Origin of the sequence: Paenibacillus sp. FSL H7-0690 (assembly GCF_037980415.1) — a bacterium.
In the GTDB taxonomy this organism is placed as follows: Bacteria; Bacillota; Bacilli; order Paenibacillales; family Paenibacillaceae; genus Paenibacillus_AQ; species Paenibacillus_AQ odorifer.
The window spans coordinates 5,767,146-5,824,816 of sequence record NZ_CP150281.1; the positions used below are offsets into that span (position 1 = coordinate 5,767,146).

The 57,671-nt window shown below is 47.3% G+C and carries 45 protein-coding genes and 1 riboswitch (2 of these 46 cut by a window edge); of the genes, 12 read left to right on the plus strand and 33 right to left on the minus strand.

From position 1 onward, the window contains the following. The 3 genes in view from MHI32_RS25370 to MHI32_RS25380 are tightly spaced (at most 24 nt apart) and all read right to left on the minus strand, a layout consistent with a single transcriptional unit that may run on beyond the window. Positions 1 to 158 carry the 5' portion of a hypothetical protein gene (locus tag MHI32_RS25370; protein ID WP_051491084.1) on the minus strand. The gene continues 145 nt to the left of window position 1, outside the view, so the window shows 158 of its 303 coding nt (coding positions 1-158); it begins with the start codon at positions 156 to 158; its stop codon lies beyond the left edge, outside the window. Then, positions 155 to 499, minus strand: coding sequence for a hypothetical protein (locus MHI32_RS25375; protein ID WP_036679724.1), 345 nt, complete (start codon positions 497 to 499; stop codon positions 155 to 157). Before MHI32_RS25375 ends, MHI32_RS25370 begins: the two co-directional genes overlap by 4 nt. 24 nt (positions 500 to 523) lie before the next feature. Then, a complete protein-coding gene (locus MHI32_RS25380; protein WP_036679726.1) occupies positions 524 to 811 on the minus strand; it encodes a hypothetical protein in 288 nt (95 codons plus the stop codon). Between the two features lie 195 nt (positions 812 to 1,006). Between MHI32_RS25380 and MHI32_RS25385 the strand changes: the two genes are divergently transcribed. Next, positions 1,007 to 1,522, plus strand: a complete 516-nt coding sequence (locus MHI32_RS25385) for a GNAT family N-acetyltransferase (RefSeq protein WP_076219588.1) — start codon at positions 1,007 to 1,009, stop codon at positions 1,520 to 1,522. Between the two features lie 65 nt (positions 1,523 to 1,587). On the opposite strand, the gene MHI32_RS25390 is transcribed toward MHI32_RS25385, so the two are convergent. The 5 genes from MHI32_RS25390 to MHI32_RS25410 form a co-directional block, all read right to left on the minus strand. Beyond that, positions 1,588 to 2,319, minus strand: coding sequence for a sugar phosphate nucleotidyltransferase (locus tag MHI32_RS25390; protein WP_076208710.1), 732 nt, complete (start codon positions 2,317 to 2,319; stop codon positions 1,588 to 1,590). 47 nt (positions 2,320 to 2,366) lie between these two features. After that, on the minus strand, positions 2,367 to 3,104 hold the full coding sequence (locus MHI32_RS25395) for a glycosyltransferase family 2 protein (protein ID WP_076142551.1): 738 nt from the start codon (positions 3,102 to 3,104) through the stop codon (positions 2,367 to 2,369). Then, positions 3,101 to 4,021, minus strand: a complete 921-nt coding sequence (locus MHI32_RS25400) for a glycosyltransferase (RefSeq protein WP_111505479.1) — start codon at positions 4,019 to 4,021, stop codon at positions 3,101 to 3,103. Before MHI32_RS25400 ends, MHI32_RS25395 begins: the two co-directional genes overlap by 4 nt. Further along, positions 4,018 to 4,860: a glycosyltransferase gene (locus MHI32_RS25405; RefSeq protein ID WP_249267796.1), complete on the minus strand. Its 843-nt coding sequence runs from the start codon at positions 4,858 to 4,860 to the stop codon at positions 4,018 to 4,020. The genes MHI32_RS25400 and MHI32_RS25405 overlap by 4 nt, the downstream gene beginning before the upstream one ends. Before the next feature lie 716 nt (positions 4,861 to 5,576). After that, on the minus strand, positions 5,577 to 10,265 hold the full coding sequence (locus tag MHI32_RS25410; protein WP_340011226.1) for a WIAG-tail domain: 4,689 nt from the start codon (positions 10,263 to 10,265) through the stop codon (positions 5,577 to 5,579). A gap of 217 nt (positions 10,266 to 10,482) precedes the next feature. Here MHI32_RS25410 and MHI32_RS25415 point away from each other — a divergent pair, with 217 nt between their 5' ends. Next, positions 10,483 to 11,577: a YheC/YheD family protein gene (locus MHI32_RS25415; protein WP_076219591.1), complete on the plus strand. Its 1,095-nt coding sequence runs from the start codon at positions 10,483 to 10,485 to the stop codon at positions 11,575 to 11,577. A gap of 86 nt (positions 11,578 to 11,663) precedes the next feature. Next, complete coding sequence (asd, locus tag MHI32_RS25420) at positions 11,664 to 12,455, plus strand: archaetidylserine decarboxylase (protein WP_076130450.1); 792 nt, start codon at positions 11,664 to 11,666, stop codon at positions 12,453 to 12,455. 1,400 nt (positions 12,456 to 13,855) lie between these two features. Here the strand turns inward: asd and gpmA are convergent. The 3 genes from gpmA to MHI32_RS25435 form a co-directional block, all read right to left on the minus strand. Continuing rightward, a complete protein-coding gene (gpmA, locus tag MHI32_RS25425; RefSeq protein ID WP_076141983.1) occupies positions 13,856 to 14,599 on the minus strand; it encodes a 2,3-diphosphoglycerate-dependent phosphoglycerate mutase in 744 nt (247 codons plus the stop codon). A gap of 780 nt (positions 14,600 to 15,379) precedes the next feature. Then, entirely contained in the window at positions 15,380 to 16,165 is a 786-nt protein-coding gene (locus MHI32_RS25430; RefSeq protein ID WP_036679782.1) for an AraC family transcriptional regulator, read from the minus strand. A gap of 254 nt (positions 16,166 to 16,419) precedes the next feature. Continuing rightward, a complete protein-coding gene (locus MHI32_RS25435) occupies positions 16,420 to 17,925 on the minus strand; it encodes a PLP-dependent aminotransferase family protein (RefSeq protein WP_340011229.1) in 1,506 nt (501 codons plus the stop codon). A 143-nt stretch (positions 17,926 to 18,068) separates the two neighbouring features. Between MHI32_RS25435 and MHI32_RS25440 the strand changes: the two genes are divergently transcribed. The 3 genes from MHI32_RS25440 (at position 18,069) to MHI32_RS25450 (ending at position 20,369) form a co-directional block, all read left to right on the plus strand. Next, positions 18,069 to 18,686: a pyridoxamine 5'-phosphate oxidase family protein gene (locus MHI32_RS25440; protein ID WP_076127916.1), complete on the plus strand. Its 618-nt coding sequence runs from the start codon at positions 18,069 to 18,071 to the stop codon at positions 18,684 to 18,686. 111 nt (positions 18,687 to 18,797) lie between these two features. After that, on the plus strand, positions 18,798 to 20,099 hold the full coding sequence (locus tag MHI32_RS25445) for an aminotransferase class I/II-fold pyridoxal phosphate-dependent enzyme (protein WP_036679816.1): 1,302 nt from the start codon (positions 18,798 to 18,800) through the stop codon (positions 20,097 to 20,099). Positions 20,100 to 20,249: 150 nt separating this feature from the next. Beyond that, entirely contained in the window at positions 20,250 to 20,369 is a 120-nt protein-coding gene (locus MHI32_RS25450; protein WP_212592220.1) for a YjcZ family sporulation protein, read from the plus strand. A gap of 527 nt (positions 20,370 to 20,896) precedes the next feature. Here MHI32_RS25450 and MHI32_RS25455 read toward each other — a convergent pair. The 6 genes from MHI32_RS25455 to MHI32_RS25480 all read right to left on the minus strand — a co-directional run bounded on the left by MHI32_RS25455 (position 20,897) and on the right by MHI32_RS25480 (position 33,835). After that, entirely contained in the window at positions 20,897 to 28,741 is a 7,845-nt protein-coding gene (locus tag MHI32_RS25455; protein ID WP_340011233.1) for a glycoside hydrolase family 3 N-terminal domain-containing protein, read from the minus strand. A gap of 262 nt (positions 28,742 to 29,003) precedes the next feature. After that, positions 29,004 to 30,224: an ABC transporter permease gene (locus MHI32_RS25460; RefSeq protein ID WP_076141980.1), complete on the minus strand. Its 1,221-nt coding sequence runs from the start codon at positions 30,222 to 30,224 to the stop codon at positions 29,004 to 29,006. Between the two features lies 1 nt (position 30,225). Further along, positions 30,226 to 30,972 (minus strand): ABC transporter ATP-binding protein, encoded by a 747-nt coding sequence (locus tag MHI32_RS25465; protein WP_036679788.1) that lies wholly within the window; start codon positions 30,970 to 30,972, stop codon positions 30,226 to 30,228. Next, on the minus strand, positions 30,969 to 32,477 hold the full coding sequence (locus tag MHI32_RS25470) for a DEAD/DEAH box helicase (RefSeq protein WP_076184753.1): 1,509 nt from the start codon (positions 32,475 to 32,477) through the stop codon (positions 30,969 to 30,971). Before MHI32_RS25470 ends, MHI32_RS25465 begins: the two co-directional genes overlap by 4 nt. A gap of 97 nt (positions 32,478 to 32,574) precedes the next feature. Next, positions 32,575 to 33,351 carry an SDR family oxidoreductase gene (locus MHI32_RS25475; RefSeq protein WP_076127922.1) on the minus strand — a complete coding sequence of 259 codons (777 nt, stop codon included), beginning with the start codon at positions 33,349 to 33,351 and terminating at the stop codon, positions 32,575 to 32,577. A gap of 28 nt (positions 33,352 to 33,379) precedes the next feature. Next, a complete protein-coding gene (locus MHI32_RS25480; RefSeq protein ID WP_036679793.1) occupies positions 33,380 to 33,835 on the minus strand; it encodes a chemotaxis protein CheX in 456 nt (151 codons plus the stop codon). A gap of 254 nt (positions 33,836 to 34,089) precedes the next feature. Here MHI32_RS25480 and MHI32_RS25485 point away from each other — a divergent pair, with 254 nt between their 5' ends. Together MHI32_RS25485 and MHI32_RS25490 are read left to right on the plus strand one after the other, a co-directional pair. Then, on the plus strand, positions 34,090 to 34,992 hold the full coding sequence (locus tag MHI32_RS25485; protein WP_038573173.1) for a LysR family transcriptional regulator: 903 nt from the start codon (positions 34,090 to 34,092) through the stop codon (positions 34,990 to 34,992). A 71-nt stretch (positions 34,993 to 35,063) separates the two neighbouring features. Continuing rightward, the gene (locus MHI32_RS25490; RefSeq protein ID WP_076134201.1) at positions 35,064 to 35,873 is read left to right on the plus strand and encodes a histidinol-phosphatase; all 810 of its coding nucleotides are present in this window, start codon (positions 35,064 to 35,066) and stop codon (positions 35,871 to 35,873) included. A gap of 143 nt (positions 35,874 to 36,016) precedes the next feature. Here the strand turns inward: MHI32_RS25490 and MHI32_RS25495 are convergent, their stop codons facing one another. The 7 genes from MHI32_RS25495 to MHI32_RS25525 all read right to left on the minus strand — a co-directional run bounded on the left by MHI32_RS25495 (position 36,017) and on the right by MHI32_RS25525 (position 42,822). Continuing rightward, a complete protein-coding gene (locus MHI32_RS25495) occupies positions 36,017 to 36,748 on the minus strand; it encodes an NADPH-dependent oxidoreductase (protein ID WP_340012767.1) in 732 nt (243 codons plus the stop codon). A 210-nt stretch (positions 36,749 to 36,958) separates the two neighbouring features. Next, positions 36,959 to 37,501 (minus strand): GNAT family N-acetyltransferase, encoded by a 543-nt coding sequence (locus MHI32_RS25500; protein ID WP_076184756.1) that lies wholly within the window; start codon positions 37,499 to 37,501, stop codon positions 36,959 to 36,961. Positions 37,502 to 37,539: 38 nt separating this feature from the next. Beyond that, positions 37,540 to 38,469, minus strand: a complete 930-nt coding sequence (locus MHI32_RS25505) for a metallophosphoesterase (RefSeq protein ID WP_081387889.1) — start codon at positions 38,467 to 38,469, stop codon at positions 37,540 to 37,542. A 57-nt stretch (positions 38,470 to 38,526) separates the two neighbouring features. Further along, positions 38,527 to 39,318: a DUF3891 family protein gene (locus tag MHI32_RS25510; RefSeq protein ID WP_340011236.1), complete on the minus strand. Its 792-nt coding sequence runs from the start codon at positions 39,316 to 39,318 to the stop codon at positions 38,527 to 38,529. Between the two features lie 210 nt (positions 39,319 to 39,528). Further along, positions 39,529 to 40,293, minus strand: a complete 765-nt coding sequence (gene sdhB, locus MHI32_RS25515; RefSeq protein WP_036679800.1) for a succinate dehydrogenase iron-sulfur subunit — start codon at positions 40,291 to 40,293, stop codon at positions 39,529 to 39,531. Positions 40,294 to 40,368: 75 nt separating this feature from the next. Further along, positions 40,369 to 42,111, minus strand: a complete 1,743-nt coding sequence (gene sdhA, locus MHI32_RS25520; protein WP_076127961.1) for a succinate dehydrogenase flavoprotein subunit — start codon at positions 42,109 to 42,111, stop codon at positions 40,369 to 40,371. A gap of 45 nt (positions 42,112 to 42,156) precedes the next feature. Next, positions 42,157 to 42,822 (minus strand): succinate dehydrogenase cytochrome b558 subunit, encoded by a 666-nt coding sequence (locus tag MHI32_RS25525; protein ID WP_036679804.1) that lies wholly within the window; start codon positions 42,820 to 42,822, stop codon positions 42,157 to 42,159. Between the two features lie 402 nt (positions 42,823 to 43,224). On the opposite strand from MHI32_RS25525, the gene MHI32_RS25530 reads away from it, so the two are divergent. Further along, on the plus strand, positions 43,225 to 44,127 hold the full coding sequence (locus MHI32_RS25530) for a LysR family transcriptional regulator (protein WP_036679806.1): 903 nt from the start codon (positions 43,225 to 43,227) through the stop codon (positions 44,125 to 44,127). 536 nt (positions 44,128 to 44,663) lie between these two features. On the opposite strand, the gene MHI32_RS25535 is transcribed toward MHI32_RS25530, so the two are convergent. Further along, a complete protein-coding gene (locus MHI32_RS25535; RefSeq protein ID WP_036679808.1) occupies positions 44,664 to 45,335 on the minus strand; it encodes a TrkA family potassium uptake protein in 672 nt (223 codons plus the stop codon). A 13-nt stretch (positions 45,336 to 45,348) separates the two neighbouring features. Beyond that, on the minus strand, positions 45,349 to 46,707 hold the full coding sequence (locus tag MHI32_RS25540; protein ID WP_249267754.1) for a TrkH family potassium uptake protein: 1,359 nt from the start codon (positions 46,705 to 46,707) through the stop codon (positions 45,349 to 45,351). 64 nt (positions 46,708 to 46,771) lie between these two features. Next, positions 46,772 to 46,947, minus strand: a riboswitch (cyclic di-AMP (ydaO/yuaA leader). A gap of 320 nt (positions 46,948 to 47,267) precedes the next feature. Between MHI32_RS25540 and MHI32_RS25545 the strand changes: the two genes are divergently transcribed. Further along, a complete protein-coding gene (locus MHI32_RS25545) occupies positions 47,268 to 48,944 on the plus strand; it encodes a CPBP family intramembrane glutamic endopeptidase (RefSeq protein ID WP_076218135.1) in 1,677 nt (558 codons plus the stop codon). A gap of 88 nt (positions 48,945 to 49,032) precedes the next feature. Here MHI32_RS25545 and uvrC read toward each other — a convergent pair whose 3' ends face one another. Continuing rightward, positions 49,033 to 50,985, minus strand: a complete 1,953-nt coding sequence (uvrC, locus tag MHI32_RS25550) for an excinuclease ABC subunit UvrC (RefSeq protein WP_282580007.1) — start codon at positions 50,983 to 50,985, stop codon at positions 49,033 to 49,035. 121 nt (positions 50,986 to 51,106) lie between these two features. Then, positions 51,107 to 51,424: a thioredoxin gene (gene trxA, locus MHI32_RS25555; RefSeq protein ID WP_036679814.1), complete on the minus strand. Its 318-nt coding sequence runs from the start codon at positions 51,422 to 51,424 to the stop codon at positions 51,107 to 51,109. Between the two features lie 353 nt (positions 51,425 to 51,777). Between trxA and MHI32_RS25560 the strand changes: the two genes are divergently transcribed. Then, the gene (locus MHI32_RS25560; RefSeq protein ID WP_094902239.1) at positions 51,778 to 51,936 is read left to right on the plus strand and encodes a YqzM family protein; all 159 of its coding nucleotides are present in this window, start codon (positions 51,778 to 51,780) and stop codon (positions 51,934 to 51,936) included. A 424-nt stretch (positions 51,937 to 52,360) separates the two neighbouring features. Here MHI32_RS25560 and dnaI read toward each other — a convergent pair whose 3' ends face one another. The 3 genes from dnaI to MHI32_RS25575 form a co-directional block, all read right to left on the minus strand. Beyond that, on the minus strand, positions 52,361 to 53,317 hold the full coding sequence (dnaI, locus tag MHI32_RS25565) for a primosomal protein DnaI (protein WP_076304903.1): 957 nt from the start codon (positions 53,315 to 53,317) through the stop codon (positions 52,361 to 52,363). 18 nt (positions 53,318 to 53,335) lie between these two features. Further along, entirely contained in the window at positions 53,336 to 54,874 is a 1,539-nt protein-coding gene (locus tag MHI32_RS25570) for a DnaD domain protein (RefSeq protein WP_076134189.1), read from the minus strand. A 240-nt stretch (positions 54,875 to 55,114) separates the two neighbouring features. Continuing rightward, the gene (locus MHI32_RS25575) at positions 55,115 to 55,411 is read right to left on the minus strand and encodes a YuiB family protein (RefSeq protein WP_036685224.1); all 297 of its coding nucleotides are present in this window, start codon (positions 55,409 to 55,411) and stop codon (positions 55,115 to 55,117) included. 373 nt (positions 55,412 to 55,784) lie between these two features. On the opposite strand from MHI32_RS25575, the gene hemQ reads away from it, so the two are divergent. Continuing rightward, positions 55,785 to 56,543: a hydrogen peroxide-dependent heme synthase gene (hemQ, locus tag MHI32_RS25580; RefSeq protein ID WP_312148999.1), complete on the plus strand. Its 759-nt coding sequence runs from the start codon at positions 55,785 to 55,787 to the stop codon at positions 56,541 to 56,543. A gap of 67 nt (positions 56,544 to 56,610) precedes the next feature. Here hemQ and MHI32_RS25585 read toward each other — a convergent pair whose 3' ends face one another. Continuing rightward, the gene (locus MHI32_RS25585) at positions 56,611 to 56,889 is read right to left on the minus strand and encodes a hypothetical protein (RefSeq protein WP_036685228.1); all 279 of its coding nucleotides are present in this window, start codon (positions 56,887 to 56,889) and stop codon (positions 56,611 to 56,613) included. 1 nt (position 56,890) lies between these two features. After that, positions 56,891 to 57,671 carry the 3' portion of an NAD(P)/FAD-dependent oxidoreductase gene (locus tag MHI32_RS25590; protein WP_036685230.1) on the minus strand. Its footprint extends 413 nt past the window's final position, so only the last 781 of its 1,194 coding nucleotides appear in the window; its start codon lies off the right edge, out of view — the gene reads right to left on this strand; it ends in the stop codon at positions 56,891 to 56,893.

Here is a 57,671-nt window from a genome sequence, read left to right on the forward strand (position 1 = left end):
ATCCTGATATTGTCGCTCAATTTGCGGGCCGTCAACTCAGATTGCTCCGTCAATTCGGCGATGCTCTCCAAGATGGCCGCCAAAGCAGCCTGACTGCGCGAAATGGAGCGAATCATCTCCAGCTTGACGGCATGTTCAGAGAGACGGTCCCCGCTCATTTGCTGTCTTCTCCAAAACTAAAGCCATCACCTGACATGTCTCCAAAACCTTCCCCGCCACCATCGTCTTCACCACTGCCCAGCACTGCTTTTAAATTGCTGTAGAGTCCGTTCTCCAGTTTGGTCAGCCCTTCGACCATCTCCACGATGACCTCGTGTATAGAGAGGGACTCCTTCAGTTGCTCACTGTGGGAATCAAAGGCTCTAGCGTGGATATGATGCTGTGCCCACTGCTTTACCTTTTCAGCTTCAACCGCCTTAGCTTCCAGAATCAACGCAACGTTCCACTGGATGGCGGCGGTGGACTCCAGCATTTGCAGATAAGCCTTTTCTCTGCTCATCTTCCGCCTCCTGCTCCTATAGCGTTACTCTTCTTCTTGACCGTTCAATTCCTTAATCACTCTGCCTACCCCATCAGCCATCGCTTCTTCCAGATCTGCAAGTGCATTCAAGTAAGCAATAATATTCTTGTTTACCTGAGTTGAGCTTTCGATCATCCCGCTGATCCCATCAAAATCAGGCTCCGCATCTGGCAGATCGTGGACAATTTGCGACATACGGACAGCCACATGGCGCTCAGCATCTAGAATCCGCGCCATCTGTTCGTGCGTATGGGCCATGTGCTGCAGGACTTTAGTTATTTTACTCTGCACCTTCATGTCTCCTTTGCTCAAACGCCCTGCTACAGCATATGCGGCAGGAGCCGGGACGGTGCCGGGATCCTCGACAAGTTAAGGCTCTATTCGTGACTGGAATGACATAAAAATTACGTTATTGCTAAGTACATTTAAAAGGATTAAAATGTGAAATGCGCAATCCTGAGTTTACCAAAGGTTGGTGGGGAATATATGAAGCTTGAAAGCAAGCGTATCGATCTAATACCTTTAACTGCCCCAGAGCTCTCGCTAGCAATAGATAACTATTCGGAGCTACAGCAACAATTAGGCTTAGCTGCCATCAGTGCGGCGCTTGATGATGAAATGCAATATGCTATGCAGATCAGGCTAAAAAAGGTGCAGCAGGACCCCGACCATTACCTATGGTTAACGAACTGGGCCATCGTTCATCGGGAAGATCAATGTATTATAGGATTCATTATCCTTAAAGGTTACCCGAATAAGAAAGGCGAGGTTATTCTAGGGTATGGGATTGATGAGAAATATAGAAGAAAAGGGTATGCAACAGAGGCACTACACACAATTAATGCATGGATCTTCTCCCATCCCCAAGCTGTCTATGTAATCGCTGACACTGAAAAAGATAATACAGCCTCCCACAAAGTATTGGAGCGTCTTGGCTCTGAGAGATACAAAGAAACTGAGGATTTAATCTGGTGGAGGATTTCTAACCCCCGAGCTCTCTGAGTAACGTGTGATTTCAAAGCCCTTGCGGCTATCTATAGCAGGATTACAACAAAAAAAGCACTGCCTTATGGCAGTGCATCTTTTAACTTTTCCCCCGCCTCGTGTAAAGACTGGAACGTCCCCGCATCACTCCACCAATCCTTAAGCACATCATAACTAAGTCTGCGATCAGCGGCGTATATATTATTTACATCGGTAATCTCCAGCTCCCCCCTCTTGGAAGGCGATACCTGCCGGATGATATCAAATACAGCTTCATCATACATATAAATACCAGTTACACAATAATTGGTCTTCGGATGCTCAGGCTTTTCTTCGATATAGGCAATCCATGCCGCATCTTGACTATCAAATACAGGTACACCGTATCTGCGCGCGTCCTCCACCGGCTTCAGCAACACCTTTGCAGTGCCCGCTGGCTGACGAAGATAACTCTCCACATAAGGCTTCAGATCATCCATAAAAAGATTATCCCCGAGCAATACAACAAATCGTTCCCCTGGGAAAATGAACCCTTCTGCTAAATCAAGCGCCTCGGCAATGCCTCCGGCAGCTTCCTGAATTTTATAGGTCAGAGATACACCAAATGCAGCACCGCTACCTAAAAAATCCGTGTACAGGCCAGCAGACTGCTTGCTTATGACCAGAAGAATGTCGGTAATTCCTCCCCGGCGAAGCCGGTCTATGCCGTAACAGACCATAGGATATTTGCCGACCGGAAGCAAATGTTTGTTCATAAGCCGGGTCAGCGGTTGAAGTCTAGATCCTGTTCCGCCCGCCAGTATGACTCCTTTCACTTACTTTCCTCCTCTTTATCTACGTCCTTTGCCTTCGGATCTGCACTTCATATAAAATTAATAGGATCTACATTCCATTTATCTATAAAGATCTTGCGATTTCGTTCCACCAGTTCTTGCAGTCCGGTATTGTAAACTTGCTTGAAACTTGCACTTCCTTCATGGTGCACCAAGCAATCCCCGGCGATAAGCAGCCGATATCCCTTTATCCTGGCGCGATAACAATAATCATCATCTTCGTAATGTCCAGGTGAGAATCTCTCATCCAGTAGACCTACGGAAGTTAGCAGCTCTCTTTTGAATAAAAAACATAATCCTACCAGCCGTCTCGTCTCCAGCCATTTCTGGGGATTTGGAAGGTTCGCCCTCTCAGCAGCCTGATGAAAACCTATCAGACCTTCATAATCGGTCTTCACCTGTTGACGTCCACTGGCATAGTTTGTGACTGGTCCAACAATACCTACATCAGGAGCACTATATAGAGCCCTCTTCAGATTAGTTAACCATCCTTGAGACACCACTACATCGTTATTCAGCAGCAGGACTTCATCACCTGACGCTAGCTGTAGCCCCAAATTGCATGCAGTTGGAAAGCCGCGATTGTCTGGCAATGAAATAAACGTTATATGATTCGCACGGCAATAGGTGTCTGTTCCGTCCGTTGAAGCATTGTCCACTACAATAATCTCATAAGGCGGTGGAGTGTAGGCACGAATAGATTCCACACAGGCCCGCAGCAAGGGCAGCGCATTGTAGGTTGGAATAATAATACTCGTCAGCGTCATATCCGATTCCTCCAAGCGGCTACCTGTCTGCGGTACTCACGCTGTGTTTCACTACTTAGCAGACCGCCAGCTTTTCGCCGGGAAAGAACCTCATGTAGAGCCTCAGCATGATCTCCTATGATCAGTTTTTCCACAGCATTTCCAACCCCTGTATTTGCCTTGCGCAGCCGATTATGTTTAATAACATTTACCGTTCCTACCTTCTCCACCCGTAACTTTTCTAATACAGAGCGAGCTTGGGCTTTAGGTGGAACCATTAATTCACGGTAGCCTATGGTCTCAAGCGCATGCCGCGAAAGCGCATGAGGAACAGCTGTCATAGAGCTAACCCCGAGATCGTACCTATCCAGAGCATAATTCAGAAACAGTTTGCTGCGGGTGACATCATCACATAATCCAAAGGAAGGCATCAGTGAGTCTAAATCATTAAGAGCTACATCAATTCCGCGATCTACAGCCGCCGTGAATGAAACGAGCTGAGAGGCCGGAATGACCATATCTCCATCCAGAAAAAGCAATATATCCCCGCGACTCAGCTTTGCACCGATAGCCCGGCCCACATCATGTCCGACAGACTCTGGGCAGTGTACTACAATGGCTTGACGATGTTGTCTAGAAATAGGAAAAGAGTTATCACTGCAGCCATTAAGTACGACAATAATTTCTGCAGGTTCAAGCCGTGCAACCTGATGCAGCAGACGGGACAAGGTCTGCTCCTCATTACGCGCGGAGATAATGACTGACAAAGTCCCACGTAACTTCGGTAATTTCAGAGTCTCCTTGCCTGCCTTCGATTGCCGAGACAGAAGCGGGCGAGCAGCAGCGTTGGCTTTTACAGAGCGATTGGCTGACCTGTGACGGATTGGGCGTTTCTTTGCCGTTCGAGCTGCTGTGCCTCGTAAAGTTGCAACCATCATCTCACCATCTCTCTGCGCCGGGCTCCGTCGCCAAAGCCCGCTCTGTTCCCCCGATGTTCCAGCAAGAGGGATACAGCCTCCATATGATCCGCTGTAATCAACTGCTGCAATGGATCTATGCCGTCTTCCTTGCGCCTCACCGCATTTAACTTCCCTACAGGTACTTTGTGAGCGGCTACCACATGCAGTCCACTAAGAATTGCCTGGGCATGCGCCAGTGGAGGACGTGATAATGAATCGCTCCCTAAAATATCAAGTGCTCTGCGGCTGATTGCGTGCGGAACTGCCGTCATCGAACATCCCTTCAGATCTGGACGGCCAAGCAGAATATTCAGTGCATGTTTAGACAGCACCACCGGATGGGGGGACAGCTTCCGGACCGGACCGGAATAATCATTAAGCGCTATGTCCACTCCACCACTAACAGCAGTGACGTAAGGACGCAGCCCCGAAGCAGGTATCACCAAATCTCCATCTGTAAACAATAGGATTTCTCCCTTGGCTGCCTCAGCTCCCACACTACGGCCAGCGTCGTGTCCAAGCGGCAACTCATAGGAAATAACACGCGCACCTAGCGATTGTGCAATCCCTGCCGTTTGATCAGTGGATCCATTCACGACCACAATTACCTCGCAGCGCGGGTGGACCCCTCTGGCTCCTGATATCACTCCCGCAATGGTCTGAGCTTCATTCATGGCTGGAATAATAACCGAAACATAGGGATTAGGATGGTTAACTATAGGGACTACAGCGACTTGCCGCACTGGGCGTGAAGTCCGCCGCTTCATCCGAGAGACCCGCCGCCCTGTGCGGCGGGCAGAAGTTCGTTTGGGCTTCATGCTCATCCACCTTCCTTACAGAGCCAATTCTTCAGGCTGAGGGTTACATCACAGTTTATGTACTACAACGCACAGGGTAACGGCAATTGTCTCCTGTCGTTCTGAAAACAGGACAAATGTACTCCCCACCAAACTTCGGCTTAGATACATTGCGCATAGCCAGCTGCCGCGGACACAACCTGCGGCGGTAACGAACGCAGTAACGCAGCAGGGGGATTAGGTTAGGACGCTATCGGACACAGCCGAATCCACAACGGATGATTATACTTTTGCGCTATCGGACACAACCGAATCCATAACGGATGATTATACTTTGGCGCTATCGGACACAACCGAATCCATAACGGATGATTATACTTTGGCGCTATCGGACACAGTTGCTCCTATTCGCCGCATTATCACACTTTTAGATTAATAACGGACTCCATAGCAGCTATTGGCATCAAAAGAACCCAATAAGGCTCTATTTCTATACAATAGCGTCACTAGAGTCCGAAACCAGCCTCAAAAGACAACAAACCTGCAAATAACGCCATTTGGGTCCGTAAGTAGTAGCAGATGTTTAGAGTACCAGGCTATCGGACAGAACCGCAGCCACAGCGATTGATTAAACCCGGCGATGCTGACAAGTACCGTTCCCCACCAAAAAAATAGAGCAGCGATCTCCAATAAGGAGATTCGCTGCTCTGCTGTTTTTAAGAGGAATTGCTTAAGGTTCAATCAAATACACGATCATCTGCTGCCGGTTTAGCTAAGGGAGCACCTATAGCAATCCAAGAGATAACCCCATAGAAATGCGGAGTTTCGCGCAACCGCACCACTTGAATCACTGCTTCTCCATTGGCTCTGCTCTTTAAGGAAGCATAGAAGTAAGGCTGATTGGTCATGGCAACAAGCACATAACCCGTATGCCCAAAGCTCTCATCAAACGATACGGTCACCTCTACACTCTCTGCATCCCCATTGAACATAAATGCTGTCATTCCAAACTGCTGTAGTGCTTCTCGCTTCCCAGCTGTCTGAATCGGACTGAAGGACAGATGATCTGTATTTACAGAGTTCGGTGCCAGATGAGTCCCGTTTACTGCACCTGGGGAAATATGATATTCCTGAACACTCTCTTCTTCCAGATGGCGGGCTTGAATCGCAAACGAAGAGATTTTGGATGCTACTACCGCTTCATCCTGAAGCTCTGTTGTCCCTACTGCACCTTCTGTCAGATGAGCGGACTCGATACTGCCTTCCTTCAGCTTAGCTCCGTTGATACTGCCATCCGGGAGCAGGGCTGAGCTGCGTGTTTCATCCGCAAGATGCTCTAATTTGATAATGCCAGGCTGCAAATGCCGATCTGCCACGATCTTGTCAGCAAGATGCTCTCCGTAAACACTCCATGGTTGTAAATGTGAAGAACTCACGGAGCCTTCAGCGAGTTTTTCTTCCGTAATGCTGCCATCCGGCAACAAATCCGCACTACGTACCTCTTCTGCCAAATGCTTCAGCGTGATGCTGTCCGATCGAATATGGCGGCCATCCACCGCATCCCCGGCCAAATGACCTCCAGAGACGCTGCCTTGGGCTAAATGGAAAGACTGAATCGTCGCGACTTCAATCTTCTCGCCTGTAATACTGCCTTCCGGCAATAAATCAGCGCTGCGCACTTCTTCTGCCAAATGATTCAGAGTAATGCTTCCAGCACGGATATGGCGGCTATCTACCGCATTCCCCCCTAAGTGTCCCCCATAGACACTGCCAGGAGCCAAATGGTAGGCAGTAATAGATCCACCCTCCAACTTTTTACCGGTAATGCTGCCATCCGGCAGTAACTCGGAGCTGCGTACCTCATCCGCAAGATGTGCTAGCTTGATCTCACCTTTTCCAATATGGAGACCTTCTACTGCAGACGGACTCAGATGAGTTCTATCCACACTTCCAGGCACTAGATGAATTGCTTCTACGGAGGCTTCCGCCAGCTTCTCCCCAGTAATGCTTCCGTCTGGCAGCAGTTCGGAGCTGCGTACCTCATCCGCCAGATGCGCTAGCTTGATCTCACCTTTTCCAATATGGCGTCCTTCTATTGCAGACGGACTCAGATGAGTTCCCTCCACGCTTTCAGGTACAAGGTGATTTGAATTTATGGATGCTTCCGCCAGTTTCTCCCCAGTAATGCTACCGTCTGGCAGCAAATTGGAGCTGCGTGTTTCTTCGGCCAAATGAGCCAGCGTGATCTCACCATATCGGATATGACGTCCTTCTATTGTGTCCGGACTCAAATGACTGCCATCTACGCTTCCAGGCACCAGATGATTAGAATTTACGGATTCTTCCGCCAACTTCTCCCGAGTGATGCTACCGTCTGGCAGCAAGTCAGCGCTACGTGTTTCTTCGGCCAGATGAGCTAACGTAATCTCACCTTTTCCAATATGGCGTCCTTCGACAGAACCTGAGCTTAGATGAACGCCTTCCACACTGCCAGGTACTAGATGATTTGAATTTACGGAAGCATGTGCCAGCTTTACTCCAGAAATACTACCGTCTGGCAGCAATTTGGAGCTGCGTGTTTCTTTTGCCAAATGAGCCAGTGTGATCTCACCGTATCGGATATGACGTCCTTCAACTGTGTCTGGGCCTAAATGGCTGCCATCCACACTGCCAGGCACTAGATGTATAGAACTTACGGATTCTTCCGCCAGCTTCTCTCTAGTAATGCTACCGTCTGGCAGCAGATCAGCGCTTCGGGTTTCATCGGCAAGATGAGCTAAGGTAATCTCACCTTTTCCAATATGACGTCCTTCGACGGAACCTGAACTCAGATGTCCGCCTTCCACACTTCCAAACACTAAATGAATAGAATCTACGGATGCTCCCGCCAGCTTCTTCCCGGTAATACTGCCTTCAGGCAGCAAGTCGGAGGTATATGCATCTGCAGCCAGATGAGCAAGCGTGACCTCACCCGGTAGGATATGTCGACCTTCTACAGAACCCGAGTTCAAATGGCTTCCGTTCACACTTCCAGGCAGGAGATGGTTGGAATCTACCGATCCTTCTGCCAGCTTCTCCCCAGTTATGCAGCCGTCTGGCAGCAATTCAGAGCTACGTACCTCTTCCGCCAGATGAGCCAGCGTGATCTCACCCGGTAGGATATGACGGCCTTCAATCGTATCGATACACAGATGGCTGCCGTCTACACTACCAGGTGAAAGATGCTGAGAATCCACGGCACCTTTTACCAGCTTAGAGCTATTAATACTGCCCTCTTGGATTTGAACTGCAGAAATAGAATTCGGAAGGATATGACCATTCCCGATAGACAACGGCCGGATATGCGCCCCACTGACACTGCCGGGATTCAAATGTCTACTTTGAACAGCACTTTCGCTTATGGTTTTCGAACTCACAGCATTTACCGACAAATGCTCCGCTTGAACTGCTGACGCCGCCAGTTTACTGGATTCTATGCTGCCGTCTGCAAGCTTAGCCGAAGTGACTGCTAAATCACTGATTTTATCCGTTGAGACACTTTCCGGTGAAAGCTTCAACGAGGTCACTGCATGATCGGCCAGATGATGAGGCTGCACGGCTCCTGCTGCCAGGTGAATTTCTCTCACCGCAGCGGAAGCCAGCTTATCTCCTGAAACTGAGCCCGACTGAATCGCAGCGGAAGTTACACTATTTTCACCAAGATGTCTTCGTTCCACGGCTCCCGTGGCCAAATGATCCTTATTTACCACAGCATCCTGCAATACACGGCCGCTCACACTGGCATCCGCCAGATGTTTTTCCTCCACTGTACAAAAAGCGATATGTTCACCACTGACTACTTCACGCGCAATCGTGCTGCCAATCACTGCACCCGCTGCCAGCTTAGCTGCATTTACACTTCCATCTGCCAACTTGGCTGAAGTAACGCTCTGTGCACGAAGATGCTCCCCACCCACAGATTCTGAAGCCAGCTGTTCTCCAGTCACAGCACCGGAAGATAAATGTTGAGTCTGAATAGCTTCTTCCTTGAGCTGCTCCGAGCCGACCGCTTCCGCAGCTATATGCGAATGATTCACTGCTTCGCGTTCCAGATGAATAGAAGTTATGGCTTGCATAGCAATTTGCGGTCCGCGAATGGCGGATTTAGCAATATGTCTTGTGGTCACTGCTTCGTCTGCCAGCTTATGTGGGAGAATGCTTTGGTCAGCAATTTTGGACGAGGTTACCGCTTGCTCCACTAGCTGCGCAGTCCCTACTGCACCCTCAGCCAGCTTTAAAAAAGAGATGCTGCGGTCAGCCAAATGCCGACTTGATATTTCGCCATCACCGATATGATTACCATTCACACTTTCTGGGCTTAAATGTACGCTTCTTACGACATCTGCACCAAGTTGCTTAGAACCTATAGCTCCATCAGCTAAATGCCCGCCTTCGATAATACCCGACTGCAGCTGTTCCTTACCGATCAATTTGCTGGCAAGCTGATCAGAACCAATCGCTCCCGGGGCCAGATGTCTGGCGGTTATCAAAGCGTCGCTAAGATGGCGGCCTTCAATGACAGCATCCGCTAGCTTTGAGCTGCTGATTTCACCATCAGCTATTTTATCGCCAGATACCGCTGCATCGGCCAGCTTGGAACGGTCAACACTGCCGTTTGCCAGGTGGCGGCTTGTGATGCTGCTGCTTCCTATTTTGTCACTAGTAACGGCTCCATCTTCCAGTAAATCCGCAGTAATAATCAAATCGCTTAAATGGCGGCTCTCAATAGCTTTATCTGCAATTTGACCGCCGCCTATAATCCGATCAGCCAGCTTCTCTGGACTAATACTGCCATTTTTCAGCTTCTCTCCACTGATCGAATGATCCAGCAGCTTACCGCCACTAACGCTTCCTTCTGCTAAATGCTCGCCCACTATCGATTCTGGTGCGATTTTTGCAGAAGTGACTGCCTTGTCCGCGATATTGATACTCTGTACAGCGTAATCTTGCAGCCAAGGTGTACCAATAATGCCGAACTTTAGCTTAGAACCGTCAATGGTACGTGGAGCGATTTTGGCTCCGGTCACCGCTGCATCCGAAAGATCATCTGTATAAACGGGCTGATAACGTTCTTTCTCTGGAGGAGCGAACCATACGGTTTCAGGAAGATTATCCGCCTGTTTCTGAAGCTGCGCTTCCTCTATAAGCTCCGGCTCCAATTGTAGAACTGGAGCAGAAGTTGGCTCCTCTAGAACGACTTCAGCTATTGCTCCCCCACTTACCTGAACTTCCGCGATCTCTGCTTCACTGACTCCGTCACTGTTATTCCCCGAGCTTCTAGAGCTGCTTTTGGTATCCAGCATACTCAGTTCCTCTTTATTGGGATTATCTACAAAATAGAGTCGTTTCTGTGGACTGCGCGGCTGCTTTTTTTTGGAACCCCTCACAAGCAGTCTCCTCCTTCCATCTAATGTTTCTCCTAGGCATCATATGCAGCGGTATGGGCTTATGACACCCTTTTGCGATGAGGCCTTCATAAGATTATGTATAAAAAAAGGCATCTGCCTTCGCGCATTCGTCCACCCTGACACGCGGGTACAAACATACTATGACAAGAGTAGAAAAAGCAGGGATCATGTAACCGATGAAACAGGAGGAACAAACATGGGGCATAAGCTCGTTGGAATATTACTAAATGCCGATATGCACCGGGGCGTTCCCCGGCTAAAAACAGGACAGGAGTCTCTATCCAACTATGAAGAGGCCGCGGCGGCATACGGTTTAGTCCCTTGCTTCCTGAAGCTCGCGGACATCGATACGGACACAGGCTTTAGTGCCGCCTATATAAAGGGAGCTAATGGATATAAAAGCGTAGTTGTTCCTACGCCTGCTGTTATCCATAACCGGGCAATATACAGCAAAAACAGCCCTGGAATGCAGCGTCTGCTGAAGCACTATCCCCTGATTTTCAATACATGTAATCGATACGGCAAAGATGAGATCCATCAGCTGCTTGAAAAAAATACGGAGCTTCGCGAATATTTACCCGTAACAACGAGAGTCTCAGGCCTAAAAGAAATGATGAATCTTTATCCCGATCTCATTCTTAAACCTTGCCGGGGAAGTATAGGGAATGGGGTCATGCGGCTGGTCCGCAAGGGAGCTCAGCGTTGGACCTTGAGCTACCTCTCCCCTTCGATGCAGCGCTGGAGAAGTATTCCCGTCAATCAGGCGGCGTTGCCACAAGCGCTCCGCGCACGCCTAACCTCCGTGCCTTATCTTGTACAAGAACGTATTCCCCTTGCTGAGATTGGAGGACGTCCCTTTGATCTACGCGTCACCGTTCAGCGCGGCTGGGGAGGAGATTGGCAGGTCACTGGGCTCTTCGCCAAACTGGCTGCCCCAGGGGGCTTTGTCTCCAATATAGCCCGCGGAGGAGAAGCGTTAAGCTCCTCCCTCGCGCTCGAAAAGGCCTTTTCAAGATCCACAGCGGCCCACATCCGTATGTCTGTCGAAATACTTAGCCTTGCAATCGCACGGTGTCTGGAGCAAGACCTTCCCGGACTGGCCGATATCGGACTGGATATAGGCATTACTAAGGACGGACGACTCTTCTTCATAGAGTGTAACGGTCGTGACCAACGCTACGGATTTCATAAAGCCGGCCTTACGGAAATTTGGAAAGACAGCTATCGCAGACCTATGGGATACGCGCGTTTTTTAATAGAAACGAACAGTACGGTATATAACAGTTATTGATTTGTCTCCTATTCTATGTCAATATAATGCAGAGCAGAGACGACCCGTATACAACCGTACTGCTGCATTATGGAAGGGAGATGGGCATGGTAAAACAATTGCTACGGCTGATGACCGAGCTATCCTCACACCGGTGGCTTTCACGGTTAATGGGATCTTTTTCTCATAGTAGAATCAGCCGTTTTCTTATCCCGGCATTTATTAAGACTTATCAAATCCCCTCCGCTCAAGCGGAGAAAAATCCTGGAGAATATCTCACTCTTAATGAGTTTTTCAGCCGCCGGCTGAAGCCGGGCATGCGGCCTATTGCAACCGACGCTGACGCTTTGGTTAGTCCCGTAGACGCAACGATTACTGCTATGGGTGACATTAACGCCGGTACGATTATGAATGTAAAAGGGCAGGATTATAAGATCGAGGATCTCCTTAATCACTCCCCGCATCTGGAGCTGTACAAGAAGGGTTTTTTCTTCGTTCTTTATTTGAGTCCTACCGATTATCACCGGATTCACTCTCCCCTTACCGGACAAAAGGTGGAGAGCGATTATATTCGCGGACGGGCCTATCCTGTCAACGATTTCGGAATGCGACATATGAAGGGTGTCCTGAACCGCAACGAACGTCTCATTACGTATATTGCCGGGAGTCACGGGGAAACCGCGGTAGTAAAGGTAGGCGCAATGAACGTCAGCAGTATCCGTTATACGGATGATACGGCTGCCGAGTGGCAAATAGGCGATGATCTGGCTTATTTTGAGTTTGGCTCCACCGTAGTGCTGCTCACGGAAAGCGGTACCTTTACCCCGAGACCCAAGCTTGAGGTCAACTCAAAGGTAAAAATGGGCGAACTACTGGGAACGTTGCATCGACCTTTGTAGGGAGATTTAGGCGAATTCCCAGAAAAATTAGAGGGTGCCTCAAAAGCCATGAAATGGCTGCTGGGGTGCCCTCTAATTTTGGGGACTTCGTGTGGAGCACAGTTGCGGAGGCGAACGCTCTAGCTATCGTCCAGCTATCACCTACCTATCGCTAGCCAACGTATACATATCGTCTAGCCATCGTACACCTATCGCTAGCCATCGTACACCTATCGCTAGCTATCGGACCCAGCTGACCTTATACGCGGCTTTTTCGCACATTTGCAATTCTATCGGACTCCACCGCAGCTATTGGCATGAAAAACACCCTATTTGCGCTAGATCTTAGGCAATAGCGGCGCTGGGGTCCGAAACTCCGCCCAAATGGCGATAAATGGGCAGATAGCGGCGGCTGAGTCCGTAAGCATTTGCAGAGCTTTGGTCGAGGCTGGTCGAGCGTTAGTGTAGACTAGTCGAGTGTTAGTTGAGAGCTGGTCGAGAGCTGGTGGAAGGTGTGTGCTCGCCGCTATCGGACCCAGATGACCTTATACGCGGTTTTTTCACACATTTGCGATACTATCGGACTCCACCGCAGCTATTGGCATGAAAAACACCCTATTTGCGCTAGATCTTAGGCAATAGCGGCGCTGGAGTCCGAAACTCCGCTCAAATAGCGATAAATGGGCAAATAGCGGCTGCTGAGTCCGTAAGCATTTGCATAGTGTTGGTGGAGGTTGGTCGAGCGTTAGTTGAGGGCTAGTCGAGAGCTGGTGGAAGGTGGTCGAGCGTTAGTTGAGGGCTGGTCGAGCGTTGGTCGAGCGTTGGTCGAGAATCAACGGAAAGTTGGTGAAAGGTTAGCCTCAGCGCTATCGGACCCAGATGACCTTATACGCGGCTTTTTCACACATTTGCAATTCTATCGGACTCCACCGCAGCTATTGGCATGAAAAACGCCATATTAGAGTCGATTCTTGGGCAATAGCGACGCTGGAGTCCGAAACTCCGCTCAAATGGCGATAAATGGGCAAATAGCGGCTGCTGAGTCCGTAAGCATTTGCAGAGCGTTGGTGGAGGTTGGTCGAAAGTTAGTTAAGGGCTGGCCGAGAGTAAGTTGAGGACTAGTCGAGCGTTAGTGGAGGGCTGGTGGAGCATTGGTCAAGATCTACGGAGAGTTGGTGGAACGTTAGCATTCAACGCTATCGGACCCAGCTGACCTTAAACGCGCCATTTTCGCACATTTAATTGGTCACAAACACACTAATAACAAAAAGGACAGCCCCAAGGCTGTCCTTTTATCTTTTCATGTAACCCACCTATTACACCTGTTGCGCTTATTTAACCTTTACGCCCCGTTTTGCTTATTACTGTACACCCGTCATACTCAATACACCTGCTACGCCTATACGCTTACTACACGCCAATTACACATGTCCCTGCTTAGCAACATCAAGCGCCTTGGCCGCTACCTGTTCCGGATCTCCTAGATAAAAGCGACTGATAGGATTCATGTCCTCATCCAGTTTGTACACGAGCGGTACTCCTGTAGGAATATTGAGCTCCAGTAATGCCGCTTCATCAATATCCTCCATAAATTTAATCAATGCACGCAGCGTATTGCCGTGGGCTGAGATAAGCACCCGTTCTTTTTTACGCAAAAGAGGTACGATCCGGTTTCCCCAGAAATCGCCTACACGATGTACAGTGTCCTCCAGGCTCTCTCCACGCGGGATATCTCCCGGACGAACACTGCTGTAGCGAATATCGTTTCTGGCATACCTAGGATCATCAAGCTCCAGCAACGGGGGTCTCACCGATAAACTCCGCCGCCAGATATGCAGCTGCTCATCTCCATATTTTAGTGCTGTCTCGCTTTTACTTAATCCCTGCAATGCCCCGTAATGGCGTTCATTCAATTTCCAAGACTTTTGCACGGGAATCCACAGCAAATCCATCTCATCCAGTACATAGTTAAGAGTTTTAATCGAGCGTCTGAGTACCGAAGCAAAAGCCAGATCAAATGTATACCCAGCGTCCTTCAACAGCTTACCAGCAGTCTTTGCCTCTTGGATACCCTTCTCAGTTAAATCCGGGTCACTCCAGCCTGTGAACAAATTCTGTACATTGTACTGGCTCTCACCATGACGTATAAGTACGATTTCGTACATTTTCTCTCTCTCCTTCCAACTATGAACCTTATATATTCTACCGACGAACAACATTATGCGAAACGTATCGCAGAAAGCTCTCACCTTAGTAATAACCCAATCGTAGAAATAAATATCTACCGCTACCTCATAGTTAGGCCAATTAAACATCCTCAAAGGTACGTGAATGAGGCGTGCATGGAGCGTGAATGGTGTGTGGATATTGCGGTAAATGAGCGTACGCTTCATTGCAGAATGTGCAACAGAAAATCTTAACTTTCACTTGAAGATACATTACATTGTACTTCGTGCAATAGATTATCGTGATAATCTCTAGAAAGGCTGTTTCTCCTGAATTTGAATGTAAGATGTGCTTCAGAATTCAAATTCGACTGCTATTAGAGTCAATCTATTGTACAAAATACAACGTGAGGCACGATGAAATGCCCATCAGTTACTCTAATCTTCGACTTAAGTTCATTATATATATCATTTTCTAACAACACAAAAAAACCGGATGCCTCACGGCCCCGGCTATTTATATTTTTAGTCATATCAGGCGATTCTATGCTTGCTTGTTCAGTTTAGAACCAGCTATCCACGACAAAAGCATTCGCCTGCTTTAACCGTTTTAAGCGGTTTCTAAAAATACCTCCGCCTCCACTCTTACAATCCGTGTTGCAAATTCTGCGTCTGATGATCATGCCAAGAGTCTCCTTCCAAGAAGTTATGTAAATTCTCTGTAAACTAAACTGCAAAGTATTTACCCTTGGTTGAACAAACAGAAACAACAAAAGTGAATCAGCGGATCTCAGATGGACTTTTTCCGGTATATTGCTTGAACTGGCGGCTGAAAAAGAAAATGTCACGATACCCAAGCGCATCTGCTACCTCAGTAACATTCATTCCCGCGTACAGCAGTAAATGCTGAGCACGCTCAATCCGGGCTCGGATGACATAAGACTGCACAGAAGAACCCGTAAGCTCCTTGAACTTAATTGAAAAATACCGCGGTGAAAGCCCCGCACGAGCAGCAAGATCCTCTACACGGTGTGCAATCCCCGGATGCTGGCTCACATAGTTCGCTATTTCGTGAATGATTTCTGTCAAATGGTTGCTAACATAACGTTCTACTGGCTTCACACGGTCCTCCCTCAGCAGATGAATCATCAGCTGCTTCAGTACAAGCTGCCCTTCTTCCTCAGCGGCGTAAGTATCCACCAGAAATAGTCGAACGTACCGAGCAAGCAGATGTTCAAATTCAACGGTTTCTGTAAGCTCACGATAGGGCAGCGGAATATCCGTCACCTCTTCGGAGACATCAAAATGAATATATGTAAGTACAAGTGGCTTTTGCGGATTATGTGTAGCACTTGTATGGTCACCCGGACGAAAAAGGAAGCAGCTTCCCTTGCCTACTTGAAAGGGTTCATCGTTACGCACAACCGTCCCTTCCCCGCTCCATACATAAAATAAATCATAATTTTGCAGCGACTTCTCTCTTTTTTGCCATTTCCAGCCCGGCTCGCATACAATCTTAGCCAGAGCCGGCAAAATAACAAAAGAGGACGGCGATGCATGCAGCATAACGTTCCCTCCTAAAAGTTTTGTTAGCATAACCTACTTTGAACTACTTCGCAAAACTTGCTTCGTAAGCATCCGCTTTGTTTTGTTAGCAAAACTTGTCTCGTAAGCATCCGCTTAGTATTCTCAGCAAATCTGCTCTTTCTGACTTCGCAGTGTCTATATAGTTTTGTTTAGCTTAATCTACTCCGAGTTTCTTCGTCAAAATACGTAAGCATTCGCTTAGTTTTGCATTTCATCTTCTTTATCATACCTTGTCATGTTGCATTTTGTACATCTTCCCACGCCAGATGCAGGCTTGTTATCCCTTCCTCCAGCTCCGCGGCATTCAGATGGGCAAAAGAAAAACAAGCGGCCGGCGCTCCCGGTGATAGCTGATATAACGCGGCATCTCTAAAATCCGTGCCGCGCCTAAGCGCTGCCGCTCGGAAAGCAACAAACTCTTCGCTGCTGCGCAGCCAGCGGGCATATACATGCAAGCCCGCATCACCATGCAGCAGCTCGAAGAGCTCCTTAAGCCGTTCCGACAGCAGCGTCCTGAGGATGCGTCCGCGTTCACCATAGATGCGTGTCATCCGGCGCAGATGACGGCCATAGCCGCCTGTATTCATGAACCGCGCCAAGGCTCGCTGCTCCAGCAGCCCTACCGGCAAGGGCTCATATAGCGCCTTGGCGGCGATAGTCGGCTTTACTAAAGAGGGCGGAAGCACTGCAAAGCCGAGCCGCAGGCCTGAAAACATCGTGTTTGAAAAGGAGCCCACATATACGACCCGCTCTTCACGATCCAGTGCTTTTAAGGGCTCGATGGGCCGCCCAGCCCAACGGAACTCACTGTCATAATCATCTTCAATAATTACTGCATGATGCCGCTGCGCCCATTCCAACAAGGTTCGGCGTCGTTCCAAAGGCAGTACCACACCCGTAGGAAATTGACGGCTCGGCGTAACAAACAACAGCCGGGCATCCCAATCCTCCGGAATAAGACCATTGCCATCCAGCTTCCCTGCCAGCAATCGGCCTCCAGTGATCTCTACGGCTCGGCGAATCCCGTGAAACCCCGGGTCCTCAACGACCGCTGAGCCTCCTGCATCCAGCAGTAGCTGCGTCAAAATAACGATGCCTTGCATCGAGCCGCTGAACAATACGATATGCTCTGCATCCGCGCGAATCCCGCGGGTAATCCGCAGATGTGCAGCGATAGCTTTCCGAAGTCCTTCATCGCCTTGAGGTGGACAAGTGCTTTGCAGCAATCCACCTTCCTTCCCTCCGGCATAAGAGAGCGCACTACGCCATTCGGAGTATGGAAAATGTTCCATCCGCATACCACTACTCTGGAAGCTCACTACTTTCTTGTTACTCTTTTCATAAAAGGGTATCGGGCGCGCAAGCAGCCGCTTTCCCCACGCCGAGATCGGAATCGTAGTCTCACTTGCACAATCTCCTCCAGCAGCATCTGCGGCTTCACCCAAAGCCCGGTTCTCACCGTCACTGCCACTGGTAGCTGAAGCAAAGCTATCTTCCGATACGAATGTCCCCCGCCCCGTTTCAGTCCTTACATAACCATCAGCGAGCAACATTTCATACACCTGCGAGACCGATCCGCGCGACAGCTCATAGTGCTTAGCAAGACTTCGTGTAGACGGCAGCGGAGTGCCTCCCGGAAGTGTTCCTTCCAATATTCCTGCGCGGAGCGCGTGATATAACGCTAAATATTTGTAGCGGTGTATCGCCAGATATTGATCGTATGCCAGCGTGATATTCATCGTTATCCTCCTTGACCAGCAAGTGGTCCATTAAAAACTATCTTAATTGGTCCTTTTTAATTGTCAACCACTCTACTATTCTTTAAAGAACATTTACATTGGAGCAGACGCTCTAGACTAAAAAGAAAGAGGACGTGATCCCTATGCGCAGAAAAGAATTTAAAGTAGATCAGGAGGAAGAATTGGTCTCTTTTCTAAACGGAATGAGTTTTGGTTTTCTCGGAACAAGCGATGAGCAGGGGCAACCGCGGGTGACACCGTTGAATTTTGTATATACAGATGGTTGTTTCTATTTCCACGGCAGTCATGCTGGTAGCAAAATGAAGTCGATCCGCAATCAGCAGCAGGTCTGCTTTACGGTAGCGGATGAGTATGCCCTTATCCCGTCTTATTTTAGCGATCCCGAGCTGGCCTGCCCAGCAACCGCCTATTTTAAAAGTGTGACCGCCTACGGCACAGCCGAACCTGTTGAAGACATTAGTGAAAAAGCCAGTGTACTCTCCTTATTTATGAAAAAGCTCCAGCCCGAGGGGGGTTATGATTCCATCGATGCAGAGGACCCTAAATATCGTCCCCGTCTAAAGGGAGTTGCCGTTGTGCGCATTACCCCCGAGGAGATCACTGCGAAGTTTAAGTTTGGGCAAAACCTAAAAGAAGAAGAGCGCTCCGGCATCATTTCCGGCCTGTCTGAAAGAAATAATCCGCGTGATGAAGAAACGATAGAAATGATGAAAAAATACTGCCCTTTCCACGCCGAATGATATTTTTTAAAAATCGTATCTTTCCAAGTGACGGTTGCAATTGGCGGTGATATAATGTTAGGCAATGTTAACAGTATGTTATCCCCAAAGAACCCTGGAAGGATGAAACTGATGAATCCACTAGCTGGACAATTAAACGAAAGTATCAAAGCAGGAAATGAACATGTGTATGATATGCTCTCTACGCTTGGCAAAGAGATTTACTTCCCAAAAGAGGGCATCCTGAGCCAATCCGCTGAAGCAGGAGCTCACGCCAAGAAATACAACGCAACCATCGGTATTGCTACTGAAGGTGGCGTACCTATGCACCTCGGCGTCATTCAGGATAAACTCTCCGCTTACAGTCCTAAGGATCTTTATAGTTACGCCCCTCCGGCAGGTAAACCAGAGCTGCGTACTGTATGGCGTGAAAAGATGCTGCGCGAAAATCCATCGCTAGAAGGTAAAACCATCAGCAATCCCGTTGTAACCAATGCCCTGACTCACGGGCTTAGCATTGTCGCTGACCTCTTCGCAGAGCCAGGTGACGCGATTATCTACCCGGACAAGAACTGGGAGAACTACGAATTAACCTTCGGAATCCGCCGCCATGGGGAGACCGTTAACTATCCGCTGTTCACAGAAGAAATGACGTTTAACAGTGCAGGTCTGGAAGACGCGCTGCTTGCTCAAAAAGAACGCGGCAAAGCGATTGTGCTGCTGAACTTCCCTAACAATCCTACCGGATATACTCCAGGGATTAAGGAAGGCGATGAGATCGTTGCAGCTATCCTTCGTGCGGCTGAGGAAGGCATCAACGTTGTTGTTGTAAGTGATGATGCATACTTCGGGTTATTCTTTGAGGATTCACTAAAAGAATCGCTGTTTGGCAAACTGGCTCATCTGCATCCTCGTGTGCTTCCAATCAAGATTGACGGTGCGACCAAAGAAGAATTTGTCTGGGGCTTCCGTGTGGGTTTCATCACTTATGCCTCGGAGGACAAAGACCTGCTGGCAGCATTGGAGCAAAAAACACTAGGCATCATCCGTGCCACCATTTCCAGCGGTGCGCATCCTTCGCAGACCTTCGTACTAGACGCCTTGAAATCTCCGGAATTCGAAGCACAGAAGGAAGAGAAGTTCCAGATCATGAAAGGCCGTGCGAATAAAGTAAAAGCATTGCTCGATAGCGGTAAATACGGCGAGGATGTGTGGACGTATTATCCTTTTAACTCCGGTTACTTTATGTGTCTGAAGCTGCACACAGTTGCGGCTGAAGATCTCCGGCTTCACCTGATTCATAATTACGGACTAGGCACTATTGCTTTGGGTGAAACTGACCTACGTATTGCTTTCTCATGTATCGAAGAGGAACAGCTCGAAGATCTTTTCGATCTTGTATACGCAGGTGTTCGCGATTTAGAAAAAGCCTAACTGAACTTTATATAGCTTACAATCAGCTCCGTTTTCACGGAGCTGATTTTTTTTGTACACAAATCCGACATTGGCCTATACACGCCCCACTCTCCGCACATACAATACGATGTACTCAAGTACAACACACACACCGAAAGGGGAATGAACATGAGCGAAGAAGTTAGAGGCGGATATGGATGTTGTGGAGGTGGCCCATTCACTAGCACTGGCGCCATCCTGGTTCTCTTTATCTTGCTGGTTATCATCAGCCGTTCACTTTTTGTCTAACCATTAATGACAGTCTCGGGAGAGAGCTCTAAGCTCTTTCCTATTTTCAATCCCTTTTTTTCACAATAGACGTGGGTGTCCAGTAGGTCATGATAATGGCTGCTGTGACGTCCGCGTCTTTTTTTAAAATTCCACCTTGGTCTAAGCACCAACCGCACCAACCTACGTTACCTCAGATCACATTTGCCGCACAAAAGCAGCTATCGGACACCGCAAACCCTAAAGGCAGTATAATCCCATATTTGGTTTCCTTACGGACCCCAAAGCCGTTATTGGCATGCCAAACCCCAAATATGAACCTCTTCATAGGGAATAACGCCACTGGTGTCCGAACTTCCCCGATAAAGGTTGTAGATTTGCAAATAACGTCAACTGGGTCCGTAAGCCTCAGGGGATAATTATGATCGGCGGTGGAGGTGCGGGCTTAATGTAGATCCAACAACCACACCTAAAAAAGGCTGTCGCAAACGTAGAAAATCTACGGCTGCGACAGCCCAAAAGCTTAAAGTATCTTTACAACTGATGTATTACAGATTGTACAAGTTGTAGATCAAAACCGCTGCCTCTGCACGGGTGGTAACACCTTGTGGATGAATCCGCAAGCCGTCTCCCTTGATCAGGCCAGCACGTATTAGTGCTGCCACACTGTCACGTGCAAACGCTGATACTTGCTGGCTATCCGTGAAACGGGTCATTGAAGCTCCGTTGCCGGCTGGAAGCTGTCTGCCGGCTGCTGCAATCGCTTTTGCAGCCAATGTCATCATTTCCTGCCGCGTAACAGAAGCGTTAGGATCAAAGCTTCCATCTGGACGACCAGTGGCGATCCCCAACTGCTTCGCTATAGCCAACGCTTCATATCTGTAATCGCCAGGCTGCACATCTGTGAAGCTTTCTGCACTAACGCCTTCCAAGCCAAGCGCTTTTATAAGCAGGAGCACAAAATCTCCCCGCTTCACTTCCGCTTGAGGTACAAATTGATCCTCTGTCATTCCGTTGATGATGCCTTTGGAGCCAAGCACCTCAATCGCATTGCGGGCCCACTCAAATTTACCGATATCCCGGAATGTCTTCTCCGTAAAGGTGATACTGTACGTACCAGAGAGAATTCCTGTAAAGGAAACCATCCCTGTAGCAGCGATATATCTGCCACTTGGAACAACCGTTAGAATCCCCAACGGATTCAGACTATGAATCGTTATATGTCCTTCTTTACCACGTTCTTCTGATCGTGGAATATACGGTAGGGACACCTTAACCCGCATGTCAGGACTGTTCCATACGGCTTCCTTGCCATTGATAGTTACGCTCAGTTTAAATTCTGGACGAGAATCTGAATCCACCTTGGTTATCGTAATTACCCAAGGGGTTCCTGCCTCTATTGCCGCTTGTTTCAGCAGACTACCTGGCAGCTCCAGCACACCAAATTCAGTATGAACGACCAATGAAGTCTTATCATCTGCAAAGATTATACCGTTTGGCAATTGCAGCTCATAACCCTTAGCTGTAGCTACTGCCGGTATATCAACAGTAACCGCTGAAGTTGCTCCACTTAAGCCTGCTGTAGCAGCCTTTTTCAAGCTCTCCAGGTCTACACTTGCTCTCGCCGCACCGGTATTACTGTTCAGCACTGGTGTTGCTGTAAGGATGGTGCTGCCGGTTACACTGCCTGCATTTCCGCTTGAATTCCCCCCTGTTGTTCCGCTGTTGCCACCACCTGTGGTACCCCCGCTTCCGGAAGTTGGTGCTGTCGTTGGCCGAGTAGTCGGTTCAATGGTTGGACTTGGGGTTGGTTCAGGCGTTGCTGTTGGTGTAGGTGTTGGATCAGGTTTATCCGCAGAAACAATATATTCAAAACTGGAAATATCACTTGGCTTCCAGCCCTCTTTTACAGCAATCGCCTTAATCGTCTTGCTCTTGCCTACATAAATCACTCCACTATACAGTTCGCTGGTTGCTGTAGGTACAGTGCCATCCAACGTGTAGTGAATAGACGCTCCAGCTGTAGCTGTAGTTAACTTCACGGCAACCTGCCCTGTATAAGTTCCCCCGGCAGGATCAGCCTGCGGTGCAGACACCGTTTTCATATCAACCACTCCGCTGATCACATACGTGAATGGAGCTACAAAACTGTTCTCCATGCCCTCTTTTACCGCTATCGTACGAAGAACTGTGACTCCTGCTGCGTCAATAGTTCCGGTATAAAGTGGACTGTCTGCTGTAGGCAATGACCCATCGGTTGTGTAATGAATCTCTGCTCCTGATGTCGCTGTAGTAAGGCTGATCGTTTGTAATCCGCTGTAAGCTCCCGGTTTCAAAGAAGAAACGGGTAAGGAAACCTTTGAATGAATCGGCTGCTCTCCTTCTTCCGTCCGTTCCAGCGTAAACCAATCTAGATTGGCACCGTCATTATTGAAGCTCATCCGTACTACCTGTTTTCCTTGCGCAAGTTGTACGACACCACTCGCCAGCGTGTAATTCGACCATCCACCTGTAGTAGGCATAGGCACTGTTGAGAGTTTTGTACCCTTTACAGATAACGTAGTGCTTACCCCGCCTTGTGCTGTAGCATACCGATATACGATTTTATAAAATCCGGCTTCAGTAATATCAAGGACATAATCCATGGAACCCCCTGCAACGGTAAACCCTACATTTCTAAAGTCCAGCACACCGCCAGTCATGGTACTCTGAATTCCATTGGGTGTAGCATCGTAATAATTCTCGGCTTCCACCTTTAAAGAACCAGCGCCATCCATGATTTCTTCAGTATAAGGTTCTATTTGAATACCACTGAGCTCGTATCCTGCTGATCCAGCTTGCAGGCGCAGCTTCTGTTCACCCGCCTTCAATTGAAGAACGGTGCGTACGCCAACGGTTTGCGAGTAAAGATTCGGCACATCAACGGTTCTTAATGTCTTCCCATCCTCCGTTTTATAAATAATGCCCTTAGGAGCACCATTCGCGGAAGTTACGGTAAGCGTAAAAGCATAGTTTCCATCCTGCGGCACATTTACCCAGTAATCGATGCTGTCTCCAGCATCAATGCCGGTCAGCTTCGTTCCGCTGCCTTGACCGCTGACTGTGATCCCTTGCAGCTGGTAGAATTGATCCAGTGCGTTCAAGCTTGTGACTTCTATAGGTGCTGTAGCACTAGTTGTTCCTAAGAGCTTAACCTCCGCACGCAGCACGCCGCCACCACTTGAATCGGCATAAGCATTTGCTGGCACATTTACGGTAAGCTGCAAATCACTATAATACGGGGTATGATCATTCCATGCCAGCGTCAGCTTCACATGGGTAGGGTCAAGTAAGGCAGCTGCCCCAATACTTACATGCCCCTGATCCTTACCTGGGCCCGAGACAGAAATGCTCTGAATGGCATCAGGATTAAATGTCCCTCCTGAAAGGCTGACTACCAATTCATTCCCGTTCACTTGATAAGGAAGCGTGCTCGGAGAAAGACTGATGCTCTCTTCGTCGTTGATTGCTGTAACTATAAGAGGCAATTTCAGAACATGTACGCTGTCAAAAGACTGATTTGATTCTGTCTGATACACATCAGCGGTAACCGTAAGAATACGATCCGTGTCGAAATCAATAATTCGCGTACCCGCTAATACGACCTTCGCTGTATAATCATCCACCCGGTATACGCTATTGACAACTGTACCTTCGTAACCTTCAATAGACCAATAAGCGGTGTCCAGTTCAGGTGCATATTTGTCATTTACTAGCTTGACGATAACTTCTGCACCCTCCTCATTTCCTTCTACCAGAGCAGTCTCCGATTGAAGCGCGGGGCCGATTGTAAGCGACTGCAGATGAAATCCTGCTCCATTTACTTTCATGGTCAGCGTCTGCTCCCCGGCAGGCAAGGTTACCGTTCCATTAGCTATTTGCCAATTGGACCATCCCCCCGTCTTCGTCAAAGCATAAGTAGCTGCCGTTACCGTTACTCCATCCTCTCCCGTCAGCAGTTCCAGCTCTGCATCATCCTGATTAGTAGCATAGGAGATCAGGAGTGGGTAGGTACCGCTGGCAGGTACATTAATCTTGTACTTCACCCAATCGCCGGGGTCAGTATAACCCACTGCACCACCCGTTACTAATACACCTGAAGCTGTCGTGTAGTCTTGCCCTTGAAGCACAGCAGGAAGCTCATGTGATCCGGAAGGTGCTTGGCGTAAAGCTAATGAACGGATATTATAACCGTTCCCGTTCGTCTTCAAGGTGAGCTTGTGAATGCCCTTGTTCAGAGAGATCAAGGATTGATAATCTGCAAAATCGGTCAGACTCTCCGTCTGCTGCACAATTGGAAGCGTAGCAATAACCTTACCATCTTCACTAATCTCCACCGATTTTCCGGCGCCATCGCTGAATTGAGCGGCATGATTAAATTGAAGTGAATATTCACCGCTCTCTTTAACATCAATCACATAGTCGAAGGTGGACGATGCGTCTGGCGAGAACCCGCCAATATAACCCTGCTCATTCACAGTGTAAACCCCTTGCGCTTCTTCAAAATCAACAGCATTCACTACACCCGGCACCGCCTGTATACCATTCAGACGTTCCCAGCTATAAGTGCCCACTGATTTCGCCGGCAGCACAGCACTAATTTGCGCACCGTCCACTAGCAATTTAAACGGCTGTGGATCCGACGTCTGGTTGATTACTACCGTCACAATCTCTTTTCCATCTGGACTAGCAAAAGCTACGTTCGTTACAGTACTGCTTGAGCCGTAGTCACTATCAATCCGCACGTACCCCGGTTTAACGAATTTTGTATATTGGCCCATCAGATAATATTCTGGCAGCAGCCAGTAATGGTTACGGTCTCCCGAATCCTGCACAATCGGGGTTGGGTCTGGCGTTCCGGTCCACTGATGGGAGGCAATATCACTGTCCAGCATCGCTACCCAGGAGTTATAGCTGCGGGCCCAATTACGGAAATATTGAGCAATGCGGTCTGCGCCTGAGGTACCCCAGACTGCGCGTTCGGTCAAATATACATTTTTGTCAGGATAGAGATTATGGAGCTGGGTCATCAGACCAAGGTCACCGCCATAATCATGAAAAGCAGTTCCGTCCACCGCATCGTAGGCACCTAATTCAGGATTGCCTAGGATTTGTGCTGGATAGGCCATCGTGTCACCAGGATTATGATCAAATGTCCACAGCTTCACGTCTTTGAAACCATGTTCATCTAATTCCTTCCGCAGCAGTTTAGCCAGCTGGGCTTCTTGCTCCCACGGCATTTTTGTGCTTGGATATTCAATTTCCAGCAAAGGCTCATTCTGCAAGGTCAGACCTTCAAAGGTAATTCCCAGCTTCTCGTACTCCTGTACGAATTTAAGATAATATTTGGCCAGTACAGGCAGATATTCATCCTTCACTTGGCCTTTGATCATACTGTCTGTAGTCTTCATCCAACCGGGCGGGCTCCAAGGTGAGGCAAAAAACTTAATATCCGGATTGATGTTTTGAATTTTTTTAACCGTGCTGATGATATGGTAGTCAATGTCCTTTTGGATGGAGAAATGCTCCAAATTAATGTCGGTTTGTCCTGGAGGCATATCATCGTAGGTATAAAATTGTTTATCTGTAAAGTCAGCCGTCCCAATCGTCAACCGGAGCATACTCATTCCGATCCCCGATACAGGATCAATCATTTTCCGCAGCAATTCCTCCTGCTTCGCCGCAGACATCTTCGCCAGATTATTGACCGTCGATTCCTCCATGGAGGTACCGATCCCTAGAATAGATTGATATTTCCGGTCAGGATCAATATGGAGCTCTGTACCTGCCTTCACGTCGGGAACCACAATATCCAGCTTCGCCTGCTCTTCCAGCTTCAAATCACCCTCTTGATAACGGTCAGCATAATACCACTTCCGATCGGAAGGATCTCGCTCACTCGATACCCAAGAGCTAACTACATCTGACTTAATAACATGTTTAGTGCTTTCCCCGCCATCTCCGGGATTCGATGGATCTACAGGCACATCACCTGTTCGAGTGAAGCTTACCCAGTTCAGGTTGATATCCCCACCGGTAAATTCCAGACGGATCTTTTGCAACCCTGCCTTCTTAAACACAACATTTTCTACAGCTTTCGTCTGCCAATTCTGCCAGCCACCTGTTGAGGTCACGCTTAATGTTCCTAGCTTAGTTCCCTCTGCTGATTTGATGTTGACGCCTGTAGTGCCACTATTAACGGAATAGCGGAAATCGGCTTGATACGTACCTGCTTGCGCCACATTCACGTTATATTCGAGCCACTGGCCAGCCGAGGTATAGCCGACATTGAGACCGCCACCTATATCCTGCGTATTTTCAGTCTGCAGTCCTGCGCTTTTGTTCAAAAAATCCTCTGCTTCAATTTTGCCGGGAATCGGCAGAGAAGGAATCTCTGGAGCTTCCGGATCGACAGGAGCGGTTGGAAGCTTTGGTGTTTTCTCATTTTTGGTCAAGCCATATCCCGTTTTGAATAACACATTTGTACTGTTATTGTCTGCCGGATAATTGTTCAAAGTGAATGGCCAACGAATCGGATTTTTGCCTACAAAATCCTTAGTACCAAATAACACATCAGCTACTCCAGCACCCTCTGTGCCTGGTAGCCAGGCTGCCACAAGCCCATCCCAATCTTCCAATTGGCTGGCTATCGTCATTGGACGTCCAGACACCAGTACAACGATAAGCGGAATATTAGGATCAGCAGCACGTATATTCGCAAGTGTCGCCAGATCCTGCTCATCCAGATTCAAGCTGGTCCGGTCGCCATCGGTCTCGGCGTAAGGTGTCTCACCGATAACAGCGATCGCCGCATCATAACCCGCAGCCCCGCGCCCATTAAGGTTATATGTGACCGTTGTAGAAGCAGGAACAGCCTCCTTTATCCCTTCGAGGATCGTCGTGCCTTCAGTTATATTGCCCGACTTCCCTTGCCAAGTGATCGACCAGCCGCCGGCTTGGTTACCGATATTATTAGCGTTTTTACCCGCTACGAATATTTTATCCATCCCGCTTAATTGCGATAGAATTGGACTTCCATTTACCTCATCGTTCTTCAAAAGAACAAGCGACTCCGCCACAGCTTGGCGGGCTAATTTGCGGCTTTCTGCTGAGCCAAAAGCACTCAACAGCTCCGGTTCGCTTTTGGGATGCTCGAACAATCCTGAAGCGATTTTGACCTGCAGGATACGTTCTGCCGCATCATCTATGCGCTCAGTAGAGATTTTACCTTCGCCTACAAGTTCTGTGATGTACTTAATCGTATCCTTCCAAACGGTCGGCATCATGAACATATCGACTCCGGCGTTTACGGACACATTCAGCTGGTTCTTCAACCCGCTAACAGCTTTGCCCTCGCTATCCACTGTGATTTGCTGCACAGCGTTATAATCCGAAATAACGAAACCGGTAAAGCCAAGTCCGCCATTTTTCTTGTCACCCTTCAAAACATCGGTCAGCAAATGTTTATGGGCATGCATTTTAAGACCTTGGATGCTGTGATAGGAGGCCATAACCGTCTGCACCCCTGCGTCTACAGCTGCTTTATAAATTTTCAAATCCTTATCCATGATCTCTTGCTCGGTATATTTAGTGATGTTGCCTTGATTTACACCATTATCCGTATAACCTTCACCTAGATAATGTTTTGCAGTTGCCGTGATTGTATCTGTCCCTGCCAATGCAGCAGCAGTCCGTCCTTGCAGACCAAACACATAAGCCGCACCTAGTTCTGCTGAAATATCCTGATTATCACTAAAACCTTCATAGGTTCTACCCCATCTTGCATTATGAGGGGAGGCTATCGTTGGGGCAAATGTCCAGTTCGCTCCTGTTGCGGCTACTTCCTTAGCAGCAGCTGCACCAATAAGCTCAGTCAATGCGGGATCATTAGCAGCCCCTAGGCCAATATTATGCGGAAAAAGCGTCGCGCCTTTGACATTGTTATGTCCATGCACCGCATCCACCCCATAGAGCAGCGGAATGCCTAATCTGGTAGACAATGCACCATCCTGATAACTATCAATCAAACTTCTCCAGTTATCGCGAGTGCTGTCACTTTCTTTTCCGTTAGGGAATGAGCCTCCCCCGCTGAGTACAGAGCCAAGAGCATATTTCTGTACCTCCTCAGGTGTGACGGCAGCTCTTTCTGCTTGAACCATCTGCCCAATCTTCTCTTCCAGCGTCATTCGGGATAATAGATCCGCAGTGCGCTCCTCCACACTTTTTGTGGGATCATAGTACACTGGAACTCCTGAGGCATCCGCTGCGGCCCGAGGTATACCCGCCTCAAGCACATTCAAGAATAAGGATGATAGTAAAAGCGCCACCATGAATATTGATAATCTTCTTTTCACGCCTGAATCCTCCCCCAATACTGTTTTGTTGGTACGGATGACTACGCCTATGAATGGAAGCGTATACACGATGTAAGATACAGGCTTATTATGCTGGAGCCATCTGGTAAAAGACATACAGCATTTTTTAAATACTCTGTTCCGTTTTTGCAAATTTAAGGACTTGCCCGGCTCAAATTATGCTTCCAGCAAAAAAAGGCTCTCTCATTCGTAGAATTTCTCTACTGTGAGACAGCCTTTTTATTGTGAATATGAAATTGCCTTACAGATCGTCGTCATCCAATCGTGCCGCTTTGCGGGACAAGTATCCTTTAAACAGAAAGACTACCACAATACCTGCCGCTAAGGTAAAGATCACTGGCATCAGACGGTCACCTATGGAAGCTAAGAAAGGTAATCCAAGAACCAATGCCACAACCAGATGCGCACGGAATACAAATTGTGTCGTGTTGTCCGCCTTACTGCCTTCAGGAAAAGGATACACTGTCAGCCAAAAAGACTCGCTATGCAATTTGCGGAGTGCCGACAATTGAACACCAATGATAAACAGGAAGAACAAATAAATTCCGGTGCCAAAGTAACTATCACGGTTCCACCAATTCAGCAGCAGAGCCAGCACCGATATCCGCATAATGATTCCAAAGATATCGCCCCGGGCAAAGCTTTTGGTCAGCAGATACCGATAAGCAGTATCCTTGCGCCAAGGCAGCTTAGCGCCCCATTTGGAAAGATAACGGCGGGAATACACCCGTTGCTCACGGCCCGGCACATCCACGAACCAGCCCAGAACCATCAGCGCACGTGCACCTTGATTGTTTTCCATGGCGATCAGTCTTTCCCATGGCACAGCGTGACGTCCGGGCACAGACAGTGCAGCAAGATAGGCTGCTGCCAATAACACCATAAATATCAGGCTCGGGCCGGCAGGCTGCCACAACCAAGCGGCAATAATCAAACCTCCAACTGCCCAGCGCAAGAAAGCATACACACCTGCCATCGGACGTGACAGCATAGCTATCTCTTTCCATAATCCATAACTCGCGATCAGCTTCACAGCAATCAGGATCAACACTGTAAATAAAAGTCGCTTGGGAGAATCATCTGTACGTATGTACAACGGCCAAAGGGTGATCAGTACAAATAACAAGCGAATGATCTTCCACACGTTTCCACTGACCCAGGATGGTGCAAAATATTCCTTCATGCGGTGACCCTGAGGCAGCAGAAAGATCGTATCCGGGGTCTGCAAATAGGTTCGGAAGCCGCTATGCACTGTCGCAGGCAACAGTAATGCTAACATAATCCAGCGAATGGGAATGCCTTCAGGTACATTTTGTAGCAGCGATGTATACCAAGCAGAGAAGACAATCAACACGAACAGGAAGACCATGGCTACGCCGCTTTGAATGATATATCCCACATAAGGAAGCATACTTCCCATGAATCTACCGCGCCGCGTGCGCCGCAGCTCTTTCAAATCCATATTATTTCCCTCCCTGAACCAGCTCGTAGAACAGCTGCTCCAAAGTCAGCCCCTGATGCCCGGCAGTTGCCGCTATTTCCGCCAGCGTGCCCTGTGCAATCACCTTACCTTTATGCAATACAATAAAACGGTCGCAATAATTCTCTATTGTGGAAAGAATATGAGAGCTTAACAGAATCGACGATCCAGAGTTCTTCAGATCCATCATGAAATCAAGCAAGGAGCGGATCCCTAGCGGATCCAATCCTAAAAAGGGCTCGTCGATGACATATAAAGCAGGTCGTGCAACGAAAGCGCACATGATCATAACCTTCTGTTTCATCCCTTTGGATAGATGGGTCGACAGGGTGTCCATCTTATCCTCCATATGGAACAGCTTGGCAAGATGCGAGGTGCGGGATTCATAATCCTTTTGATCTACCCCATAAGCTCTGGCAGTAAATTCAACATGCTCACGAACCGTCATTTCGTCATACAGCAGCGGCGATTCCGGTACAAAAGACAACGCATTATTGTATCCAACGGGATCTTCAGCACGCGTCTTGCCCTGTACGGTGATATCGCCCTTATGGGGCGACATCAATCCTAGAATATGCTTCATCGTCGTACTTTTTCCTGCTCCGTTTAAACCAATCAATCCAACCATTTCGCCAGGCTGCACCTGAAGTGCAATATCATGCAGCACTGGCTTATTCAGGCTGTACCCACCACTGAGACCCGTAATTTGCAATACGGGAGCATTATTCATTGACCGTCACCTCTCGGAGTTTTGTCTTTCAACCACTTTGGAGCTCCTTTATTTTTACGGTTCTTCTCACGTTCCGCATTGCTGCTGCGTTTGCTCCGTGCAGGAGTCGCATCTCCGCGTGCTCCCGCAGAAGGATTCGCGCTGCGCTGTGAATCGCGTTGTTGTTCTCCGCTTGTTGTTTCACTTGTGTTAATCGTAGCCATTCTTTTGGCAGGCGGTGTACCTGCTCCAACGGATGGCGACTGAACATTGGAGGCTCCAGATGTGCTAACAGGCGGCTTGCCGCTGCGTGGAGCGGATCCATCACGGCGTTGCCCACTGCCTTCATTACTCCGTCCCCGTCCATTGTGCAAAGCGCTGCGTGCTTCATCTGCTGCAAGCACCTTACCACCGACCATCTCCCGCTCCTCAAGCGCAATATCCAATTCGCGGGCGAACTTCCGCATGATAAAGGTCTGTTGCTCTGTAACAATTGTTACAGATAAGCCGCGGCGTCCCATCCGTCCGGTACGGCCTGCACGGTGTACATAATGTTCAGAATCAAAAGCCGGATCGTAGCTAACTACCAAAGAAAGATTCTCAATATCCAGTCCTCTGGCAGCTACGTCACTGGCAACAAGCACACGAAATTTGCCTTCCCGGAAACCTTTTAATACATTGCTGCGCGTTACCTTATCGGCATCTCCGTAAAGTGCTGCCGCAGTAAGCCCAAGATGATTCAGCTTAGCCTCAACCTCGGCAATATCATCTGTAGCATTCACGAACACAATCGCTTTATCGGGATTGTAATGGCGAATCACCCGGCGCAGCATGTCCATTTTGTTACGCTCTTCAGCAACAACATAATGATGCTCCAAGCTTTCAGCAGTCATTACACCTGGAGCAATCCCAACCTCTGCCGGATTCTTCATTTCACGATTAGCCAGCGCTTTCGTCTCTGGTCCGATCGTTGCCGACAGCATAACAAGCTGGCGTGAACGCAGCGCACTGCTGACAATCTTTGTGACTTCGCCGGCTCCGCTAAGCTGGAACATTTGGTCCGCCTCATCCAGAACAATAGTACTGACTTCATGCATCTTCAATTTACGAAGTCCAATCAGCTCACGGATCCGCCCAGGTGTTCCCACAACTAGCTGTGGATGCTCACGCAGCTTGTCAATCTGGCGTTTGATTGCGGCCCCGCCAATAAGACCCATAACTCGGATTCCGCGCTGTTCACCATAACGTTCCGCCTCGCGTAAGATTTGCATCGCCAGCTCCTGTGTAGGGGCGAGCACCAGCTTTTGGACCACCTTCTGCTCCGGATTAATCGTTTGAAGCAGCGGCAATAGATAGGCCAGCGTCTTACCCGTTCCAGTCTGGGAAGCTGCAATAACATCTCTTCCCTCTAGTAGAAGCGGTATTGTCTGCTCTTGTACCGGGGATGGAGCGTTAATGCCGAATTCCGACAACCGGGCAATGAGGTCTTCCTGAATGCCGATAGCCGCAAAAGAAGCTTTATTCATAAGTGTAATTCATCCTTTTCGCTTGAGATAATATCTTCATTATATGCCAAAAAGGCCTCTCCACCAAATGGAAGGCCAATAAAGCTGACAACAGGGTCTATTTTCTGTTCATCGCATTATAAGTAAGCTTGTCCGCCAGGCGAGGAAACAGCCCGTAAAGCCGTATGCCAAACCCTGCCAGACCCGGAAGATCGAGCTCTTCTTTGCCGGTCTCCATAACCTTAACGATCTTAGAAGATACATGCTCTGGGGTCATCATCATCCGGGCTACACTCTTCTCATAATTGCCAGACGGGTCAGCCGTTTTGAAAAAATCGGTGGCAATCGGCCCCGGGTTCACAGCCGAGACGATAATTCCACTCTTCCGCAGCTCCTGACGGAGCGCATTTGTGAATCCGAGTACAGCATGTTTGGTAGCCGTATAGGCTACGGACTTGGCCGTGCCTATCTTCCCTGCCATGGAAGCCACATTTACAATCTGGCCGCTTCCCCGCTCCAGCATATGTGGAACAACAGCCTTCGTGCACCGGACAATCCCCATGTAGTTAACATCCATCATATCGTCAAATTCATGAGGCTCCATCTCTGTAAAAGCAGCAAATTTGCCGTACCCTGCGTTATTTAGCAAAATATCAATTCTGCCATATGCCTCCAAAATTTGTGCGAAGGTCTTCTGAACACCCTCAGCATCTGTTACGTCACAGGTGTACAGTCCAAAAACGCCCGGGATACCGGCCGCTGTTTCTTTCAGCTTCGCTTCGGAACGTGCTACCAGGACAGGGATTGCCCCCTTTTTACTAAGCATCTGTGCCGTTAATGCACCAATGCCGCTGGACGCTCCTGTAATCACAACAACCTTATCTTTGAGTACCATGAATAGTATTTCAGCTCCTAACTCTTGCCTAAGAGATCATCACCTGAATATCCATCTCTCCAACCCCATCCATCAACAACGGAATACTAAGCGCTTTACGAGGCATAAAAGACATGCTTTCCATCTTCATAATCTGAGGAGGACTTATATCCACCGAAACACCTTGATTATATAGAATGGTACTGGCATTCCCACTGATCATATTGCTCAGCTCTGAAATTGCACTTTGACCCATCTCATCCATCTCGGTGATCACAAAGCCACCCATCATAATCGATACCATTCGCAAGGCTACCTGCTCCGCGATACCAAATATAATATTTCCGCTCAGTTGGCCTGTCATCCCTACTTGAATCCATATATGATTATCGATCAGTTCAATTTCTTTAATGCCTAAACTCCCCGTAGAAGGCGAGACCTGAATTACTTGTTCTATAACAGTCCGTGCAGACTCTAGAAACGGATTAATTACTTCTGCTTTCATGAATGTCTAGTCTCCCCCTTTATCGTGCTTTGGTCATATACCAAAAGTCCCAAGCAATATGGATATATTATACTTTATATATCGGCACAATTCAGCAAAAATTAATGCATATGTCGAATTCAAACCCAAGATAGTTTACGCAGCAACATTGCTCTGCCGGGTATTATCTCCTATAATTTAAACAAATGCCAACGTGGAACGTAAGATATTAACGCAATTACACATCCAATTCGATGGTCCAAAGGAGGTATTCCATGAACATCAGCCAGCTGGAGACACTAATAACAATTTCCAAAACGATGAGCTTTCGCAAGGCCGGAGAACTGCTTAATCTGACCCAACCAGCGGTTTCAGCACAGATTAAGAGCCTTGAAGAAGAGTTCAAGACTCAGCTGGTTGACCGAAACCAGCCTGTTACATTAACGGATAGAGGGACTGTCTTTCTGGAGCATGCGGAACAAATAGTGAGGATTGTCGAGGAACTTAAGGAACGGCTTGCAGATCTTGATGAAAATCCCCAAGGTCATATAGTTTTAGGCACAACTACCTCAATCGCTATTCAAATTTTACCGCGTATTCTATCTTATTTTAAAGACCAGTTCCCCCATATCAAAACATCAATTTCCTCTATGTCCTCATCACAAATTTATCAGCATGTCGAAAACGGCATTGTTGATGTCGGCATCGGTTATTTAATTGGACGTAGCCCGGGCATGTCTACTTCCATTTTGTATTATGATACCTTCGAACTGGTGGTCTCTCCCAGACACCCTCTCGCTCAAGTGAAGACCGCTGGGATAGAAGCCTTAAGCAAAACCCCGCTGATTCTGCTCTCACCAGACACAGTGGGCCGTAAATTTGCGGATGAGGTTCTGAACAAACATGGCATTCAACCTCAGGTCATTATGGAGCTGACCAGCAGCGAGGAAGTGAAACGGATGGTCGAGCTCGATTTGGGCGCCGCCATTATTTCCAAGCAGTCAGTTACCGCTGAGGTTCGAGCCGGCACTCTCAAAATTGTGCCAATTATTGAGTTGGAGGTCACGCATCCTGTTGGTGTGATCACGAAATCAGGAAAATACGTAAACTCTGCTATGAGGCAGTTCCTAAGCGATCTTAAAGGCATGCCAGAAACCCAATTTATCGGGTCTGAATAAATCCCACCCACAAAGTGGAACCGATTACTTCTGAGCTGATTGCATAACCTTGTTTAAAGGAGATGTTCTTGATGAAATTTGATTTACACACCCATCATTTCCGCTGTGGCCATGCTGACGGAACGATTAGAGATTATATCGAAGCTGGGATTGCCGCTGGATTGGGCGTTATAGGTATTTCCGATCATACTCCCTATTTCGGAGATCCATCCGATCAGGCTTTTCCCAAAATCGCAATGGCTAAATCCGAATTTGCTAATTATGTAGATGATGTTCTCTCCCTCAAAAAAGAGTACGAAGGCGTTATCGACGTCCTGTTAGGCATCGAATCAGATTACTTCCCCGAACATGCTGAGATATACCGCAAGACATTATCCGCCTACCCTTTTGATTATGTGATTGGATCGGTACATAGTGTTGGTGGAGTCAGCATTTTTAACAAAGGGCGCTGGAAAAACCTTAGCAAAAATGAGAAGATCCGCGTGAAGTCTGAATATTACCGGTTGATTGCTGATTCCGCACGCAGTGGTATGTTCCAAATACTCGGGCATATTGATGCGATGAAGGGGAATTATCCTGCTTTTTCCGAAATTCCTGCACCTCAGCCGATTGACGATTGTCTGCGTGTAATCAGTGAATGTGGCGTGGCCATCGAAATCAATACCTCAGGCGGAACTAAGCTGGTCGGCGGCTGGTATCCCTCTGAAGATATTCTGGAGCGGGCACTACATTTTGGCGTAGAGGTTAGTTTCGGTTCGGATGCACATAAGCCGTCCCGGGTCGCTGAGGATCGTGATGCGGTAGCTGCACAGCTCAAAGCAATAGGCTTTACACACTGGGTTTATTACAAGCAGCGCCAAAAAGTCAAAGTTTCTCTGTAATCAAGCCTAAACGCCTTCAACGTCCCTATAAGGACGGTAAGCGTTAAAGCGAGAAATTAAATAATGCACCAAGCGTTATTGGTTTAGGGGCAGGGTTCACCCTCCGTTAAACCAATCTCAGCTTGGTGCATTATTTTGTTTATTTACAGATTATCACAGCTAAAACCTTGTTGTTTCAGCGTACGTTTCGCATCTCCATATTCCGGGTTGATCTCATAAAAATGAGCAATCGTACTGGTCCAATCTCTCTCCGTCATCCCCTGCTGCTGCAAGAATTCACGGTGGGTTTGATTATATGCCTCCAGGAGGCCTTGTACATCCGGATTGTATTGCTCCTCATGAAATATAGCTTCCAGCGGCAGCCGCGGCTTCTGAGAAACCTCCTCCGCTGGGTATCCCACGCAGAGACCGACGACAGGGAATACGTACTCCGGCAGCTTCAGCAGTTCAATCACACCCGCTGTGTTGCGGCGCACACCCCCAATAGGAATGATGCCCAGTCCCATGGATTCCGCCGCTGCAATCGCGTTAGACAATGAGATTCCCACATCTGTAGCTCCAACCAAAAGCGCATCCACATCTTTTACGGCTTCAAAAGACTTGCCTTCCAGCTCACTAGCTACTTTAGCTCTATAAAAATCCATGCAAAACACCAAAAAAACCGGTGCTGCCGCTACATGCTTCTGATTTCCGCACAAAACTGAAAGCTGCTGCTTACGCGCAGGATCTTTGATGGCGATTATCGATACCTGCTGTCCATGAACCCATGACGGTGCGGCTTGAGCCGATTCAATCATTGATTGTAGCTTCTCTGGCTCCACAGGCTGGTCTGAATATTGCCGGAAAGAACGATGATTTTTTAATGTTTGTACCACTTCATTCAAAATGTTACGCCTCCTTGGTCATTCCACTCCATAGTATGTTAATCATAAACGATCGGATTCGGTACTGCCAATCACTTACGCTACTCTTTTCAAACAAAAAAAATGGACCCGAATCATCGGGTCCCAAAGCAGTATATTTTTAAAAGGGGGTCATGTACTTAGTTTAACCGCACACTGTTAGAGTTTGATAACGGCATTATTTCATTTGTGTAACAATGTGAATACTTTCATTACATCGTCCAAGGAGCCGACTTTGGGCATCACCCGCTCCAGCTTCATACCGTTCTTGAGCATCACACGTTCCGATCTAATATTATCTCCTGTGCAGCGTCCTTCGATCCTTGTTATCCCAAGGGTATGAACACTATAGTTCAAAAACAAACCCACGGCCTCCGTCGCCAGCCCGCATCCCCACCATGCCGGGTCCAGCATATATCCTAAGGTAGCTGTGCCCTCACGGCGGTTCCAATTCTGCAAAGCCACTATACCGATCAACCGCTGCTGCCCCTTTAAATAGATCCCGGCATGCAGCGCACAAGGATCGAAGGCAAATAACATCCGGTTTACCAGCTTCTCCACCTGGGCAGATACTGATCCAGGGCCGGAGCGTACTAGAATATGGCGCTGCACATCTGGATGGGAGAGCAGCTGCCGCAAAGCTAAAACATCCTCAGGCATGATCAGCCTCAGATCTACCGCTAAACCATGTTGTGTCTCTAACAACACTGCTCCATAGGTGCTCATCTTCTCTCCCCTTCCGTGCAGCTAAAATTCCAGCCTAATCAGCTCATGGACCGATGCAGCGTCAGAACCGTTAATTCTGGCCTACACAATAACCGAAAAGGCATGTATGTCTCTCCAAACCCTCTATTCACATACACAGGCATGGCTTTGTCTTCTGTATAATACAATCCATTTATGTATTTAAGAGATCCATAAGGTGTAAATGGCGCACCTATAAAGGGCAGGCGAATTTGTCCGCCATGACTGTGCCCGGAAAGCTGTAGATCAAATGAATAGGCCTGTGCGGTATCCGCATAATCCGGCTCATGCATCAAAAGGACGTTAAAGGTTCCTTCAGGAACACCAGTAATGGCTTTCGCTGGGTCGGGTTTACCGTGTAACAGATCATCCAGACCCGTAACCGCCATGACTGCCCCGCCTCTTTTTAGAAGGTAGGATTTATTCCTTAGCACCCGGAAGCCCGCAGACTCCAGCAGCTCGGTAACCAGCTGGGTATTCTTGTAATCATGATTGCCTAATATCGCAAATTTACCCAATGGCGCACTTAACGCTGCCAGCACCGGTACGGCTTCAACAAGATCCTCAGGATCGCTGTCCACAATGTCACCCGTGAAGCAAATAAGATCCGGTTCAGCTTTGCTTATATGTTTAGCGAGTCGGGTCAGATCCCTGGCATCCTTATTAAATCCGAGATGCGTATCACTGAAATGAACAAGCTTCATCCCTGAAAAAGCGGAAGGAAGCTCCTTAAAGCGCAAGTCCAGCTTAGTGACCTCAATCCAGTTCGGCTCCCCCTGCCATGCATATCCGCTTGTAAGCAATCCTGCGCCGATTACAGCAGCCGCACTCCGAGTCAGGAACTGCCGGCGGGTAATTGTTGACTCGCCACCAGAACGCCCCTTAGAGGTGTCCTTGTGGATCTTATCGCCATTCTTATTGGGAGAAGCCCCAGACGATTGTATCTTCATAGGGAGATTCTCCTTTCTTTACCTTTTCCCCGAAAAACAGATGGTCCAAATAATAACTTATATATTATTTCGGGCAGTTAGAACAATCCAGCATTCTTTCTCCGGAGTTTCGCTGTAAGCGCGTGCAATCCCTTTTTTTGCGATTTCTGATTTTTCAACTCGTCTCAGCATAAATGCTACTTCCAGCGTTTTTTCAAAAGGAAACGGTTCAAGCATTAACGTTGACTTATCCTGCCACTCCGCTGTGATAACACGACCTGACGTAAAACTGAAATCTTCAGTACCTGAGAACCCTTCACGCCACCATGGATGCTCCTCTGATTTCGGACACCCTGGCTCATTTAAGGCCAAATACAAGGACAGATCATCGCAGAATTCTAAAAGTCGGGCATCATAATACAGCTCATCTTCCCCAATAGGCTTGGAAGCTTCAAGTTCCCGATGGATACGTGCTCTGCGTTCCTCTTCATGTTCTTGATACAATGTAAGTTCTGGATAATCGAGTCCCGCAATCTTAATAAGCCGCTCAAAATGCAAGCTGCACAGCAACGCTCCGTACGGTGTGTGTTCCTCGATCTCATCTAATCCACGCTTATAAAAGGTCAACTTAGGCACTACAGGAAAATCAATAAAGGTGTAGGGTGCTTGCTCCGCATCATTCCAGAAAGGGGTCTCATCGAGATCAATCCAACCCCTATCATGCTGGGCTACTGCCCACAGTACCTCTTCCCGGCGTCCTTCAGTTGGCACATGCTGCTCTTTGAACCCAATGGCCAGCTCTCCGGCAAGTTTCCCGTGATCATGCTGCTTAACCATTACAATTGCTCCATCTTGCTCCCGACAAATCACGATTATTCCTCCTTGTTCCACAGCTAACATTACGTTAACAATGGATATTATAGCATAAATTGGTCAATATTCTGAACCTGCTCCAGCCCTGCAAGACTTTCCCGCCTCAAGCAGATAAGAGAGTCTTAACAACATAAAAAAAGCTACCCCCAGCGAATGGAATCCACTTTGAGGATAGCTCAATAGATAAACATTTGGCGGTACTATTAATTACACACCTAACCAACGTTTGAACATATGCTTCGTTGTTTGCTTGTTAATTTCTGCAATGGATGTCGTAAGAGGAATCCCCTTTGGACAAGCACGTACACAGTTCTGTGAGTTACCACAGCCATCGATCCCGCCATCCTCCATCAGAGCGTCCAATCTTTCGTCAGCGTTCATTTCACCTGTAGGGTGAGCATTGAACAGACGTACTTGAGAAATGGCTGCCGGTCCGATGAAATCCGTCTTTTCGTTGACATTCGGACAAGCCTCCAAACATACGCCACAGGTCATACATTTGGATAATTCATAGGCCCACTGCCGTTTTTTCTCCGGCATCCGCGGTCCCGGTCCAAGATCGTACGTACCGTCAATCGGAATCCATGCTTTCACCCGTTTTAGCGCATTGAACATCCGGGTACGGTCAATGACTAAGTCACGCACCACCGGAAATGTCTTCATAGGCTCAATTCGTACAGGCTGCTCCAGATTGTCTATAAGTGCAGCGCAGGCTTGGCGGGGTTTGCCATTAATCACCATGGAGCAAGCTCCGCACACTTCTTCTAAACAGTTGGAATCCCAGCATACGGGAACTGTGCTGTCACCTTTGGCATTCACAGGGTTACGCTGAATTTCCATCAAAGCACTGATCACATTCATACCTGGACGATAAGGAAGTTCAAATTCCTCGACATACGATGAACTTTGTGGATCGTCCTGGCGGGTGATGATAAACTTTACGTTTTTGGGAGCTGCAGCTGTTTCCGCCATAATGGTTCCCTCCTAAAATTGCCTGATTTTATTTCATGAAGCTTGCCTCGCAAGCTATTCTGTTACTGGAAAGCATTAATCCTTCGAATAATCGCGTACCCGTGGAGGAATCAGCGAGACATCCACTTCGTCGTAGGAGATTTGTGGACCCTCTGCAGTCCAGGCTGCTTTTGTGGTCTTCAAGAACTCCTCATCATTACGATTCGGGAATTCCGGTTTGTAATGTGCACCACGGCTCTCATTCCGCATAAGCGCTCCAAGTGTCATCGCTTCGGACAGCTCCAGCATATTCCAGAGCTGGCGAGTGAAGGCCACACCTTGGTTATTCCAGCGCGATGCATCATTCATATTGATCTTGCGATAACGCTCCTTAAGCTCTTTGATTTTGCCAATGGTCGCTTCCAGCTTCGGATTGTGCCGCACCACGGTCATATTAGCGGTCATCCATTCGCCCAGTTCCTTGTGGATCACATAAGCATTCTCTGTCCCTGACATTGCCAATAGAGACTCATATTTGTCCGTTTGCTTTTTGTGGAAGCTATCGAATACGGAAGAAGAGATATCCTGCGATGATTTCTTCAGGCCTTTAATGTATTCAACAGCCTTTGGTCCTGCGACCATACCGCCGTAAATAGCAGATACCAGAGAGTTGGCGCCTAGACGGTTCGCTCCGTGATATTGATATTCACATTCTCCAGCTGCAAAAAGACCCGGAACGTTCGTCATTTGATTGTAATCAACCCACATGCCGCCCATAGAATAGTGCACAGCCGGGAAGATCTTCATTGGTATTTTACGGGGATCATCCCCCATGAATTTTTCGTAAATTTCAATAATCCCGCCAAGCTTCACGTCCAGCTCTTTCGGATCCTTGTGAGAGAGGTCCAAATACACCATGTTCTCGCCATTAATGCCCAGCCCTTGATCCACACACACATTAAAAATTTCACGTGTAGCAATATCGCGCGGCACCAAGTTACCGTAGGACGGATATTTTTCTTCGAGGAAATACCACGGTTTCCCGTCTTTATAAGTCCAGATACGGCCGCCCTCGCCACGTGCCGATTCCGACATCAGGCGGAGCTTGTCATCTCCCGGAATAGCCGTTGGGTGAATCTGGATAAATTCTCCGTTGGCATAATGTACGCCCTGTTGGTATACCGCACTTGCGGCTGTCCCTGTATTAATTACGGAGTTTGTTGTTTTGCCAAAAATAATACCCGGCCCGCCGCTTGCCAAAATAACAGCATCCGCAGGAAAAGTCTCAATCTCCATCGTCTTAAGATTCTGGGCACTGATGCCTCGGCATACACCTTCGTCGTCGATGATAGCTGAAAGGAACTCCCAGTTCTCGCGTTTAGTTACGAGACCTTCAGCTTCCCAACGGCGCACCTGCTCATCCAACGCGTACAGCAGCTGTTGGCCTGTAGTCGCGCCGGCAAAAGCTGTACGGTGCCGCTTCGTTCCGCCGAAACGACGGAAGTCGAGCAGACCTTCCGGTGTGCGGTTGAACATAACGCCCATCCGGTCCATAAGGTGAATGATACCTGGCGCAGCTTCACACATCGCCTTAACCGGCGGCTGATTCGCCAAAAAGTCACCGCCATAGACGGTGTCGTCAAAATGCTCCCAAGGGGAGTCGCCCTCACCTTTGGTATTTACAGCGCCATTGATGCCGCCTTGCGCACATACGGAGTGTGATCTTTTTACAGGAACTAATGAGAATAAATGGACATGCGCACCAGCTTCCGCTGCCTTGATGGTAGCCATCAGGCCGGCCAGGCCGCCGCCCACGATAATGATATCGGATGTTGCCATGATAGTTCACTCCTTTTATCGAAAATATCAGAAAGGATTCTTAAATTAAATGAAGGTCTTTATGGACTGGGCAATGGTTGCTGCAGTTTGAAATTCACTGTCACGGAAAGTAACCAGCGAAATCAGGAACATGAAAGTTACTAATACAAATATGCCAAGACAGAGGTAAGAAGATACCCGCTGTGCACGTGGACCTACGGTGATTCCCCAGCTGATCAAGAAAGACCAGAGACCGTTCGAGAAGTGGAAGCATGCAGCAACGATACCGATAATATACAGTGTCAGCAGAAGTGGCTGAGTCACGATATCATGCATCAGACCGCCTAATTCTTCGTGCTCCACATTACCCACCGCCACCTGAACCCGTGTTTGGAACAAGTGCCAGACGATAAAGATGAAGGTAACAATACCTGTAATCCGTTGCAGGGTATAACGCCAGTTTCTTTCAATGTTGAAACGGTTCAAGTTCGGCTTGGATTGATACGCAATATAAAGTCCGTATACCCCATGGTACAGCAGAGGAAGCCATATACCGAACAATTCCAGGAAGAAGACGAGCGGCAGGCTGTTCAGCCATAACACGCTGTCAGTGAAACCGGAAGCGCCACCCTCTACAGCCGCAAAATTCGTCATCATGTGCTCAATGAAGAAGGCTCCAAGTGGGATAACGCCTAGCAAGGAATGAATCTTTCTGGAATAAAATCCTTTCATACAAAGTAACCCCTTTCCGATTAAAACAGCGTTTTCATTAATGGGTATTCACCGCCGGAACTACATTTGACACAGGATAACGTTGACAATCCAATGACATAATTCCTTAATTTACCGTTATCCTAGAGTTTACCGGACTTAGTTTTATTTTTCACAAAATGTGAATATCTTGTGTCACTTTTCATGTTACTCTTTTTTCGCTTATAAGGGAATTGCAATCTAATTATTAAACGTTATACAATAAACGCATAAGAATAGATTTTATATGATAATAATTCTCATTTAGCAAAACAACATTTTCCGACATAACCTGATTTTCCTTATGTAATAAGAACAGTTACTCTTACGGCTATGAATTTCATCACTACTGATCGTACATCGCATTAGGAGAGGAACTCAATTATGTTTGACGATTTAGATGTTTTTGCAGCAGTTGTGGAACATTCCAGCTTAAACCGGGCCTCACGCCAGCTCAATCTATCCCAGCCCGCCTTGTCTCGCAAAATTTCTAAACTCGAGGAACGTCTGGGGGTTGCACTGTTTAATCGTTATGGCAAACGACTGGAGTTAACCGAGGTTGGGCGTCTCACTTATTCCTATGCGCTTGAACAACGGCAGCAGCGTTCCAAGTTTCTGGAGGCTCTTTCCAAATTCAAAGAGGGGGAGCCAAGGCTTGTCACCTTGGGGGCTAGTCTTACCTCCCTGCAGACCACGCTTCCGCCGCTGGTAAACGCTTATATGGACAAATATCCGACCGCAGAGCTGAAGCTGATCACAGGCCGAACGCATGAGATCGTATCCTCAGTTAGTGAGGGAAAATCAGATGTAGGTCTGATCGCTTCCTCTATTCAAGAACCCGGGTTGCGCTGCATTTCTCTATTTGAGGATCAACTGCGACTAGTCGTCTCAGAGCAGCATCCTTTAAATTTATCTTCCAAGCTAACCATGGATAATCTATCCCGGCTGCCTATGATTCTCTTCTCAAAGGGGACCTGGTACCGGCGTCTGACGGACGATCTATTCCAGCGCTGCGGGATTGATCCCGATGTGCGCATGGAGATTGACTCCTTCGAAGCCATCGTACGGCTGCTTCCGACCGTCAAAGCGGCTGCGTTACTGCCAAAGTCTTATCTGCGTCCAGAACTGCTGAACGGCGGCGGGCTGGTGTCCTTACATATCAAGGAGCTGGAGCAAACTCAACGGACCACCTGCCTGATCTACCGTGACGATGGAAGCATGAGCACGGCGGCTCGCAGTCTGGTGCAAGTTACCGAAGAGATGTTTCTGACAGAACGTGAGCAGTAAAGCCGGACCAAATGAATCAAGGGGCGCACCTAGTGATCTCCAAATGAGGCAATAAGTGAAGTACTTATAGCGTAATTAGGGAATTTCTCCCTGAAGTTCAGAGATTTCTGTTCAGCAGACTTAAAATTAGGGAAAACTTCCCTAATTTTCGGCCGATTCAGTAACTAATTAAGGAATCCCTCTGTTTATTAGGGAGGAATTCCCTAATGTCGTTCATTTAGAGCGAATAGCGGCTATTTTCAGGGAGTTTTTCCCCAACTAGTTTAAAACCCACTCTGTACATCGCACAAACAAAGAACACATATCGCTTTTCGCCACACATATTTCACCGTCACAGATACCACAAATCATCTAATTGCAAGCCGTACGATAACCACACCTAGCAAGTCGCGCACCGACCAAACCAACATTATAGAAAACAACGCGTGGTCTAATGTCATACGACACAGTAAATCCATTACTTTTCCTACTCTTTACTCCATAAAAAAGAAGCTGCCTCCAAGTAGAATTCACTACTTTTGAGTCAGCTTCTTTTCCTATGATTCTTGGTTCACAACTTCACTCTCAAAACGGTCAATACTTTCATTAGGACCAATGAGTACCATAACATCGCCTTCACTCAAATAATCATGGGCAGTTGGAGCGACGATTATTCCGCTTTCCCTATTTAGGGCAACAATACTGCAGCCATATTTAGCTCTTGTATTTAAATCAGACAAGCTTCTGCCGTTCATGCAGGAAGGTACGGTCAGCTCGACAATTTTATAATCCTTGGACAGTTCAATATAATCCAGCAAATTGGGCGTCACCAGCTGATGTGCCACACGAATCCCCATATCCCGCTCCGGAAAAATAACCCGATCAACCCCCAGCCGCGACAGTGCGCGGCCATGAAGGATAGAGATTGCCTTAGCCACCACTTGCTTGACTCCAATCTCCTTCAACAAAATGGCCGCCAGAATGCTTCTCTCCATATTGTCACCAATCGCAACAATCCCACAATCAAAGTTCCGTACACCAAGCGAGCGCATAATTCCCTCATCTGTAGCATCTGCTACTACCGTATGCGTCAGCTGATCGCTCATTTCCTCCACGCGTTCTTCATGGTGGTCAATGCCGAGCACCTCGTAGCCCATTTCCATCAGCTCAAGCGCCAGGCTTGAACCGAAGCGACCTAAGCCGATTACTACAAATTGCTGTGCTTTCATTTCTAATTAACTCCTATCCAATAATTATTTTACCTTCCGGATACTTATACAGTGGTTTACCCTGTTTGGGACCGAGTGCATACGCTAAGGTTAGTGGACCTAGCCGACCTGCAAACATCGTCAGACAGAGTAGAATCTTACCGATCGCTGACAGTTCCGGAGTTAGCCCCATAGTCAGTCCTACCGTAGCAAAGGCGGAGGTCGTCTCAAACAAGATTGCCAAGAAATTACTGTCTTCAGTTGTGGAGAGTATCATCGACACAGAGGCGATTAACAACAAAGCCAGCAGCGTGATCGTTAATGCCTTGTAGATGCGCTCTTGAGCCAGCCGATAACGGAACAACACAACATCTTCCCGTCCACGCAGCATAGCAATTACAGCACCAATCATCATCGTAAAGGTTGTTGTCTTAATCCCCCCGCCCGTTGAGCCCGGAGAAGCACCAATAAACATAAGAATCACTATAAAAAATTGTGTAGCCTGCCGAAGTCCAGCAATATCTACTGTGTTCGCGCCAGCCGTACGGGGAGACACGGATTGAAAGAAGGCCGATAATATTTTACCGCCGAAATTCAGTGAACCCAGGGTACGAGTGTTAGTAAACTCAAATATAAAAATAACCAAAGCTCCGATCAGAATCAGCCCTGTACTGGTGGACAGGACAACTTTACTATGTAGAGACAGCCTGCGGGTTACCCGAAACTCCACCAGATCTGACATTACAATAAAACCAATCCCGCCGGAGACAATCAGAAACATCACAATAATATTCACAAGCGGATCATATACATAATCAGTTAAACTGCGAAAATCCCCAAAAATATCGAACCCCGCATTATTAAACATAGACACCGCATGAAATATGCCATAATAAATCGCTTTTCCCAACGGCATATCAAAAGCCCAGCGAATAGACAGCAGCACAGCGGCACAGCCTTCTATGACAAGAGAATATATGAGGACTCTCCGGATCAGTCGCACAATTCCTTCCATAGAGCCTTGATTCATGGCTTCCTGTAGGATTAGCCTGTCCCGCAAAGATATTTTACGCTTTAACACCAGTGAAAATAGAGTGGCCATGGTCATAAAACCTAAGCCGCCGATCTGGATCAGGATCATAATTACGGTTTTCCCAAAAATCGTGAACGAAGTTCCGGTATCCAGCACAACAAGCCCTGTAACACAGGTTGCCGACGTTGAAGTAAATAATGCATCAATAAATTCCACGGAATTCCCGCTTGTGCTTGAGATGGGCAGCATAAGCAGCAGGGCCCCTATCAGAATGATCGATGCAAAACCAAGCACCAGTATCTGCGGCGGCGAGAGCTTCAGAAACTTAAATTCAGAAATCCTGCGAAACTGTGAAGCCACTTTGCTCACCTTCTTATCAAAAATTCCAACAAAAAAAGCACTGGAAAACCAATGCTGACTTGGTTCCTGCAGTAAATTAGCCTACGAGGTTAGCTGTCGGATTCGGACTGTGCAGGCTGCCCTATTCGTTCCCAGAACGAAATTCACCCCTGATGAAAGTGCCATTTATCGTGTACACTCCACTTTTCATCACTTCTTATGGTTCCCCCGTTTTCACCAGAAATTCGGCTACTATACAATTGCATACAAATTATATACGTTATTTAGTGAATTCACAAAGACACAATTAATGCTCATTCACATGAAAAAATGCGGTTTAAAGAGACTGCATCAAAAGGAGTGCCTTTTCTCATCACTTTTCCGTGTTTTCCCTGCAATTACACCGATTCTCATCATTCGTGCAGAAATGAACACGATAAAATTCATGGTATAAATTCACATGACTATTCTATACTATCTCTATTACCCATAAAAAGAACATATAATGTTTTTTGTAACCAACCAGGCACTAATACTATAATGGAACATAACATTGTCAGTACATAACAAGGAGGCGTTACATGAATCCCGTCGGCCAGCCCTTACAGCAACGTGCCCTCTCCAAGAGGCTCATCATCTCGGGCATTATCGGTCTTATTCTATTTATTATGTTTCAGATTTCCCCTTCACTGCTTAGCAGCCCTACAGGTGAAGATACCACCGTCATTAGCAAGGCAGAAGCCCGTGACCAAGCCATATTATTTGCAGAACAAAAGCTCAACTACACCGAAGCACCAAACGATCAATGGAATGTACTTTACCAGACGGACTCTTCCTTTTATGGTTATATGTCTCGCGAGAAGCTTGTGGAGGACTACACCAAGAAAAAATTGGATCAAAAATATCCTTTTGATGTCTTTCGGGCAACGCTTACTCCTTCAGCGGAGCAAGAGCCGCAAATCATCGTTGACCTCAATATGTATACCGGTAAGATTGTCGCTTTCTCAAAGGCTGCAAAAGTTACCTCCGAAGAGGGGTCAGGCATCGCTTCCGTTGGTGCAAAAGAGGACAAGGGAGCTGACCTCACTCTAGCGCAGAAGGAGAATCTTGCTCGTCCTTGGCTTCAGGAATGGGAAGTAAATCCTGCCAAGCTACAAATTGAATCGAATACAGGAAGCCATGGGCTAGTGTATACGGATAGTACTGTTCAGGTCGGCGAATCCTTATTGCACTATTATTTTGATTTCAGTGGAGAGCAGGTATCCAGCTTTAATGCCGGATTCACTGCACCAGCTTGGCATACCTCCTACGTACAAGGACAGACCTCTTTAGCGGAAAAGCTAACATTATTCGGTTACGGTATACCCACACTGATTTTAGGAATTCTGGCACTCGTCTACAGTATTCTTAGAAGAGAGCATACTTCCTTTAAACGTGGAGTATTCCTAAGCTCAGCCTATTTTGTAATCATGATGATCAGCACCTATAATATGCTGCCTGAATCAACGGGCGAAGGGCTAGAAGCACAGATTACCTCTGTCATTATGTTTATCATTTATGCTTTGTACAGCCTGCTGATGTCCTCCTTGCTCTACTTTTCTTTAGTGGGCGGCAATGGCTTATGGCGAAAAGAGGAAGGCATGAACCCTTGGCCCCGCGCCAAAGAGCCCGGCTATGGACAATATGTGTTGGACAGTATCCGGGCTGGATACATCTGGGCTTTCGTTCTGCTAGGGGTGCAGACGGTTATGTTCATCATATTATCGTTTACCTTGCACAATTGGTCTACTACAGACGCCACCCAATCTCCTTATAACATGAGATATGCTTGGCTTCTGCCTATCGTCGCATGGCTCGCTGGTTTATCTGAGGAAGCCATTTATCGCTTTTTCGGAATTCCTATGCTGAAAAAGGTGTTCCGGAACACTTTTATCGCTTGCTTGATCACCACGCTGGTTTGGGCGTTTGGCCATACGTTATATCCGATCTATCCCATCAGCTCCCGTCCCATTGAGCTGACTGTAATCGGGCTGCTGTTCAGCTATATTTTCCTTCGTTACGGGTTTATTGCTGTCATGTTCAGCCACGTCGTGTTTGACAGCATCCTGATGGGCGCTACGCTGATCTTTATGAAGGAGAGCGTAAATGTAGGCGCGGGTATCTTCGCGATTATTATGCCGTTCATAGTCGCTTACATCGTCTATCGATTTAATCCACCACAGAAGCCTAAGCCGGTGGAGCCTTCTTCTTTGATTTAAACTAATGTGAAGACGTAATGAAATTAAAAAAGGGCATCAAAGCCGCTTTAGTCGCTGCTTTGATACCCTTTTTCTTTTGTCACCATTGCTATGAGGTTGGCTCTTCATCCTTGAGCGCATCAAGAATTTGTTTTGCCAGCTTTTCTCCAATAGAAAGTGTACGGAAATCATCCACGGAGGCTTCTTTAATTTTCTTAAGCGATCCGAAATGCTTTAGCAGCGCTTTACGGCGCTTCTCACCTATACCAGGTATAGAGTCCAGCTTGGAGGTAACCATGGACTTCCCGCGCTGTTCACGGTGGAAGGTGATCGCGAACCTATGGACCTCATCCTGAATCCGCTGCAAAAGGTAAAATTCCTGACTGTCCCGGGCTAGCGCGACAGGCTCTGGCGGATCTCCAACCAAAAGCTGAGCCGTCTTATGCTTATCATCCTTAACAAGGCCGCAGACCGGAATGAATAATCCCAGCTCATTCTCCAGAATATCAATAGCAGAGGAGATTTGCCCTTTCCCTCCATCGACCACGATAAGATCCGGTATCGGAAGATTCTCCTTCAATACCCGCTCATATCGCCGCCGAATGACCTCGCGCATCGTTCCATAATCATCCGCACCCACCACCGTACGAACCTTATATTTACGGTACTCTTTTCGTGCAGGCTTACCATCAATGAAGACAACCATCGCTGAGACCGGATTAGTCCCCTGAATGTTCGAGTTATCGAACGCCTCAATACGGCTCAAGCGTTCAAGCCCCAAGCTCTCGCCTAAGCTGATCGCTGCTCCAGAGGTACGCTCTTCATCCCGTTCAATCAGCCGGAATTTCTCGTCGATAGCCACTCTTGCATTTTGGCAAGCCATGCCAACCATCTGCTTCTTAAGACCGCGTTGTGGCACAAGCACCTTAATGCCCAGCCACTCCTGCAGAATGGAGGCGCCGCCAGCGGCATCCACGATCCCAGCTGCCGCAGCTTCCTCCGCCGCCGTCGCACGTGCCTCAGCCTCTTCAGCCGATTCAGGAGTATCTTCACCCTGTTGTAAATCCGCTTCTGCTGGAGCAGCTATGGCGATCTCGGGTTTAGTCTCTTTATTAGCCAGAGACTCCTCATCGAGCACATCCGGCAGCAGGATCTCCTGCGGCAAAGCGGGATTATCACTATAATACTGCGTCACATAAGACATAAAGTCACTGTAGGCTTCACCATAGAACGGGAACACGGAGGAATGGCGCTGGATCATCTTCCCTTGTCTCATGTACAGAATCTGTACACACATCCATCCCTTGTCTACAGCATAACCAAATACATCCCGGTCCTTAGTATCTGTAGTGTTGATCTTCTGCTTCTCCATCAATGCATCGATATGGATAATCTGATCCCGCAGTTCCTTCGCCCGCTCAAAATATAATTCCTCAGCAGCTTCCTGCATTTTTTGCTGTAAATCCTTTTTAACCGCCTCATGACCTCCGCCTAGAAAAGCAGCGATGTCCTGCGTAATCTGCTCATACTCGGATTTCTGAACCTCCTTCTCACACGGTGCCAAACACTGGCCCATGTGATAGTAAAGACAGACCTCCTTTGGCATCACGCCGCATTTACGAAGCGGGTACATACGATCTAGGAGCTTTTTTGTCTGCTGAGCAGCATAAGCATTAGGATAAGGGCCAAAATATTTTGCTTTATCTTTAATCACCCGGCGTGTAACCTCAAGGCGCGGGTGAGTTTCATTCGTTATTTTTATATAAGGAAACGTCTTGTCGTCTTTCAAAAGCACATTATAACGCGGCATATGTTTCTTAATCAGATTACACTCTAGAATGAGCGCTTCCATGTTACTGGACGTAACGATGTATTCGAAATCAGCAATATTAGCGACAAGCCGCTGCGTTTTACCATTATGACTGCCTGTAAAATAAGAGCGTACCCGATTCTTAAGTACCTTCGCTTTGCCCACATAAATAATAGTGCCTTCCTGATTCTTCATCAGATAGCAGCCAGGCAGATCGGGTAGTAGTGCCAGTTTATTGCGGATATTGTCCAAAATGATCCCCTCCAGCTAAATTGGACCCATGATTAGTTGGCATTCAGCACACAAAACGCCTCCGGAATGAACCGAAGGCGCTGAGTGGCAGGGCCGAGGCCCGAACAGTAGCATCTATCAATTATTGATGTTTTGCTACGATATTTTTCAGGGATTCTTTGGAGTTCAGTCCCACAACTTTATCTACCGGTTGACCATCTTTGAAGAAGATCAGAGTTGGGATACTCATAACACCAAAACGGGAAGCCGTTTCCGGATTCTCATCCACATTCAATTTTGCAATTTTCACGTCGTCTCCCAGCTCTGTGGACAATTCATCCAAGATTGGAGCGAGCATTTTACAAGGACCACACCAAGGAGCCCAGAAGTCTACTACTACAGTACCTTGACCTTCCACTTCGTTACTGAAGGATTGGTCAGACACGTTCACGATAGCCATGATATTGTTCCTCCTTTAAGTTTTGCGAAGCATTACGCACATCTTAAGCCAAAGCTTAGTTCATGGAAGCTGCTCCGTAATATGAGTTAATAAATTGTTTCATGTAATATGATAACCAAATTACCACTTACCGACACATTACAAGTATAACATATCTTTATGGGATATGTGAAATATCACTCGCAATTATATTGCCTTCAATGTATTTTTTTTGCGTACTCTTTTCTTTACAACCTCCCCAGCATTTCGGTATACTTAAAGAAAGCGCATTAATTGTCAATGACTTATTTCATAAACTAATGTCAATTTGCATCTAATAATACAGGGCTTGTCCCTGTAAGGAGGCAGAAACTATGGATGTTAACGCGCAAGTACGGGACCCACGAGAACATATCAACGAAGAACCCCGCAATGATCTTGGGGATTTAATGACCGGATTTTTCGGAATGACCACGTTTATGACGGTTGTCTTTTTCGGAATGGTCATCCTTAAGTTTATTCTCTCGGAGTAAAGGAATCATCGCACAATAAAAAGAAGCTGTCTCAAAAGTAGTGAATGCTACTTATGGGGCGGCTTCTTTTTTTGGAATAATGAGGGAAAACCTCCCTGATTATAGCCGATATTTGCTATAAATGAACGGAATCAGGGAATTCCTCCCTAATAATCGGGAGAATATCTGTTTTCGCTGACGAATCAGTTCATTTTTAGGGAGACTTTCCCTAATTATCGATCAGATTCAGTATGCCCGCCAGATGCTGCAACCCGAAAGTGTGTTTGAACAAGTGAAAAACAATCAGGACTTAAGGCGATCCTGCTTCGTAGCAGGGAAAAAGCGGCGTTTGAGTTCGAATAACTAAAAAAAACGAAGAGCAGCGATCCTCCAATAAAAGAGGAATCACTGCTCTTTTGAATTTTACATTATGAATATTCCAGGCTTATCTATTGGCCCCTCGTTGATTTTCCCCATGCAGTGGAAGAACATCCACAAAAGGAGCAATGCGATCCATTAGTCGTTGGCCTTTATAGACCTCTTCACCATCTTTGCTCGTAAAGCTAAGATGTTTCTCCAAGCCATCCAACGGATAATTCGAGGTGTAGAAGGTTGGTTTGCGGTTCATCCGATAATTCAAGATCGCCCCAAGTACATGATCACGAGCCCAAGGATTCAAATTTTCCGCACCAATGTCATCAAAAATAAGTAAATCGCAGTTTTTCATCGTATCAACAGTTTCCTTCATCTTCTGGCCATCCATCATGATCGATTTCAAGTCCTCTATAAAGTCCGGCATGTATACGATCACTCCGGTATATCCAGTAACAGCAAGCTCATGCAGTAAATAACACATCAAAAAAGTTTTGCCTGTTCCGAAAGAGCCATGTAAATAAATGCCGCGTGAAGTCAGGCCTTCCTCTTTAACATTCGTGATATAATCAAATATTTTATTCACAGCCGAGACCCGGCGCGGGTCTTTGCCCATAATATCTATCTCATCATAACCGCCGTTAAGTACACGCTCGTCCACATAAAAGCTACGAATACGTTTGCGGATGTTATCCTGATTATCTTGTGCCACTTTAAGCCGGCATGCCGTCTTGCGTTCATATAGATCCACTGAACCATTCACAGTTTCTACCGTTAGTTTACTATAATGGCCAGGAAAATCATTTGGACACTTCTCTAGTCCTGGGCAGTTCGCACAGTTTCGGCTTTCCTCTACATATTGATACAGGCGACTCATATGAAGCCGCAGTCGTGATTCGTCCAGTTCAGGATGTTCGGACTGTAATGCCTTCACAAGTGGATGATTGAATAACCCCTGTTCAAGATCGCGTTGACGCTGCCGTAGAGTTGGATTGTTGATCGAACGAAGTACATCGCCCATAGACTCCATTGTTCCACCTCTCTTTCATTAAGGCGTTTGCGATACGCCTTTTTTCTTACTGGCCTTAATTTCTGCCGCTTTCTTCATCATCGCCGCGAATTCCTCTTCCGATACTGTTCCGGCACTTCCATCATCCAGCACAATCGGAATTTCCGGTTTATTGGAGCGGCCTGTATTTTTGGCATAAGAACGTGATCGTGTTCCTCCAGCCGTATTAGCCGTTGTCCCCTTGCCCTTCACTTTGGACTGATCTCTAATATATCTTACAGCCTTCTCGTAGGTGTTCACTTGTTTCACCAGCATATTGGAGGCGATAGCCTCTACAAAATTGCGGTTCATCCGCTGTTCTCCACCCGAGGCTACCATAGTCATTAAATAATGAATGAGTACATTAATTACTTCACCGCTCAGCTTATAGTTCAGATCTATTTTCTCGAACATATCCATCAGATGGCTGGGTACTGCACCCGGGAAAAAGGTTTGTAGCAGTCTTGTATAAGGTTCGTTTCGCAGCATCATATTATATTGGTGAATGTCGCATTTGGACAAAAATTGTGGCGGTACTTCTACATAATACTCCATCTCTACTGATTGCTCTGGTGGTGCTATAGAATCATCGTTCTCTTCAGTCGCACTGGACCGGATAGAAACAACTTTCGCAGCTGCAATTTCACGTTTTTCCTGTCGTTTCATATCTTGCCTGAAATGTTGGCTCGCTTTATATTGCAACGCATCCAGCATGACCTCGCCCTCCGGTGAGAACACTCCATCCTCATCCAGCAAACGACATAAATCCTGCGGACTCAGTTCGTATTTATGAGCAACATAGTTAATTACACCCATTTGAGTATGGTCAAAGCGCAGTTTTTCTACATGAGCCCGATTCACAGATTCCCGTGGAAAACGCAAAATAATGTCACTATATCCGATTGCCTGCTCTCCGGATTCAAGCGTGCCGGGCTGTCGAACAGAGGCTACCTCTGCCAAAGCTTGCTCCAGCTCATAATCAATGACATGTGTATTAAGTTGAAAAATATCATAAAAAGGCACGGAAATATTCTCTTTGCCTATAGATCTGCGACTCCACTCTTCCGGCTCGCGATTCCAGAACTGTTCCCGTAAGGACAGCACAGCAAATTTGCCAATCTTATCACGTAACAGCAAGGTTAAATGCTGAGTGGCAAAAAAGTCGGCTGGCGATAGCGGCGGCATTAGCTCATATTCATACAAATAATCATCTGTTTCCGGCACATAGATTCGACAGGTCTGCAACAGACCCACTGCTTCTAACCGGGAAGCCTGATCAATTAAATATTTGCGGCCTTTCTCATTGGGTTCAACACCCAAAGTCATAAATAGCCTGCGCTGTTGCTCCACTCCAGAATAGCCAATGCTATCTGCTGGCACATGTTCAACCAGCAAGCGATAGAAACTGATTGCAAAGGCTCCTACCATAGGTTGATATACAGAGCTAAGCATACGTCCATCTATAACACTAAGACCAAATTCGCGGGAAACGCAGTACCGATGATGTTCGGTGAAATGATGTAAGTTACTCATCCGCATCTACGGATACCCCCTTGTTTACACGAATTCATACAGGATTCTATTCTATCACAAATTAACATAGCGAAAATGTAAATAAAATCCCAATTTCGACTCTTTTCGCAATATAATCAACTTCTTCTTACGAATATCTACCTCTATTAAACAAGAAGAAACGGCTTCGCCGTCCTCTAAAGAGGAAGGTATCCCGTTTCTCGCAGAAATATAAGACTGATTCATAACATAGGCTCTTTCAAATCTTTAAAACATCTTGTAACCGCCAAAGCGCAGCTTTTGAATGGTCCATCCACTAAGTATAGCACCTGCAAGACCAGCGACACCTGTAAGATAATCAACAAAGTGGAAACTGGAGAGATGCTCCCAGAGCGACATCGCGTTTCTATCCCAAATAGAATAGATTACGACGGGTAGAATAATAAGTACGAATAGATAAGCGGGAAACCAGGTTGTCTTCATTAACATGTTAAGAATAAAGCCGATACCAAACATCATCACAAAGAATAAAACGGCTAGGATAAACACTGGAATAAATCCCATCTTACCGTCTCCACCCCTTTCTATAAAGAAGCGCACATCTTTTACAAGCTAGTAGTAAGTTTACTAGAAAAAATGTCACGAAGCAATGAACTTTATTCAAATTCACGCACTAATTCGCACACTTAGAGGATGCCTCCGTTTGCTCTTGGCGGCTTGATTGCGATACAATGCAAGTAGATTAATCAGATCATACATAGCCTATGAAGCAGATGCTTCGTAAGACTAAGTTTATGCTTCAATTGCGAGTTTTACGCGATGTTATTTTGGGCGAGGCTTATGCTTCGTAAAACTAAGCGTATGCTTTCGAAGCAAGTTTTACGCGATGTTATTTCAGCGAGGCTTATGCTTCGTAAAACTTTTAAGGAGTGAGATCATGATCGAAGCCGCTTTGACACTGGAAGGCTGGTATGCACTGCATGACTTCCGCTCTCTGAACTGGACCGCTTGGACGGCAGCAGATGATGAAGAACGTGCCGTTGCCCTGGAAGAACTACATGCTTTTATGCAGGAATGGAGCCCTGTTGAGGAAGCTAAAGAAGGCAGCACCGCAGTATACTCCATAGTGGGCCAAAAGGCTGATTTTGTAATGATGTTTTTGCGCGAAAGCCTAGAAGCTTTGAACCAGCTTGAGACCGCCTTTAACAAAATCGCTTTTGCTCAATATACAACCAAAGCTTATTCATATGTAAGTATTGTTGAATTAAGCAACTACGCTGCTGGTGGCAGTGGCAGCGACGGCAGCGACCCTATGCAGAATCCGCATGTTGCCGCACGTTTAAAGCCTATTTTACCGCAAGCGAAACACATTTGTTTCTATCCTATGAACAAAAAACGCGAGCTTGCCGATAACTGGTACATGCTTGATATGGACAAACGCCGGGAGCTCATGGCTTCACACGGGTTAATTGGACGTTCATATGCAGGTAAAGTGAAGCAAATTATTACCGGCTCCGTCGGTTTTGATGACTGGGAATGGGGCGTGACTCTGTTCGCTGAAGATGCACTGCAATTCAAAAAGCTGGTATACGAAATGCGTTTTGACGAAGTAAGTGCTCGCTACGGCCAATTCGGACCTTTTTATGTCGGTAATCTGCTGACTGAAGAATCTTTTGAAGAAATGCTCAAGCTGTAACAACAAAAAAAGGGTGTGTCTCCAGTTCGCATGGAGACACACCCTTTTTAACTGCCATATGATTAGATTAAGACACCGAAGTTCCTGAATCCTCATCTTCGTTATCCTCATCATCTTCACGTAAACTTTCCAGATATTCAGCCGTGGCCCGATCCCGAGCGCGCCCTTTATCCTTCAGGCGTTCGATACCAGGGAGAATGAGCAGATCAATTTCCTTCTGAACGATATAAGCCAGATCATACTGGTTCTGATCCTCCAGATAAGATCCAACCTCTATCAGTCCGTTATAACGGTCCAATTCTTCACGAGTCAGCAGTCCGCGTACCTGTACGCTGCAATGGCGCATCTTATAAGAATCTTCCTTTTTTCAGAACCAGCGGAATTCCGCCGATAATGAACAAGTAGCGCATATCTACAACTTTTTTCAACTGAGCTGCAGTCCAGCCCTTGTAAGTTTTGCTGCCTACTACAGCGATTCCTTGGCCTTTGCCTAGGGAAGCTACGGTTCCTTTATTGCTGAATGCGAATTTCTTCGGCTGTTGATTGCGGATTGCCGCCACCAAATTATGCGCACAGCATTCACCCTGCTGCATAGCAATTTGAGCGGTTGGCGGGTAAGGGCGTCCTTCCGGATTAATCATAAGGGAGCCATCACCAATAATGAAGATATTCTCTTGGCCCGGTGCACGTAGATATTCATCTACCTTCACGCGCCCACGCATAGCTTCAAATCCGGCAGCCTCAATAAGACGATTGCCACGGATTCCGCCTGTCCAAATAATTGTGGAGGCTTTGATTTCTTCGCCTGATGCCAGAATTACCCCGTTTGGCAGACACTCCTTGATCGCAACACCCATCTTGAAGGTAACTCCCTTTTTGGTGAGCAAGTCCATCGCATACTCGACAAGCTCAGGAGCAAAACCAGGCAGTGCTGTCGGAGCAGCCTCTACGTTATATATATTAACCATACTTGGATCAACGTCATATTCTTTACACAGTCCAGGGATACGGTCAGCTAATTCAGCTACAAATTCGATACCGCTAAAGCCGGCACCACCGACAACAAAATTAATATGCTCCTGAGCATTGTTCTCGTTCTTGTACTTAGCGAATTGATATTCAATATGC

What these genes read in the sequence shown, in the direction of transcription:
- MHI32_RS25375 (WP_036679724.1), bottom strand. Translation starts at nt 499, where the DNA reads ATGAGCAGAGAAAAGGCTTATCTGCAAATGCTGGAGTCCACCGCCGCC.
- MHI32_RS25385 (WP_076219588.1), top strand. Translation starts at nt 1,007, where the DNA reads ATGAAGCTTGAAAGCAAGCGTATCGATCTAATACCTTTAACTGCCCCA.
- MHI32_RS25395 (WP_076142551.1), bottom strand. Translation starts at nt 3,104, where the DNA reads ATGACGCTGACGAGTATTATTATTCCAACCTACAATGCGCTGCCCTTG.
- MHI32_RS25400 (WP_111505479.1), bottom strand. Translation starts at nt 4,021, where the DNA reads ATGATGGTTGCAACTTTACGAGGCACAGCAGCTCGAACGGCAAAGAAA.
- MHI32_RS25405 (WP_249267796.1), bottom strand. Translation starts at nt 4,860, where the DNA reads ATGAAGCCCAAACGAACTTCTGCCCGCCGCACAGGGCGGCGGGTCTCT.
- MHI32_RS25415 (WP_076219591.1), top strand. Translation starts at nt 10,483, where the DNA reads ATGGGGCATAAGCTCGTTGGAATATTACTAAATGCCGATATGCACCGG.
- asd (WP_076130450.1), top strand. Translation starts at nt 11,664, where the DNA reads ATGGTAAAACAATTGCTACGGCTGATGACCGAGCTATCCTCACACCGG.
- gpmA (WP_076141983.1), bottom strand. Translation starts at nt 14,599, where the DNA reads ATGTACGAAATCGTACTTATACGTCATGGTGAGAGCCAGTACAATGTA.
- MHI32_RS25430 (WP_036679782.1), bottom strand. Translation starts at nt 16,165, where the DNA reads ATGCTGCATGCATCGCCGTCCTCTTTTGTTATTTTGCCGGCTCTGGCT.
- MHI32_RS25435 (WP_340011229.1), bottom strand. Translation starts at nt 17,925, where the DNA reads ATGAATATCACGCTGGCATACGATCAATATCTGGCGATACACCGCTAC.
- MHI32_RS25440 (WP_076127916.1), top strand. Translation starts at nt 18,069, where the DNA reads ATGCGCAGAAAAGAATTTAAAGTAGATCAGGAGGAAGAATTGGTCTCT.
- MHI32_RS25445 (WP_036679816.1), top strand. Translation starts at nt 18,798, where the DNA reads ATGAATCCACTAGCTGGACAATTAAACGAAAGTATCAAAGCAGGAAAT.
- MHI32_RS25450 (WP_212592220.1), top strand. Translation starts at nt 20,250, where the DNA reads ATGAGCGAAGAAGTTAGAGGCGGATATGGATGTTGTGGAGGTGGCCCA.
- MHI32_RS25460 (WP_076141980.1), bottom strand. Translation starts at nt 30,224, where the DNA reads ATGGATTTGAAAGAGCTGCGGCGCACGCGGCGCGGTAGATTCATGGGA.
- MHI32_RS25465 (WP_036679788.1), bottom strand. Translation starts at nt 30,972, where the DNA reads ATGAATAATGCTCCCGTATTGCAAATTACGGGTCTCAGTGGTGGGTAC.
- MHI32_RS25470 (WP_076184753.1), bottom strand. Translation starts at nt 32,477, where the DNA reads ATGAATAAAGCTTCTTTTGCGGCTATCGGCATTCAGGAAGACCTCATT.
- MHI32_RS25475 (WP_076127922.1), bottom strand. Translation starts at nt 33,351, where the DNA reads ATGGTACTCAAAGATAAGGTTGTTGTGATTACAGGAGCGTCCAGCGGC.
- MHI32_RS25480 (WP_036679793.1), bottom strand. Translation starts at nt 33,835, where the DNA reads ATGAAAGCAGAAGTAATTAATCCGTTTCTAGAGTCTGCACGGACTGTT.
- MHI32_RS25485 (WP_038573173.1), top strand. Translation starts at nt 34,090, where the DNA reads ATGAACATCAGCCAGCTGGAGACACTAATAACAATTTCCAAAACGATG.
- MHI32_RS25490 (WP_076134201.1), top strand. Translation starts at nt 35,064, where the DNA reads ATGAAATTTGATTTACACACCCATCATTTCCGCTGTGGCCATGCTGAC.
- MHI32_RS25500 (WP_076184756.1), bottom strand. Translation starts at nt 37,501, where the DNA reads ATGAGCACCTATGGAGCAGTGTTGTTAGAGACACAACATGGTTTAGCG.
- MHI32_RS25505 (WP_081387889.1), bottom strand. Translation starts at nt 38,469, where the DNA reads ATGAAGATACAATCGTCTGGGGCTTCTCCCAATAAGAATGGCGATAAG.
- sdhB (WP_036679800.1), bottom strand. Translation starts at nt 40,293, where the DNA reads ATGGCGGAAACAGCTGCAGCTCCCAAAAACGTAAAGTTTATCATCACC.
- sdhA (WP_076127961.1), bottom strand. Translation starts at nt 42,111, where the DNA reads ATGGCAACATCCGATATCATTATCGTGGGCGGCGGCCTGGCCGGCCTG.
- MHI32_RS25525 (WP_036679804.1), bottom strand. Translation starts at nt 42,822, where the DNA reads ATGAAAGGATTTTATTCCAGAAAGATTCATTCCTTGCTAGGCGTTATC.
- MHI32_RS25530 (WP_036679806.1), top strand. Translation starts at nt 43,225, where the DNA reads ATGTTTGACGATTTAGATGTTTTTGCAGCAGTTGTGGAACATTCCAGC.
- MHI32_RS25535 (WP_036679808.1), bottom strand. Translation starts at nt 45,335, where the DNA reads ATGAAAGCACAGCAATTTGTAGTAATCGGCTTAGGTCGCTTCGGTTCA.
- MHI32_RS25545 (WP_076218135.1), top strand. Translation starts at nt 47,268, where the DNA reads ATGAATCCCGTCGGCCAGCCCTTACAGCAACGTGCCCTCTCCAAGAGG.
- trxA (WP_036679814.1), bottom strand. Translation starts at nt 51,424, where the DNA reads ATGGCTATCGTGAACGTGTCTGACCAATCCTTCAGTAACGAAGTGGAA.
- MHI32_RS25560 (WP_094902239.1), top strand. Translation starts at nt 51,778, where the DNA reads ATGGATGTTAACGCGCAAGTACGGGACCCACGAGAACATATCAACGAA.
- dnaI (WP_076304903.1), bottom strand. Translation starts at nt 53,317, where the DNA reads ATGGAGTCTATGGGCGATGTACTTCGTTCGATCAACAATCCAACTCTA.
- MHI32_RS25570 (WP_076134189.1), bottom strand. Translation starts at nt 54,874, where the DNA reads ATGCGGATGAGTAACTTACATCATTTCACCGAACATCATCGGTACTGC.
- MHI32_RS25575 (WP_036685224.1), bottom strand. Translation starts at nt 55,411, where the DNA reads ATGGGATTTATTCCAGTGTTTATCCTAGCCGTTTTATTCTTTGTGATG.
- hemQ (WP_312148999.1), top strand. Translation starts at nt 55,785, where the DNA reads ATGATCGAAGCCGCTTTGACACTGGAAGGCTGGTATGCACTGCATGAC.
- MHI32_RS25585 (WP_036685228.1), bottom strand. Translation starts at nt 56,889, where the DNA reads ATGCGCCATTGCAGCGTACAGGTACGCGGACTGCTGACTCGTGAAGAA.